This window comes from Mesorhizobium sp. M8A.F.Ca.ET.181.01.1.1, from assembly GCF_004792025.1.
GTDB lineage: Bacteria > Pseudomonadota > Alphaproteobacteria > Rhizobiales > Rhizobiaceae > Mesorhizobium.
In genome coordinates this window covers 115344-171891 of record NZ_SRTV01000006.1, presented here as the reverse complement: position 1 = coordinate 171891, position 56548 = coordinate 115344, and the positions used below count along the sequence as shown (strand labels likewise).

Below are 56548 nucleotides of genomic sequence, written 5' to 3'. Positions count from 1 at the left end.
TCCAGCTGCGTCTCGTCGGCGAAAAGCGCCTTGGCGTAACCGATCACCGTGTCCTTGCCGGCACCGCTAGGGCCTACGACGGCAACAAAGACGCCATGACGGATCGGAAAGGTTTCGGCGGACAGTTCGCGCTCCATCAAGGCCGACACCATCATGCCACCCGGCATCCCTGCCGCCACACGGTGCGCACGACCGGAACATGATCGTCGACGCGCACCCGCACCAGATCGGCGCGGCGTCCCTGTTCGATGATCCCGCGGTCGTCAAGGCCGACGGCCTGCGCCGGGTTCTTCGAGACCATGGCGACGGCCTGCGGCAGCGAAATGCCTTCGACCATGTCGCCGAGGAAGAAGGCCGACTGGATCAGGCTGAAGGGGATGTAGTCGGACGACAGGATGTCAAGCAGGCCGTCACTGGCCAGGGTGCGTGCCGAAACATTGCCCGAATGCGAGGCGCCGCGCATGACATTGGGCGCGCCCATCAGCACGCCGAGCCCGGCGGCCTTCGAGGCCCGCGCCGCTTCCTCTGTGGTCGGGAACTCGGCGACCCTCACGCCCTGCTCGATGGCCTCGTCGACATGAGCCGACGTGGCGTCGTCATGGCTGGCGAGCACGATGCCGCGCTCCTGGCAGGCGGCGGCGATGAAGACGCGGTTCGGTCCTGAATTGCGTGCCGACTCGCCCATCCGCTTCCCGCAAAATTTCTTGAAATCCTGATCCGAGAGCTTCAGCTTGCGCTGGTAGTAGTAGGCGTAGGTTTCAAGGTTGACGAACTGGCGCTGGCCCGGCGCATGATCCATCAGCGACGCCAGTTTCACCCTGTCGTCTGTCTCGAAATTGGCGAAGGCCCTCAGGCAGTCCGGTGCCGAGACCTCGCAGCGCAGATGGATGAAATGGTCTGCCCGCAGCCGCTCCTGCTGGACACTGTCCTCGATCGCATCTGCCAGCTTGCGGATGTCGTCCGATGTCAGGTCGGCGTCCTCGTCCATGCCGACGCGGAGCGCATCGAGCACGGTGGTGATGCCGGCGGTCGCCACCTGCGCGTCATGGGCAAGCACCGCGGCGATCGGGTTCCAGCGCACTTTCGGCCGCGGCGCATAATGGCCCTCGAGATGGTCGGTGTGGAGTTCGACCAGTCCTGGAATGATGAAGTCGCCGCCCATGTCCTCGCCGGTCCGGGCCGCGCCGGCATCGATGCCGGCGATAAAGCCGTCGCGCAACACCAGCGAGCCTTCGACGATCTCGTCGGCAAGAACGATGCGGGCGTTGGAAAGAACAGTTTCGGCGGTCATTGCGGCTGGTCCTTGCTTCTTCCGGCGCCTGTCAGGCTGTTTTTCTGGCCGGGCGGCGTCCAAGCGCGTGCTGGGACAGCACCATGAACGGCGCACCGGGTTCGAGTTCGACAAACAATGTCAGCGCATCCACCAGCACGGGCTGGCGCAACACATCGGCGAAAAGGCCGTCGATCGCCGCGCGCAGGCGAGGGCTTTCCTGTGGGCCGGCCCGGCCCGACAGGGTCATGTGGAAGCGGAAGGTCTCGAAAACATAGGGATAGCCCCACTGGCAGAGATTGCGAAACTCGGCAGGCTTCAGCGAATCCGGGCTGCGCCGCTCGATCTCGGCCTCGCTCAACGGCGCGCGAAACCGGTCGAAATCGCGCACGACGTCGTCGGCGAAGCGGTTGAGCGGAGGCAGCGGACCATCCGGCACCAGCGCGAAGAAGCTGTCGATCTGGCTGACGACCAGACGCGGGATCGTCACAACCGGCGTTGCTTCGGCAAAATGGTCTAGCGCCGCGCGCAGCGAAGCCTCGGTCTCGGTGGCGGCCAGGCGGAAGGGCGCTTTCAGCGTGGCGTGAAAGCCATAGCGGCGCGCCGAAGCGGTGTGGAAGGCCACTTCCGCCGCCGACAGGTCGGCCACGGCCTCAACCGGGCCGGTCGCGGCACCGAACGGGTCGCGGCCCAGCCAGTTGGCGGCGATACGCGCCAGCAGCTCGTCCTGCCTGGGGGTGAAATAGATGGCATAACGCATGGGAAGTCCTCGTCAGAAACGTTGCCATAGGTGATTTCCATGACGGATTGACGAAGCTTTGAAGGGTTTCGAAGGCAAATCGACCCTCAGGGTCGTTAGCCGACGATTTTTCCCAACTGGACCAACAAATTCAACCGGAAACGCAGAACGGTCAGGCCTTCATCAACCATTCGTGCTCGGGCGCGTTGTGGAATTTCCACGTCCGCTTCGGCCCGGCCATCACATTGAGGTAATAGAGGTCATAGCCATGGCAGGCGGCACAAGGGTGATAGCCCTTGGGCACCAGCACGACATCGCCGTCCTCGATCGCCATGGCTTCGTCCAGCGCGCGCCGGCCATCCTTGTCGGCGTCGGTATAGACGCGCTGGAAGGCAAAACCCTGCGGCGGGTTGAGGCGGTGGTAGTAGGTTTCCTCGAGATAGGATTCAGCGGGCAGATTGTCCTGGTCGTGCTTGTGCGGCGGGTAGCTCGACGTGTGGCCGCCGGGCGTGATGACCTCGACCACCAGCAGCGAGTCGGCCGGCTGCCCCTCAGGCAGGATGTTGGTGACGTAGCGCGTGTTGGTGCCCTTGCCGCGCACCTCCTGGCCGAGATCGTCCGGCCCGATCACCCGGACCGGCAAGCCGCCGCCAAGGCCGGGCGCCGAGCATACCGCGAGTTCCAGCTCGGTGTCGGCCGTCACCGACCAGTCCGATCCCTGCGGCACGTAGACCGACCACGGCTTGCCCTCGAAAGGCGACATGCGCTCGCCGAGCAGGCCGAGATCCTTGCCGCCGGCTTTTGCCGTACCCTTGCCGGTCACGAAGACCAGGCAGACTTCGCGGTCGTCCGACTGTCCCGAGGCGCTCTGGCCGGGCTTCAGCCGATGCAGATCGAAACCGACATAGGTCCAGCCAGCGCCTTGCGGCGTGACATGCGCGACGCGGCCATTGCCCTTGTCGGCTTTGACGAGCAGTTTCGACATTTTGTCTCTCCTATCGCAAATCTTCGAGATCGGCCGAAGCCTCCCAACTTCGTCATCCTAGGGCGTAGCAGGAGCGAAGCTCCGTCGCGGAGACCCTAGGATCCATTCCGTGACCCCGCAGCGGAGCGGAGCGGAATTCTGCACCGTCGCAACGCTTCAATCCAACGGCATGGATCCTAGGGTCTGCGCCGCGTCGCTGCGCTCCTTGCTCCGCCCTAGGATGACGAAGCGAGGAGCGTTTCGGCCAATCACCAACGTATGCGATCCGTTACGCACGTATCCAATCCACTGGAACTTCTTCCATCATTCCTTGGGTTCGATGCCGACCTTGGGTTCCGCAGCCGTTGCCTTCGTCTCCTCCACCGGCTTGTACAGATAAAAAAACTGCCAGACGGCATAGCCGGCGAAGCCGAGCGCAATCACGCCCCAGAACGGGGTGCCGGAGGCGAACTCGATCACCGACCAGATCACGCAGACCGCGACGACGGCAACGCGCCGCCACAGCGGCCGGAAGAACGGGTGTTCATAATCTTTCATCGCGCCATCCGAGAGTTGCTGAACCAGTTCTCAGATAAGCCACCGGTGGCGACCAATCCAGCCTTCAGGCATTCGGGAAGCCCTGCGTCTCGACGGTGTAGCCGGCGGCGGTCATCACCCGCATCAGTTCCTTATGGCCAACCTGCGCCATCTTGAGCGGCGGGTTCTTCCTGGGGTCCTGCTCGGCCTCGACCACGAACCAGCCTTCATAGCCATGATCGGCGAAGCGCTGCACGATGGCGCCGAAATCGAGCGAACCGTCGCCCGGCACGGTGAAGGCGCCGAGCGCCACGGCGTCGAGGAAGGATTGTTTCGTGCGGTCGAGCCCGTCGATCACCTCCATGCGCACATCCTTCACATGGACGTGGCTGATGCGCTTGTGGTGGTTGTCGATGGCGCGCAGCACGTCGCCGCCGGCAAAGGCCAGGTGCCCGGCATCGAGCAGCAGCGGAATGCCCTCGCCGGAATGGCGCATGAAGGCGTCCAGTTCCGGCTCGGTCTCGACTACCGCCGCCATGTGGTGGTGGTAGGAAAGCGGCATGCCTTGCCCGGCGCACCATTCGCCGAATTCCGTCAGGCGCCGCGCGTAGGCCTTCATTTCGTCGCCCGAAAGCTTCGGCTTGGTGGCGAGCGGCCTGGAGCGGTCGCCCTGGATCGAGCGTCCGACCTCGCCATAGACGATGCAGGGCGCGTCGACCGCCTTGAACAGGTCGATCATCGGCTGGATGCGCTCCTTGTTCGCAGCCATCTCCTCGTCGACCAGCGTGCCGGAAAACCAGCCGCCGCATAGCGTCACGTCGGCGGCCTTCAGGATCGGCAGCATCACCTTTGGGTCGTTGGGAAAGCGCCGGCCCATTTCCATGCCGGTGAAGCCGGCAGAGCGCGACTGGCGCAGACATTCTTCCAGCGACACGTCATCGCTCAGTTCGGCAAGATCGTCGTTCCACCATGCGATGGGGGACATGCCCAGTTTGGCTTTCAAGTCGTCACTCCGGTTTAGAACTGCTTATTACCTGTTGGTTGGCGCTGCCCCTCATCCGCCCGCCGGCACCTTCTCCCCGTATAAGGACGGGAGAAGGGGGGGTTTCGGCACCGACATCAATCGCCGACGCTCTGCATCCGCCGCTTCTCGTCATAGGCCTTGCGCGCCGCGTTCACCTGCGGCCGCGCCGAGACCTCGGGCACCGCCACGTCCCACCAGTGCCCGCCGGCATCGGTGGAAACCAGCGGGTCGGTGTCGATGACCAGCACGGTGGTGCGGTCGTTCTTTTTCGCCTGAGCCAGCGCCGTCTCCAGCCCGGCGATCGACGAAACTTTTTCTGATATCGCGCCCATGCTGGCGGCATGCGCGGCAAAGTCGACATCGGGCAGGATCTCGTGGCGCGAGTCCTTCAACAGGTTGTTGAAGTTGGCACCGCCGGTCGCCATCTGCAGCCGGTTGATGCAGCCGAACCCCCTGTTGTCGAGCAGCACGATGGTCAGTTTCAGGCCGAGCATCACCGAGGTGGCGATCTCGGAATTCAGCATCAGATAGGAGCCGTCGCCGATCATGACGACGACCTCCTCGTTGGGCTTGGCCATCTTGGTGCCGAGGCCGCCGGCAATCTCGTAGCCCATGGTCGAGAAGCCGTATTCGGCATGGTAGGAGCCGGGCGCGCCCGCCTGCCAAAGCTTGTGCAATTCGCCGGGAAGGCCGCCCGCGGCATGCAGCAGCGTCACGCCTGATCCCATGGCGCGCTGAACGGCGCCGATCACCTGCGCATCCGATGGAAAGGCGACGTTGGTCGATGCCGTCACCTTGGCCGCGTCGGCCTGCCAGGTGGTCTTGCCAGTGGCCGCATTGTCGGTCCAGGCGACAGGCGCCTTCCAGCCTTGCAGCGCGGCGCCGAGCTCGGCGAGCCCTTCCGCTGCGTCGGCGACCAGCGGCAGCGCCCGGTGTTTGCCGGCATCAAAGGGCTGCACGTTGAGCCCGATGATGGTCTTGCCGGAATTCTTGAACAGCGCCCACGAGCCGGTGGTGAAATCCTGCAGCCGCGTGCCGATGGCGAGCACGACGTCGGCCTCTTCCGCCAGCCGGTTGGCGGCCGAGGTGCCGGTGACGCCGACCGCCGCCATGTTGAGCCTGTGTTCGTCCGGCAGCGAGGACTTGCCGCCTTGCGTCTCGCAGACCGGAATGCCGGCGCCTTCGGCGAACGTCGCCAGTTCGTCGGAAGCCTGCGAATAGAGAACGCCGCCGCCGGCGATGATCAGCGGCTTCCTGGCTCCCTTGAGTGCCGTGACGGCGGCGGCCAATTCGCCACGGTCCGGGCGCGGCCGGCGCTGGCGCCAGACCCGCTCGGCAAAGAAGCTCTCGGGATAGTCATAAGCCTCGGCCTGTACGTCCTGGCAGAGCGACAGCGTCACCGGGCCGCAATCGGCTGGATCGGTCAGCACCTGCATGGCGCGGCTCAGCGCCGGTATGATCTGCTCCGGCCGCGTGATGCGGTCGAAATAGCGCGACACCGGCCGGAAACAGTCGTTGACCGTCGCGGTGCCGTCCGAAAAATCCTCGGCCTGCTGCAACACCGGGTCGGGGATGCGATTGGCGAAGACGTCGCCCGGCAAAAACAGGACGGGCAACCGGTTTACGTGGGCAAGTGCAGCCGCCGTCACCATGTTCAGCGCGCCGGGGCCGATCGAAGAGGTCGCGGCCATGAAGCGGCGACGGAAATTGGCCTTGCCGTAGGCGATCGCCGCATGCGCCATCGCCTGCTCGTTGTGGGCGCGGAAGGTCGGCAATTCATCGCGTACCTGGTAAAGCGCCTCGCCGATGCCGGCGACATTGCCATGGCCGAAGATCGCCCAGACGCCGCCGAAGATCGGCACCGTCTTGCCGTCGATCTCGGTCATCTGGCGGGACAGGAAGCGGGTCAGCGCCTGCGCCATCGTCAGGCGGATTGTCTTGCTCATGGTTGTTTCCTCCGCAGTCCCTGTGTCGCGGCCTGTTATGCCGCCTTGCGGCCGCGCGCGGCAAGCCACGCCTCGGTCAACTGTTCGAAGCGCAAGGCCATGTCGGCGACGGCCTCGTCATCGGACATTTTGCCGGCCAGCCATTGTTCGGCCGCGTGGACGAAGATGGTGCGGCCGACGGCAAAGCCCTTGACGATGGGCGCCTTGGCGGTTGCGGCGAACGCCGCCTCCAACTCGTCCTGCGGCGCCTCCAGCCCAAGCAGCACGATGCCGCGGCACCAGGGATCGTGCTTCAGGATCACCGCCTCGATCTTGGCCCAGGCACCGCTCGACGCCTGCGGCTCGAGCTTCCACCAGTCCGGCTTGATGCCGAGCGCATAGAGTTCCTCCAGCGCGCGCGGGATCGTCGTGTCGTCGAGCTTGCCATGCTTGCCGGCGATGATCTCGATGAGAAGTTCCCGGCCGACCTTGCGCGCGGCCTCGAACAGCGCGCGCAGCTTCTGCTGCTGTTCTTCCTTGAGTTCCGCCGGATCGTCAGGGTGGTAGAAGCACAGGCACTTGATGCAGTGATCGACGGGCCATTCGGTGAGCTGCGAGCCGATATCCTGCGAGAATTCGAAGCGCAGCGGCCGCGAGCCCGGCAATTCCACCGGCCGGCCCAGCCAGGCAAAGGGATGCCTGGCGAATTCGAACATCGCCTCGCGGCCATGCTTCTCGTCGATCAGCATGCCGTAGCCGTCGCGGCCGGCAGCGACCTTGGCCGCCGCCTTGACCGCCAGCACTTTGAAATCGCGGATGCGCGCTGGATCGGCGCCGGTCTTGGCCGCCACATCCTCGAGCTGCACACGGTGGTCGCAGGCGAGCGCCATCAGCGAAGGGATGTCGCGCCGGCGGGTGGTTGCCCAATGGATGTGGTTGATCGCCTCGTCCTTGCGCAGTGCGCGATGCTTGCTGCCGTTCTTGAGGAAGCACTGCAGCTCTTCGAAGGTCGGATATTCCGGCGCGCAGAGCAGCCGCGACACGGCGAAGGCGCCGCAGGCGTTGGCCCAGGTCGCCGCGGTTTTGAAGCTTTCACCGCCGAGCCAGCCGCGAAGCAAACCGGACATGAAGGCGTCACCGGCGCCCAGCACATTGTAGATCTCGATCGGGAACCCTTCGCCGACGATGCCGTCCTCGAGATCGTCGCTGATCGGCCCGTCATAGACGATGCAGCCCATGGCGCCGCGCTTCAAGACGATGGTCGCCGAGGACAGGGCGCGGATCGTCTTCAGCGCGCTCAGGCAGTCGTCGGCGCCGGACGCGATCATGATCTCTTCCTCAGTGCCGACGATGAGGTCGCAATCGGGCAGCACCGTCTTCAACTGGGCCGAGACCCGGTCCGACTTGACGTAGCGCTCGAAACCTTCGGCGTGACCGGCGAGACCCCACAGGTTCGGCCGATAGTCGATGTCGAAGACCACCTTGCCGCCCTTGGCCTTCATGATGCGGATCGCCTTGCGCTGGGCGGCGTCGCTGTTGGGGCGGGAAAAATGCGTGCCGGTGACGACGATGGCGCGGGCCGAGGCAATAAACGCCTCGTCGATATCCTCTTCCGAAAGCGCCATGTCGGCGCAGTCGGAGCGGTAGAAGATCATCGGCGAAACGCCTTCGCTCTCGACCGAAAGCAGCACAAGCGCGGTCAACCGTTCCTTGTCGGTCTTCAGCCCGTCGGTGTTGACGCCTTCGCGTTTCAGCTGCTCGCGGATGAAGCGGCCCATCTGCTCGTCGCCGACGCGCGTCAGCAGCGCCGAGCGCAGGCCGAGCCGCGCCGTGCCGACCGAAATGTTGGCCGGGCAGCCGCCGACCGACTTGGCGAAGGACGTGATATCCTCGAGCCGCGAGCCGATCTGCTGGCCATAGAGGTCGACGGAAGCGCGACCGATGGTGATGACATCGAGCGGCGCCTGTCTTGCGTCCACAGCTTCGCTCATTGGAACCTCCCGTCGGTCTTGTCGTCATGGACAACATTGTTGGGTAACACGCGCGAGCGGCAGCGTGGCGCCAGCAATATGAAATAATAATTCCAATCCATAGTCAATATGGAATGAGCATTCCCTAGCCTAAAATTGCCTTTTTGGATGTCTGGTCAAGCCTTGCGCTTGCGGCTCGCGTCACGCCGCTTCTCGCCGACGCCGACGGTCAGCGCCATGGCCAGCGCCATTGTCGCCGACAGCGAACGGAAACCGGCGAAATCCGCCTCGGCCACCTCGAACCAGACCCTGGCGAACTGGGCCAGCGGCGAGAATGAGCTGTCGGTGATGGCAACGATCGGCACGCCCTGCTCGGAAATGCTGCGCGCTTCCTCGATCGTGGCCGGTGCGTAGGGCGAGAAGCTGATGGCGATGACGGCGTCCGCCGGCGTGGCGAAGCCGACCATCTCGGCATTCAGGCCGGCAGCCGATTCGATCAGCTGGTTGCGGATCTTCAGCTTGCCCAGCGCGTAGGCGATATAGCTCGCCACCGGATAGGAGCGCCGCTTGGCCAAGACATAGATGGTCTGCGCCTTTGCCAGCAGCGAGATAGCGTCTTCCAGATGCGCGTCGTCCAGTGTGCGGGAAATGTCGTTGAGCGAGGTGCTGGCGGCGGCAATGAAACCGTCGAAGATCGCCCGGTGGCCGGCGCCGCCCTCGGCCTTGGCGCGTAGCGCCTGCAGCCGCTCGTCATAGGAGGAGTTGCGCTCGCGCAACCGCTCGCGGAACACCTGCTGCAGGCTGGTAAAGCCGTCGAAACCGAGTTGCTGGGCAAAGCGGATCAGGGTCGAGGGCTGCACACCGGCCGAAGCGGCGATGCTGGCGGCGGTGCCAAACGCGATGTCGTCCGGATTGTCGAGCGCATAGGCGGCGATCTGGGCGATGCGCTTGGGCAGGCTCTCGCGCCGGTCCAGAATGGTGGCGCGCAGCGTCTCGAAGTCGCGAGGTACCTGTTCGTCCATCGTCTCCGCCCAAGCCTGTCTGGAGGCTCTCTGTGCCCCATCATAGCGGGCCTGCGCAAGAACGCCATAAAAAATGAGGCAGACATTCCATTTCCGGAGAAAATGGACTAATTCATCCATCCAACGCTCAGGCAGTGGAGAAAGTTGGATGGTCGGCGTAGGTCTTATCGGTACGGGTTTCATGGGCAAGTGCCACGCCATCGCGTGGAGCGCAGTGGGAGCCGTCTTCCCCGATGCGACCAAGCCGCGGCTCGTCCATCTCGGCGAGGTCAGCGAGGACCTTGCCAGGCGCAAGGCCGGCGAGTTCGGCTTTGCCAAGGCGTCCGGCGACTGGCGTGCCGTCGTCAACGATCCGGAGGTCGACGTCGTCTCGCTGACGACGCCCAACCAGTTTCATCCGGAAATGGCCATCGCCATCCTCGAAGCCGGCAAGCATCTGTGGTGCGAAAAGCCGATGGCGCCGAGCTTCGCCGAGGCCGAGGCAATGGCGGCCGCCGCCAAGACATCAGGCAAGATTGCCGCGCTTGGTTACAATTACATCCAGAGCCCGGCCATCCGTCACATCGGCGCGCTGCTCGACGAGAAGATCATCGGCGAGGTCAACCATCTGCGCATCGAGATGGACGAGGATTTCATGGCCGATCCCGAGGCGCCGTTCTTCTGGAAGCACGAAGCGACTTCCGGCTATGGCGCGCTCGACGATTTCGCCGTGCATCCGCTGTCGCTGGTCACGGCGTTGTTCGGCCGCGTCGCCAGCGTCATCTGCGACATGGCCAAGCCCTATGCCGACCGCAGGCTGGCGGCGGGCGGGCGCCGCGCGGTCGAGACCTACGATATCGCCAGCGTGCTGATGCATCTGGAAAACGGCATTGCCGGAACGCTGCAGGTCAACCGCTCGGCCTGGGGCCGCAAGGGCCGTATCGCCATCCAGATCTTCGGCTCCAAGGGTTCGATCCTGTTCGACCAGGAGCGGATGAACGAATTCCAGCTCTATTTGACGTCGGACCGACCGACCGAACAGGGCTATCGCACCATATTGGTGGCGCCGCAGCACAAGCCCTATGATCTTTTCGTGCCGGCGCCCGGCCACAGTCTCGGCTTCAACGATCTCAAGATCATCGAGTGCCACGAATTGCTGACGCGGCTGGCCGGCAAGCCGGCCCGGCTTATCGAGTTCGCCGAAGGGCTGGAGATCGAGCGCACCGTGCACGCGATGGCGCGTTCTTATGAGGAAAAGCGCTGGGTGGATGTAAGGTAAAAGTCAGACGCCTATAGCCGCGTTCGTCTCCCAGCCATTGACCCAGATTTGCCGCAAGCGGTCGCCTTCGTCCTTGAAGCGTAACCCGGTCGGCTGGCAGTCCTCGATGCGGTCGCTGCGGAAATTGCGGATCGCCTGGCGCAGCTCGCACCAGGCGACGATGTTGGCGGTTTCGGCGTAGTAGATCAGCGCGATCGGGCGGATCAGCCGCTCGGAGGCACGGCCTGCTTCGTCGCGGTAGGAAAGGTCGAGCTTCTCCTCGTCGCGGATGGCGCGGCGCACCAGCGCCAGGTCGATCGTGCCGGCGGCGGGCGCGGCAAAGCCCCAGGCATGCAGCGCATTGGCATCGAGCGTCTGGCGCAAGGGCGGCGGCACCGCGCCGGCGATCTTGGCGCTGACGCGCTTGGCCGCCTGCTTGAGCTCGTCGTCTCCCGTGCGCTCGAGCAACGCCAGCGACAGCACGATCGCCTCCATCTCCTCGATCGAGAACATCAGCGGCGGCAGGTCGAAGCCGGGACGCAGGATATAGCCGATGCCACGGCCGCCCTCGATCGGGACGCGCATGGCCTGCAGCGCGGCGATGTCGCGGTAGATCGAGCGTATCGTCACTTCCAGTTGCCCGGCAATCATTGCCGCCGTCACCGGCTGCCTGGCCAGCCGCAGGATCTGGATGATCTCGAACAGGCGCGAGGCCTTGCGCATTTTTCTCCCCGGCTGTGATCACAACTGACACACCATCGTCAGTTGGCTCGATCTATAGGATCGCCCATCGGCTTGAAAATCAACAATTCCTTGGCGGCACGCCCCCAAGAGGCGACAGGCAACTGACATGAGCTACGCGGAAAATCTCTGGCTTTTCTTTCTTCTCCTGTTCGGCATCATCGCCGTTCCAGGCATGGACATGCTGTTCGTGCTTGCCAACGCGCTGACCGGCGGACGCGACAGAGGGCTGGCCGCGACCGGCGGCATCATGGTCGGCGGCATGGTACACACGCTGAACGGCGCTGTCGGCGTCGGCCTGCTCATGCATTTCGTGCCGATCCTGTTCAAGCCGCTGCTGATCGCCGGCGCCGCCTACATGGCCTATATCGGCATCACGCTGATGCGCAGCTCCATCACCGTCGGCCATGAGGGGCCGGCCGGCAGCCGTTCCGCATGGAAAGCGTTTCGCCAGGGTTTCGTGACCTGCCTGATCAATCCGAAGGCCTATCTCTTCGTCCTGGCCGTCTACCCGCAGTTCCTGAAACCGCACTATGGTCCGATCTGGATGCAGGCGACGATCATGGGCCTGCTGACCGTGCTGACGCAGGCGGCGATCTATGGCGGGCTGGCCATTTCTGCCGGCCGCAGCCGCAGCCTTCTGATCGCCAATCCGCGGGCGACCGTCCTTGCCGGGCGCGCCGCCGGGCTGCTGCTGTTCGCGGTCTCGGTCTTCACCGCATGGGAAGGGCTGAGGGCGGCGTAAGTCCCGGCGCCGCCCCTCCCGCATCGCCATCGTGTCAGGCGGCCCCTTGCCGGCTGTCCAGCATGGCGCGCCGCGCCGAGCGGCGCCATTCTACGGCACCGGCAAGCCCGTGCAGCACGGTCTCGGTGGTCGCCCAGTCGATGCAGCCATCGGTGATGCTCTGGCCGTAGACCAGCGGCTTGCCGGGCACGACATCCTGCCGGCCAGCGACGAGATTGCTTTCGATCATGACGCCGATGATGCGCTCGTCGCCCGCCGCCACCTGGCCTGCCACGTCCGCCGCCACCTTCGGCTGGTTCTCGGGCTTCTTGCTGGAGTTGGCGTGGCTCACGTCGATCATCAGGCGCGGCGCGATACCGATGCGGGCGAGTTCCACCGAAGCAGCCTCGACGCTTGCCGTGTCATAGTTCGGCTGGACACCGCCGCGCAGGATGACATGGCAATCCTCGTTTCCGGTCGTCGCCGCAATCGCGCTGCGGCCGCCCTTGGTCACCGCCATGAAATGATGCGGCTGGGCGGCCGACTTCACCGCCTCGCCGGCGATCCTGAGATTGCCGTCGGTGCCGTTCTTGAAGCCGACCGGGCAGGAGAGGCCCGAGGCCAGCTCGCGGTGGATCTGGCTTTCGGTCGTGCGCGCGCCAATGGCGCCCCAGGCGACGAGGTCGGCAATGTATTGCGGCGTCGTCATGTCGAGGAATTCGGTCGCCGCCGGCAGGCCGAGATTGTTGACGGCGGAAAGCACATTGCGCGCCATCCGCAGCCCCTTGTCGATGTTGAAGCTGCCGTCGAGGTCGGGATCGTTGATCAGGCCTTTCCAGCCGACAGTGGTGCGCGGCTTTTCGAAATAGACCCGCATGACGATCTCGAGCCGGTCGGCCAGGGCCTCGCGCAGCGCCGCCAGACGGCTGGCATAGTCAACGGCCGCGACCGGATCATGAATGGAACAAGGGCCGACGATGACAACAAGTCGATCGTCGGCCCCTGTCAGGATGGAGTGGATGGCGTTGCGCGAGGCGGCAACGGTGCGTGTCGCCGTGAGTGAGCGCGGTATCTCGCGCATCACCTCTTCCGGCGTGCTCAGCAGTCTAAGTTCCTTGACCCGAAGGTCGTCTGTAGTGGTCAACACGGCTTTCTGCTCCTGTTTGGGAACCTGCCGGCTGAAACAAAAAAGCCGCCAGGTCTGGCGGCTTGTCGGACTGTTTGCTGCAATCTTCAGATCGAGCGCAATCCTCCCGCCGCCAGCGAGCTGCTAAAGTACCAATAGGTGGCGGACAGGTGGATCATGCCGCTCATATAGTCGAAGCGGCGGCGTTTGTCGATGGGGCGATGAGGGTCAGGTGGCGAAACCGTCGATGACAGCACCCCTCTCCCCGTCCCTATACGGGGAGAGGATGCCGGCAGGCAGGTGAGGGGCGGCGCCTACGTCGGAGAGACAAGCGAGGTGGCAGGGTATGGACCGGTAATTGTCAAAGTCGGTGCTGCCTCTCATTGCCCTGCCGGGCATTTCTCCCCGTATAGTGACGGGGAGAAAGGGCCAGCCGCAACGTCGGCACTATTCCGGCGACGAGCCGGCGATGCTCTGGTCGTAGTCGACCAGCGATCCGGTCATGACGCCCGATTGCGGGCTGACCATGTAGCTGATCAGCCGCGCGAGCTGGCCCGGCTTCACCAACTGGCCCATCGGCTGGGCCGCTTCGGCCTTCGCCAGCCAGTCGTCGGGCGCGCCGTGCCATTTCTTCTGCACGATGTCCTCGCCCTCGGTGTCCATCCAGCCGGGCAGCACGGCGTTGCAGCGGATGCGGTTGAAGCGATAGGCGTTGGCGACGTTCTTGGTCAGCGTCATCAGCGCGCCCTTGCTGGTCGAATAGGGCGTCAGGAAGGACTGGCCGGTATGCGCCGACATCGACAGCACGTTGACGATCGAGCCGGGTGCCTTTTTCTCCAGCAGATGCGCCACCACGCCCTGCATCAGGAAGAAGGGGCCGCGCACATTGGTGTCGAAGATCTGGTCGAAAAGCTCTTCCGATGTCTCGACCAGGGAGCCGCGCGCCGAGGTGGCGGCGGCGTTGACCAGCGCGTTGATCGTACCGAAATGCGAGAGCGCGGTGGCGACCGCACGCTTGCAGTCGGCAACCTTCGAAACGTCGGCGCTGATGAAGATGGCGTCGACGCCAGATTTCTTGAAATGGGCAACAGCCTTGTCGCCCTTCTCCTGCGAGCGGCCGATGAGCGCCAGCGCCCGGCAGCCCTCGTCGGCGAGTGCCTCGGCGACGGCGAAGCCGATGCCTTGCGCACCGCCGGTGACGATGGCGCGTGTCTGTGAATTACGATCGGTGCTCATTGCTCTGCTCCTGGGTTCTTGACTGCCAACAGTTTCATGAGATTCATTGAGGTTTCTTCGGTGCCTTATCGCGACGTTGGGAAACTTGGTCGAAGTATCCCCAACGTCGTCATCCTAGGGCGAAGCGGGAGCGAAGCTCCGTCGCGGAGACCCTAGGATCCATTCCGTGACCTCTGCCGAAGAACGCAGCGGACCAAAATTCTGAACCGTTGGAGCCGCTTCTATGTAACGGCATGGATCCTCGGGTCTGCGCCGCGTCGCTTCGCTCCTTGCTTCGCCCGTGGATGACGACATGATGAATGTTACGGCTAGTCATAAAGCCCTGTAGATCGACGACCTTACTGTCTAGCCTAGGCGCACTGTCTTGCCTGTCGTCGCCGATTTCAGCGCCGCGTCCGCCAGCTTCAGTGCCACAAGGCCATCGGCGCCGCTTGGCGCTGCCTTCTTGCCCTTTGTCGCCGCCGTGATGAAGGCAGCAATCTCATTGGCATAAGCGTCGAGATAGCGGGTCATGAAAAAGTCGTGCAGCGGCGGGCGCGTATAGCCCTTCTCGTTGGCCAGTTCGATCGACACCGGCCGCTGGTTCTCGGCCGCCACCATGCCTTTCGAGCCATGCACCTCGATGCGCTGGTCGTAGCCATAGGTGGCGCGGCGCGAATTCGAGATGACCGCCTGCTTGCCCGATGCGGTTTCGAGGATGACGCTGACCGAGTCGAAATCGCCGGCTTCGCCGATCTTCTTGTCGACCAGCACCGAGGCATGGGCGCTGACCGCCACCGGCTCCTCGCCGAGCAGGAAGCGCGCCATGTCGAAATCATGGATGGTCATGTCGCGGAAAATGCCGCCGGAGCGCGCGATGTAGTCGAGCGGCGGGGCGCCGGGATCACGCGAGGTGATGGTGACCATTTCGACCGTGCCGATGGCGCCGTCGTCAATCGCCTTGCGCACGGCGGCGAAATGCGGGTCGAAGCGCCTGTTGAAGCCGACCATCAGCGTCGCCTTGGCCTTGTCGACCACGGCCAGGCACTTCTCGACGCGCTTGACGTCGAGATCGATCGGCTTCTCGCAGAAGATCGCCTTACCGGCCTTGGCGAAGCGCTCGATCAGATCGGCATGCGTGTCGGTCGGCGTGCAGATGACGACCGCGTCGATGTCTTTCGATTTTTCGATGGCGTCGATGGTACGCACCTCGGCGCCATAGGCGCTCGCCAGTTCGCTTGCCGCCTTTTCGAAGGCGTCGGCAACGGCGACCAGTTTTGCCTGGGGGTTGGAACCCACGGCGCGGGCGTGGACCTTGCCGATGCGGCCGGCACCAAGGAGGGCGAAGCGAACAGTCATGGAAATTTTCCTCTAGGGGATGGTTCGAAGCGGGGCGCCGGTCATGGGCGCTGGATGATTTTCCGGTCAAGACAAATCGACGGGAAGGCGATGACCATCGCCGCCGCGCCCGGCCCTTAGGCCGCGAGTTCCGCCTCCCCGGTCTTGGCGCCGGTGATGTAGGAGACGATGTCCTGCCCGTCGGTATTCTCCTTGCGCAGATTGGCAACGATGCGGCCGCGCCGGAACACGACGATACGGTCGCAGAGGTCGAACACCTGGCGCATGTTGTGGCTGATCAGGATCAGCGGCTCGCCATTGTCCTTCAGCGTGCGGATGATGTTTTCGACCTGCGCCGTCTCCTGCACGCCAAGGGCCGCCGTCGGCTCGTCCATGATGATCAGCTTGGAGGCAAAGGTGGCCGTCCTGGCGATCGCCACGCATTGGCGCTGGCCGCCCGACATGTGGCGGATGGTGTTGGACAAATTGGGAATTTTCACCGCGGTGCGGACCAGTGCCGCCTCGGTCGCCTTGCGCATGTATTTGCGGTCGAGGATCGAGAATGGCCCCAGATTGAACAGCACCTTTTCGCGGCCGAGGAACAGGTTGGACGGCACGTCGAGATCGTCGGCCAGCGCCAGGTTCTGGAACACCGTCTCGATGCCCGCCTCGCGCGCCTCGATCGGGCCGGCGAAATTCACTTCCTTGCCGTCGAACCAGACCTGGCCGCTCGTCCGCTGCTCGACGGCGGTGATCTGGCGCACGAAGGTCGACTTGCCGGCGCCGTTGTCGCCCATGATGGCGACATGCTCACCCTTGCGCAGCTCGAAATTGGCGCCTTCAAGTGCATGCACGCCGCCATAGCGCTTGGTGAGGTTTTCGGTCTTCAGGACGATGTCTGACATGGTCAAGCCCTCAATGCCCGCATGCGCTGGCGCCACTGGTCGAGAACGACCGCGCCGACGATGATCACGCCCTTGACCATCTCCTGGTAGTAGGCGTCGAGGCGCAGGAAGGTGAAGCCGGAGATGATGACGCCGAAGATGAGCGCGCCGATCACCGTGCCGATGATGGAGCCACGGCCACCCGACAGCGAGACGCCGCCGATGACCGCCATGGCGATGGCGTCGAGTTCGTACATCACGCCCATGCCGGCCTGGGCGGTGAGGTTCTTGGAGGAGAGCACCACGGCGGCGAGCGCGGCGAGAATGCCGGCGATGACATAGACGAGGATCTTGTGGTTGGCGATCTTGATGCCGGACATGCGCGCGGCATCCTCGTTGGAGCCGATCGCGTAACAGTGCTTGCCGTATCGGGTGTAGGTCATGATGAGCTGGAACAGCACGGCCAGCGACAGGAAGATGATGACCGGCATCAGGCCCTTGCCTATTGCCGCGAAACTGTCGGTCGGGAATGATATCGGCTGCCCCTTCGACCACCATTTGGCGATGCCGCGCGCGGTGACCATCATGCCGAGCGTGGCGATGAAGGGCGGGATGCGCGTGTAGGCGATCAGGGCGCCGTTGACGAGGCCGGCGAGCAGGCCGCAGCCGATCGCCACCAGCACCGGCACGATCACCGGCAGGTCGGTCCAGCCCTGCGCCAGGAACATCGCCTTGGGATTGGGATTGCCGTTGACGGTCGCGACCTGGGCGAAGCTCATGGCGATCATGGCGGTCGCGCCGACGATCGAGCCCGAGGACAGGTCGATGCCGCCGGTGATGATCACTTGCGTGACGCCAATGGCGATGATGCCGACGATCGACACCTGCAGGATGATGATCTGCAGCCGCGCCTCGTTGAAGATGCCGGAGACGTCGCTGCGGGTGTTGAACAGGAAGCTGTCGCCGAGAAAGATCCGGCCGATCAGCTCGAAGATGACGACGAGGATGACGAGCGCCAGGAAGACGTTGAATTCGGCCGGCCATATACGCTTCCTGGCGTCATAGCCGACGCCGCCGACGCCGTGAGATGTCTGTGCCAATCTTCTATCCTCCGTCAGCCGCGGTCGTTCCTCGAGCACCTTTCAGGCGCCGAGGGGGAAGAGGAGCGGCGCTGCCTTTACGCGAGAGCGCCGCTCCGTATGTCCGCGGCTCAGTTCTTCTTCAAGAACTTGTCGATGTTCGCAGGCGTGACCAGCTGGAACGGGACATAGACCTTGTGTTCGACCTTCTCGCCCTTGGCGAGCTTCAGCGCCGCGTCCAGCGCGCCCGCGCCCTGGCCGGCGGCATCCTGGAACACGGTGGCATCGAGGTCGCCCGCCTGCATGGCGGCAAGCGCGTCCTGGGTGGCGTCGACGCCGCCGACGACAACCGACTTCATGTCGATGTTGGCGGCCTTCATCGCCTGGATGGCACCGATGGCGCTTTCGTCATTGTTGGCGATGACGCCGTCGAACTTCTTGCCGGTCGACAGCCAGTTGGTCATCAGGTTCTGCGCCTGGTCGCGATCCCAGTTCGAGGTCTGCTTGTCGATGATCTTAATGAAGCTGCAGTCCGGGGTGGCGATGACATCGTCGATGTCCTTGGTGCGCTGCACGGCGGCCTGGTTGGAAAGCTCGCCCATGATGACATAGACATTGGCTTCCTTCTTGCCGGCTTCCTTGAACAGGCGGCAGACTTCCTTGGTTTCGAGCGTGCCGGAATCGGCCTCATTGGAAGCGACGAAGGCCTGGTTGTCGGGCAACGTGTCGACATTGACCGGCTGGCGGTTGACATAGACCAGCGGGATCTTGGCCGCGGCGGCCGCATCCGACATTGCCTGCGTGGCCGAGGTGTCGACCGGGTTGACGATGATGGCGTCGACGCCCGAAGCGGCGAAGTTCTTGATCTGGTCGAGTTGCTTGGCGACGTCGTTCTGCGCGTCCTCGACCTGCAGCTCGACGCCGCTCATGCCCTTGGCCTGCTCGATCATGCCGTTGCGCAGCACGGTAAGGAAATTGTCGTCGAACTTGGCCATCGAGACGCCGATCTTGGCGGCCATGGCCGATGAACTCATCAGCGCCGCGAAGGCGACGCCCAAAAGCAGTTTCTTCATTTTAATCTCTCCTCCACTTTGGTGTCCGGTTGCACCGATTTCTCCGGAATCCCCGATCTCCCCGGGGAATCTCTCCCGATTGTCTTCTCCCCGGTGGCGCCTGCCGTTTGCTGGAACGCCAAAGCCTGTGTTTGAAACAGATGTTCCCGGAACGTAAGGACCAAAATACATCACCGATGAAATATTTATTCCATTTCGTCGGGAGGCGTCAAGGGCGATTCCAAAACCGGACGTGCGATTTTGGCGGACGCGTCGACGGTGTGCGGATGCTGCCGGAAGAATGCCGCTGGCTTGGCGGCGGAGCAGACAGGCGCACGCCCGCCGCCGGCGGCGAGGCCTATGGCATCAGCGCGCCAGGTCCGTTCCCTGGATGCCGTCGACAGGCGATGGCAGTTCAGAAATGCCAGATGTCTCTCTGCAGCAAGAGATCGAGCGGCGCTCTCCAGACCCTGTATCCCGCCGCCTGCCTCACCTGCTGTTCGACGCTGAGCTTGCCGCTGACATCGAAGAAAACTCCAATTCGCCTTCGGGCGTGAAGCTTTGTTCCGGTGGTGGTGTAATTGCGGATAGGCAGCTGCTGGCGGCTGATCGTTCGCCCATCCTGTGATAGCGCGACGCCGATGCAGAATTGTTCCGGGGTATGCAAACGCACGATTTCACTGACTCTCTCGCTGGCGGCGTATGCTCGCTCCAGCGCAGGAATGTTGTTATGATGAACGCCAAGGACGCCGCTCGCCCACATGGTTTCATCTCCGGTCAGGATGTGGCCTCCAATTGAGAGCCCTTTGCCTTCGAGCGCTCGATAAGGGGCCTTTGGGCGCCCTTCGCACCGCCACATTATGGAGGACAACGCTGTAATTCGCCTGAAACATCGCGATATGTCGCCGGTCGGATACATGTCCGTGTCCATGAAGAACAGGCGCTCGCAACGCCGCAGCAAATCGACGATGCCGGCTGCCTTGATGCCAAACCTGTATCGATTGCCGAAGGACATCTCGGCCTTTCTCTCGGCCGTTAGCTCGATCGTTTCGATAGGATAGCCGTCGAAAATGGAGGGCCTGTCGGTCAGGACCATGACCCTGGCATCCGGGCAATAGTAAAGCAGGCGAAGGGCGCTGAAGAGCGCGCCACGCGCATAGAGCTCGTCGCTCCCAAAAGCGATGTACCCAAACCCATCTCCGCCCATCGGGCATGTATATATTAGCAATCATTAATGCGTCAAATTTGGATGCCCCCGTCGGGCGACGCGCTGAAAGCCCTGGCGCGCTAGATGTTCTCGGGCAGGTAGATGTCGAACGGCAGGAAGGTCTGGCCGGGAGCGTTAGCCGCGCCCGTCTCGATGGCGTGCGCCATGAGATCGAGCAGTTCGCGGCACAAAGCCGCCAGAGGCGTGGAGATCACCATGGTCAGCACCCCGTCCGCCAGGGCGGATCGCGAGACCGCCGATATCTCGTTGCAGACCACCGCTGGCATCTCTGCTGGCTTGGCCTGCCTAAGCGCCGCGACCGCGCCTTCCATGCCGCCGCCCGCGACATAGCAGCCGACGAGGTCCGGATGACGGCCGAGCAGGTCGAGCAGCGTGTCCTGCGTGATCTGGTTGGCCTCGAGATTGACCAGCGTTTCGAGCAGGGTGAAGTCCGGCGCCTGTTCGCGGAAGAAGGAGCGGAAGCCGATCTCGCGCAGTTCATGGCCGTGGAAGCGGTGGCTGCCGACGAAAAGCGCGACCTTGCCCGGCCGCTTCGCCGCTTTCGAGATCATCCAGGCTGCCGTGCGCCCGACCTTGCGGTTGTCGAGGCCGACATAGCCCTCGCGAATGCCGGCGGCGAAGTCGGACAGCAGCGAAAAAACCGGCAATCCCCTGGCCTTCATCTCCTCGACAATGACCGTCAGCGCCGGGTGATCCGGCCCGACCAGGGCGACGGCCTTGCACTTGGCCGCCAGCTTGCGCGTGTGCTCGACGATTTCGTCCGGCGTCAGCGAAACGGCGAAGTCGATGATCGCGACGCCGCGAAAGCGCTGCGATTGCGACACCGCGAGTTCGAGTTGCCGCGCGAACTCCGTGTAGAAGACGTCGTTGCCTCTCAAAAGCAGGAAGCCGAGCCGGTATTCCGGCAATTCATGGCGCATACGCTGCTTGATCAGGCCGGCCGCGTGATAGCCGATCTCGGTCGCGGTCTCGTAGACGCGGCGTGCCGTTTCCTCGCGAACCGGCAAGCGATTGTTGAGCACGCGGTCCACCGTGGCGACGCTGACGCCGGAGACGCGCGCCAGATCTGTTATGGTCGGCCGTTTCGCCATGATCGCCCCGTTCGATTGCCTGGTATTGATATACCACTTTGATAGGAAATGATAGAAACTATCTTTGTGACGTTGAGTCTATCATGGCGCGGCGTTATTTCTAGGCATGAAACCAGTGGTGATCGGCATTCGCATGGCGAATGCCCCTGCCTTGGGAGGCAATCATGACCGCAGCGCCGTCCCGGCGTGATTATAGCCTGATCGGCCGCGACGCCCGACTTGCCGTCGAAAACGGCCTGTCGGCGGCCGAGTGGTATCACACCGACATTCCCCGCAAGCAGATAAAGGAGCTGATGCAGCGCTCCGATGGTCCGGCGATCCGCGACACGGCGATCTGGCTGGCCGCCCTCGCCATCAGCGGCGCCGGCGGCGCCTGGTTCTGGGGCAGCTGGTGGTGCGTACCGTTCTTCTTCGCCTATGGTGTGCTCTACGGCTCATCCACCGATTCACGCTGGCACGAATGCGGCCACGGCACGGCGTTCCGCACGCAGTGGATGAATGATGCGGTCTATCAGGTCGCCTGCTTCATGATCATGCGCAATCCGGTGACCTGGCGCTGGAGCCACACGCGCCATCACACCGACACCATCATCGTCGGCCGCGACCCTGAGATTTCGGTCATGCGGCCGCCGGACCTGGTGCGCCTCGTCCTCGGTTTTGTCGGCGTGCTCGACGCCTGGCACGCGATGTCAGACATGCTGCGCAACGCCGCCGGCAACATCAGCGCGGCCGAGAAGACCTTCATTCCCGAGCAGGAACAGCAGAAGGCGATCCGCATTGCCCGCATCTGGACGGCGATCTATGCCGCGACCATCGCGCTGGCGCTCTACACCGGATCGTTCCTGCCCTTGATGCTGGTCGGCCTGCCCAGGCTCTACGGTGCCTGGCATCATGTCATGGTCGGCCTGCTGCAGCATGGCGGGCTGGCCGAGAACGTCACCGATCACCGGCTGAACAGCCGCACCGTCTACATGAACCCGATCAGCCGCTTCATCTACTGGAACATGAACTACCACGTCGAGCATCACATGTTCCCGATGGTGCCCTACCATGCGCTGCCCAGGCTGCATGCGCTGATCAAGCACGATCTGCCGGCACCGACGCGATCGATCCTGGCCGGGTACCGCGAGATGATCCCGGTCTTCCGCCGCCAGCTGCGCAACGAGGATTATTTCCTCAAGCGCGAGCTGCCGCCGACCGCCAGGCCATACCGCGAGGAATTCCACAACGACGCCGTCGCCACGGCGGCGGAATGACATCGAACGGCTCCAGGGGAGGACTGAATGAGCGATTGGGTCGAGGCGTGCGCCGCCGGTGACATCGATGAAGAGGACGTGATGCGCTTCGATCATGGCGGGCGCACCTTCGCCATCTATCGCAGCCCGGACGACGAGTATTTCGCCACCGACGGACTTTGCACGCATGAGAAGGTGCATCTCGCCGACGGGCTGGTGATGGATGACATCATCGAATGTCCCAAGCACAATGGCCGCTTCAACTACAAGACCGGCGCGGCCAGGGGCGCGCCGGTCTGCGTCAACATCAAGACCTATCCGGTCAAGGTCGACGCCGGCAAAGTCCTCGTTCAGATCGGGTGACCGGCATGGCACGCGGGATGGTGATCATCGGAGCCGGGGAATGCGGCGGTCGGGCCGCACTCGCCTTGCGCGATCTCGGCTATGACGGGCCGGTGACGCTGGTCGGCGACGAGCCGCATCTGCCCTATGAGAGGCCGCCTTTGTCCAAGGAGGCGATGGCCAGCGACGCGCCGGCAATCAAGGCGATCGCCAGCGACGAGGTGCTGGCCGAAAAATCGATCCGGCATATCCATTCCGTCCAGGCCGTGGCTATCGATCGCGCGGCGCACACGGTGCGCCTGTCCGACGGCTCGGCGCTGCCCTACGACAAGCTGCTGCTCGCCACCGGCTCGACGCCGCGCAAGCTGCCGATGCCTGGCCTTGGCGGGCGCTGCGTCTATCTCAGAACCTTCGCCGACGCGCTGGCCATTCGCGCCCATCTTCGTGCCGGCAACCGCATCGCCGTCATCGGCGGCGGCTTCATCGGCCTCGAGCTTGCCGCGGCGGCGCGCAAGCTCGGCGCTTCGGTCACCGTCATCGAGGCGCAGCCGCGCATCCTGATGCGTGGCGTTCCGGCCGAGATCGCCGAAATCATTCACAAAGCGCATGTCGCCGAGGGTGTCGACGTGGTCTGCGGGCAAGGCATCGCCTCCATCGCCGACGACGGCAAGGAGGTGCGAGTGATGCTTGCCGGCGGGCGCGAGATATCAGCCGACCTCGCCGTCATCGGCATCGGCGCCGTGCCCGTGACCGGGCTCGCGGCGGAAGCCGGCCTGGCCATCGAAAATGGCATCGCAGTCGACGCCGAGCTGCGCAGCAGCGATCCCGACATCTTCGCCGCCGGCGATTGCTGCTCGTTTCCGCTCGCCGTCTATGGCGGCCGCCGCGTGCGGCTGGAAGCCTGGCGCAATGCGCAGGAACAGGGCGCGCTGGGGGCCAGGAACATGCTTGGCGCCGGCGAGGCGCATGCGGCGGTGCCGTGGTTCTGGTCGGATCAATATGGCCTGTCCCTACAGATCGCCGGACTTTCCGACGAAGGCCGCAGCACGGTGCGTCGCGATCTCAGTGACGGCGCCTTCATCCTGTTTCATCTGGCCGAGGAAGGCAGGCTGGTGGCGGCCAGCGGCATCGGCCCGGGCAATGCGGTGGCCCGCGACATAAGGCTCGCCGAAATGCTGATCGGCAAGCGAGCGAAGCCGTCGGTGGAGGCGCTGGGATCGCCTGACGTCAAGCTGAAGGCGTTGCTGGCGCCTGAACGGTCACATCGGCTCGCCGATGGCGGCGCCGCCCCTCATCTGCCTGCGGGCATCTTGTCCCCGTAGAACGGGGAGAAGGGAGCTGTGGCACCCTCGCCGCAATTCATCATGCACCGCTAAAAATTGGCGAAATCATTGATATCAGCATCTTTCTCCCCGTCACTATACGGGGAGAAATGTCCGGCAGGACAATGAGGGGCGGCCCAGGCGTCAACGAGCTAATGCCACCACGCCGGAGCCGCTAGAACAGCGCCCTGAGCTCCGGCAGCTTGTCGTTGACCAGCCAGCCGTAATAATTCTCTTCCGGCAGCTTCTCCGGCTCGCCGGCGGCGCGGCGCTTGCCGTTTTCAGCCTTCAGCGCATAGGCGCGCTGCTCCGGATTGCCGACATTGTAGAGCGTGGCGGTCAGTCCTGGATTGCCCGAAATGTCGAAGCCGGCGATGCTCTTATAGGCGTCGATCGACTTCCTGATCGTCGCCGCGACATATGGCAGCGTCAGGTCCGGATCCATGATGGTCTTGTAGACCGAGTTGGGATCGGAGACGTCGAGCTTCGGCAAGCCGGACACCTTGTGCACGAGGTCGCTCATCTGCAGGGCGGTCAACGGGTTGAGCTGGCCGAGGCCGAAGGTCTGGCCGGCATAGTAGGGCTGGAAGAAGGTGGCGCCGAAACGGTTGTCGGGGAAATCCTCGCCGCCGACTGTCTTGCCGCGAAACGAACGGTTCCAGACCTGTTCGCGGCATTCCCACAGATCGTAGCTGTCCGAAATCGCGGCGCATTTCTTGAATTCCGGTCGCTGCACGAAATCGGTGATGTCCTCGCCGTCATAGGCGAAGGAGAGCTTGCTCGAGAGATAGGAGATCGCCTTGACGTAGTAGGTCTGCAGTCGGTCATAGGCGTCGACATTGTAGGTGTGCTCGCCGACGATGGCGCCAACGATATGCAAGGGGTCGATGCCATAGGCGCTTGCCGCCTTCTTGATCTTGGCGCGCAGATCGGCGTCGTTCTGCAGCAGCGCGTAGACCTTGCGGTACTTCGCCTGGAAGGTGGTGTTGGTCGCCTGCGTGCGTCGGCTTGAGGCGCCGGGAATGTCCGGCTGCTCGGCATTGCGGTTTCCCGCCGGCACCAATGTCGCCGCATCGGCGGCGAACAGCGTCGCCGCCAGCGTCAAGCCGAGAATGACCAGGATGAGTTTTTTCATGCGCCGCCGCCTAGAGAATTGCCGCGCAAACTAGGGTATTGCTCTTGGTTGAGTCGAGAGCGCGTCATCATCCGGCGAGACGAAAGGTGGCCAGATGGTACCATCTGGCCACACATGGCTCCTGCCGGAAGGTGTCACCGGATCCCGCGCCGGAACGGTCCGGCGCTGCCGTTCAAAGGATGAACCGCGACAGATCCGTGTTTCTGGAGAGGTCGCCGACATGCTTCTGGACATAGGCAGCGTCGATTGTGACGGCCGTGCCGTTGCGGTCGGGCGCATCGTAGGAGATCTCGTCCAGCACCCGCTCCATCACCGTCTGCAGCCGCCTCGCGCCGATATTCTCGATACTGGCGTTGAGGTCGACGGCGACGCCGGCGAGCGAATCGATGGCGTCGTCGGTGAAGGTGAGCTCGACGCCCTCGGTCTTCATCAGCGCGATATACTGCTTGATCAGGCTGGCCTCGGTCTCGGTCAGGATACGGACGAAGTCCTCCTTCTCCAGCGCACGCAGCTCGACGCGGATCGGCAGGCGTCCCTGCAATTCCGGCAGCAGGTCGGACGGCTTCGAGACGTGGAATGCGCCCGACGCGATGAACAGGATGTGATCCGTCTTCAACGGCCCGTATTTGGTCGCCACCGTGGTGCCTTCGACCAGCGGCAGCAGATCACGCTGCACGCCTTCACGCGAAGGGCCGCCCGAAATGTCAGACCTGGCCGCGATCTTGTCGATCTCGTCGAGGAAGACGATGCCGTCATTCTCCGCCGCGTCCAGCGCCCGGCGCACCACCTCGTCCTGGTCGAGCAGCTTGTCGGACTCGTCTGCGACCAGCAGGTCGTAGGATTCCTTCACCGTGGTCTTGCGCAGCTTGGTCTTCTTGCCGCCCATCGCCTTCGACAGCATGTCGTTGATGTTGAGCACGCCGATATTAGCGCCCGGCATGCCGGGAATCTCGAAGCCGGGCATGCCGCCATTGCCGGTGTCGGCCACCTCGATCTCGATTTCCTTGTCGTCGAGTTCGCCGTCGCGCAGTTTCTTGCGGAAGCTGTCGCGCGTCGCCGGGCTCGCCGTCTTGCCGACTAGAGTTTCCAGTACACGCTCCTCGGCGTTGACATGGGCGCGCGCCTTGACGTCCTCTCGCATCTTCTCGCGCACCAGGCCGATGGCGATCTCGACCAGGTCGCGGATGATCTGCTCGACGTCGCGGCCGACATAGCCGACTTCGGTGAATTTGGTCGCCTCGACCTTGACGAACGGCGCGCCGGCCAGCCGCGCCAGGCGGCGCGAGATCTCGGTCTTGCCGACGCCTGTCGGGCCGATCATCAGGATATTCTTCGGCATCACCTCTTCGCGCATCTGGCCTTCGAGCTGCTGGCGGCGCCAGCGGTTGCGCAAGGCGATGGCCACGGCGCGCTTGGCGTCCTTCTGGCCGATGATGAAGCGGTCGAGTTCCGAAACGATTTCGCGGGGAGAAAATGTGCTCATATCACTAAATTCCACTTTGCCACTGCTTGATGGCCTCGAACGGATGCAGCAGCATGATCACGTTGAGCGTCAGATTGTCCCGGATGAGATAGCCGGTACCCAGTTCGAAGAGGATGGCGAGGCTGACGATCACCCATATAGGTAGCCTTCGCGCCATCACAAATCCCAGCACCATGGCCAGTGTGTCGGACACCGAATTGATGATGCTGTCCCCGTAATAATCGAGCGAGATGGTGCCGGCGCGGTAGCGCTCGATGATGAACGGGCTGTTTTCGAGGATTTCCCAGCCGCCCTCGATGAGGACGGCGAATGCCAGCCGCAAGCCGATCGGCGAGCGCGGGAACAGGAACCGGGCCAGCGCATAGAACAGGAAGCCGTGGATGATGTGGGAAAAGGTGTACCAGTCCGAAATGTGCTGGGAATTCTCCGAACTGTTCACCACGCCATGCCACAGCTTGACATAACCGCAGGTACAGATCGGCGGATGGCCCATCAGGTAGAGCGTGACGGCCTGGGCGACGAGCAGGCCGGCGACGATCAGCAGCCCCATCCGCCAGCTATCCTCGTAAGCAGAAAGGCTCTTGTCGTCGCTGGATGTGGCCATGCCCTGGATTACCCCTCTTGCGCGTCTTCGGCGTCGATCGCCATCAGCACGACGTCGCCATAGATCGATTGCCTGCGATCAATGGCCCGAAATCCCGCCTTTTCATAGGCGCGAATGGCCCTGATGTTGGCGGGATCGGGGTCGATGATGACGCGCGGCACGCCTTCCTCGAACAGGTCTTCGACGAACTGGCGCACGATCGCCGAGCCATGGCCGATGCCGACCAGTTCCGGCCGGCCGATCGAAAGATCAATGCCGAGCGTGCCGAACGGCTGATCGGAATAGGGATGATCGTCCTCCATATGGGGGTCGTAGCTTTGGAGATAAGCGATCGGCTTGCCGTCGAGCTCCACGATCAGCGGCTCGACGGAAATGCTGTCTATGTGATCGGCAATCTCTGCGATTTCCGTCTCCGGATCGTCCCACCACTCGGCGACATGCGGCTCGGCCAGCCAGCCGGCGATCATCGGCAGGTCCTTTTTGGTCACCGGCCGAAAATCGTAGGGCACCACCCTCTCAGGCGGCATCGAGCGTTTCGACGACGAAATTGTTGTTGGTGTAGACGCAGATGTCGGAGGCGATCTGCATCGCCTTGCGGGCGATCTCCTCGGCATCCTTGTCGGTGTCCATCAGCGCGCGCGCCGCGGCCAGAGCGTAATTGCCGCCCGAACCGATGGCCATGACGCCATGTTCGGGCTCCAGCACGTCACCATTGCCCGTCAGTGCCAGCGAGACCGACTTGTCGGCAACCAGCATCATCGCCTCCAGCCGGCGCAGATAGCGGTCGGTGCGCCAGTCCTTGGCGAGCTCGACGCACGCGCGGGTGAGTTGGTCAGGATACTGTTCGAGCTTTGCTTCGAGCCGCTCCAGCAGCGTGAAGGCATCGGCGGTGGCACCGGCAAAGCCAGCAATCACATTGCCGCCCTTGCCGATGCGGCGCACTTTGCGGGCATTGCCCTTCATGATGGTCTGGCCAAGGCTGACCTGGCCGTCGCCGGCGATCACCACCTTGTTGCCCTTGCGCACGGTCACGATCGTCGTGGCATGCATGGTCAATTCATTGGACATTTCCTGCTCCGAGCAGCGCCATCCCTTTAAAAGGCGATTTGGCGCGGTACGAGTGACTTTGATCGGCCATATGTATGCATGGGGCCAATGATTGCAAACCGCTCGATAGCGGCCGGGATCGCAACTGGCAATCGCCGGATCATGCTGCTAGAAGGCTCTCGTTTTCAAGCCAGCGAGCGCTTGAGGCCCGTGAACCGGTCGCGGTCTGAACCACTGGCACAAGGATAGAGTGATGGCGCCCCGTTCCGCCGATGCAAGCCGCAAGACCAGGGAAACCGACATCTCGGTGTCGATCCATGTCGACGGCTCCGGCAAATCGGACATCGCCACCGGCGTCGGCTTCTTCGACCATATGCTGGACCAGCTTTCCCGCCATTCGCTGATCGACATGACCGTCAGGGCCAAGGGCGACCTGCACATAGACGACCACCACACGGTCGAGGACACCGGCATCGCGCTCGGCCAGGCCTTGACCAAGGCGTTGGGCGAGCGGCGCGGCATCATGCGCTATGCCTCGATCGACCTTGCCATGGACGAGACGCTGACGCGTGCGGCGATCGACGTCTCGGGCCGCCCCTTCCTGGTCTGGAACGTTTCGTTCTCGTCGCCCAAGATCGGCACCTTCGACACCGAACTGGTGCGTGAGTTCTTCCAGGCGCTGGCGCAGAATGCCGGCATCACGCTGCATGTCACCAACCACTATGGCGCCAACAACCATCATATCGCCGAGACCTGCTTCAAGGCGGTGGCGCGCGCGCTGCGCGCCGCGCTCGAGCGCGATCCGCGCCAGCCCGACGCGGTTCCCTCCACCAAGGGTTCTTTGAAGGGATAGCCTCATGACCGCCTATGTCGTGATGGAGCCACCTGGCCGCAGCGAGAAAGTCGACATGACGACGTTGGTCCGCGACGGCTTCACCTGGCTCGGCCTGCTGGTGCCGCCGCTGTGGCTTGCCTGGCACCGGCTGTGGGTCGAAGCGGCGCTGGCCTTTGTCATCATGGGCGTGCTTTCGATGCTTGGTCAGAAACTTGGCCTCGGCGTCGCCGGCTCGCTGCTGTCGCTGCTCGTCTCGCTCTATGTCGGCCTGGAGGGCCAGGGATTGCGCATCGCGGCGATGCGCCGCCGCGGCTGGCATGAATGGGGCGTCGTCGAGGCCGGTCGGCTCGGGGACGCCGACATGCGCTATGCCCTTGAGATCGAAGGTCTTTCGGATGAAGCGGCACCCGCGCCGCGCATCGTTCCGGATGCCGCTCTGGCGCGCCCGGCGCAGCCCGGCATGGCGCTGGGGCTGACCCACATTCCGGGACGGCGCTGAGATGCGCGTTGCGATCATCGATTACGGTTCGGGCAATCTGCGCTCGGCCACCAAGGCTTTCGAGCGCGCCGCGCGTGAGGCCGGCATCGCGGCCGAGATCGACCTGACGGCCGATGCCGACCGTGTGCGCACCGCGGACCGCATCGTCCTGCCCGGCGTCGGCGCTTACGCCGATTGCGCGGCCGGCCTGCGCGCCGTCGAGGGCATGTGGGAGGCGGTCGAGGAGGTCGCCATCGCCAAGGGCCGGCCTTTCCTGGGCATTTGCGTAGGCATGCAGCTGATGTCGCAGCGCGGCCTCGAGAAGACCATCACCAACGGCTTCGGCTGGATATCGGGTGACGTCAAGGAGATCCAGCCTGCCGATCCGGCGCTGAAGATTCCGCAGATCGGCTGGAACACGATCGAATTGAGGCGTCGGCACCCGCTGTTTTCCGGCATTCCGACCGGGCCAGACGGGCTGCATGCCTATTTCGTCCACTCCTACCATCTCGATGCGAAAAACTCCGACGAGGTCCTTGCGGTTGCCGACTATGGCGGCCCGGTGACCGCCACGGTCGCCCGCGACAATCTGGCCGGCACGCAGTTCCATCCTGAAAAGAGCCAGGCGCTGGGCCTGGCGCTGATCACGAATTTCCTGCGCTGGAGGCCCTGATGAGCCATCCGCACCGACCGTTGGCGCTGCCCCTCATTGTCCTGCCGGACATTTCTCCCCGTATAAGGACGGGGAGAAAAACGCTGTCTTCGATGTTTTCGACAATTCTGAAAGAGGCGACGAGGCCGGAACTGCCCCCTTCTCCCCGTCTCTATACGGGGAGAAGTGCCCGGCAGGGCGATGAGGGGCAGCGCGGACCTGTGATGGATCGCAGCGCTCCACCGGCCAATTCGGGCGCCCAAACGTTCCAGGAGCCCCAAGCCGTATGATCCTGTTTCCAGCCATCGACCTCAAGGACGGCCAATGCGTGCGCCTGAAGCACGGCGACATGGCGACCGCGACCATCTACAATGACGATCCGGCCGCGCAGGCCAAGGCCTTCGAAGAGCAGGGTTTTGAGTGGCTGCATGTCGTCGACCTCAACGGCGCTTTCCAGGGCCAGAGCGTCAACAGCGCCGCGGTCGGCGCGATCCTGAAGGCGACGAAGAACCCCGTACAGCTCGGCGGCGGCATCCGCACGCTGGAGCAGATCGAGGATTGGCTCGACCGTGGGCTGGCCCGCGTCATCCTCGGCACGGTGGCGGTGCGCGATCCCGATCTGGTCAGGCAGGCCTGCAAGGCATTTCCGGGCAAGGTCGCCGTCGGCATCGATGCCAAGGCCGGCAAGGTTGCCGTCGAAGGCTGGGCCGAGGCGTCGAGCCTCGGCGTCATCGAACTTGCCAGGAAATTCGAAGGCGCCGGCGTGGCCGCCATCATCTACACCGACATCGACCGCGACGGCGTGCTGACCGGCATCAACTGGGACGCCACCATCGATCTCGCCGACGCCGTGTCGATCCCGGTCATCGCCTCCGGCGGGCTGGCTTCGATCGCCGACATCGTGCGCATGACCATGCCCGACGCACAAAAGCTCGAAGGCGCCATCTCGGGCCGGGCGCTCTATGACGGCCGCATCGATCCCGCAGAGGCGCTGGCCATCCTGCAGGGCAGGCCAGCGACGGAGACGCGGTCGTGAAGGTTTCGCTCATCCTGGCCTCCTATGACAGCGGCCACTATCATGGCGGCATGGGCCAGGGGCCCGACGCGCTGATCTCGGGCGGGCTGGTCGACGCCTTGACCCTTGCCGGCCATGACGTCACGGTCGAAGATATCGGCAGGGTCGGTGACGACCAGGAGCGCGAGATCGCCACGGGTTTCGCCGTCTGCAACGCCGTCTCGGGCGAGGTCCGCATCGCCCGAGACAGAGGGCGGTTTCCCATCGTGCTGGCCGGAAACTGCCTGACCAGTGCCGGCGCGGTCGCCGGCGAAGGCGCCGACGCCATCATCTGGGCCGACCAGCATGGCGACCTCAACACGCCCGAGACGTCCGTATACGGTTTTCTCGACGGCATGGCGCTGTCGACGGTGCTCGGCCTGTGCTGGCGCCCGATGGCATCGGCCATTCCCGGCTTCAGGCCGATCGATCCCGCGCGCTGCGTGCTCGTCAACGCCCGCGATCTCGATCCGGCGGAGGAAAAACTTCTCGAAACATTGCCGGTCATCCGGACGGAATGCCCCGGCGTGGCGCAAGCGACGGAACAATTGAAGGCCGCCGGCGCCAACAGCGTGCACATGCATCTCGATCTCGACGTGCATGATCCCAAGGCGCTGCAGGCCAACCGCTATGTCACGTCAGGCGGACCGAGTGCGGAGCAGCTGCGCCACGCGGCCTGCGCCATGGCGCTTGCGGTGCCGGTCGTCGGCATCACCGTTTCCGCTTACGATCCGGCCTTCGATGCCCGGGCCGATGTGCCGCCGCTGGTCGGCCAGTTGCTCAACGATCTGCTTGCCACGATAGAGGGCCGCTGATGCTGAAAGCCCGCGTCATCCCTTGCCTCGACGTCAAGGACGGCCGTGTCGTCAAGGGCGTCAATTTCGTCGATCTCATCGACGCCGGCGATCCGGTGGAGGCAGCCAAGGCCTATGATGCCGCCGGCGCCGACGAGCTCTGCTTTCTCGACATCACCGCTTCGTCGGACAATCGCGAGACCATCTTCGACGTCATCGCCCGCACCGCCGAACAATGCTTCATGCCGCTGACCGTCGGCGGCGGCGTGCGCCAGGTCTCCGACATCAGGAAATTGCTGCTGGCCGGCGCCGACAAGGTGTCGATCAACACGGCCGCGGTGAAGAACCCGGATTTCGTCGCCGAAGCCGCCGACAAGTTCGGCAACCAGTGCATCGTCGTCGCCATCGACGCCAAGAAAGTGTCGGCGCCCAATGAAGCCGACCGCTGGGAAATCTTCACCCATGGCGGGCGCGAAAAGACCGGCATCGACGCCATCGAGTTTGCGCGAAAAATGGTCGATCGCGGCGCCGGCGAGATCCTGTTGACCTCGATGGACCGCGATGGCACCAAGGCCGGCTACGACATCGCGCTGACCCGGGCGGTATCGGACGCGGTGCGTGCGCCAGTCATCGCATCGGGTGGCGTCGGCACGCTGGATCATATGGTCGAAGGCATTCGTGACGGCCATGCAGGGGCTGTTCTGGCGGCCTCCATCTTCCACTTCGGCACCTACACCATCGCGCAAGCCAAGGCGCATATGGCCGCGGCCGGCCTGCCGATGCGGCTGGACTCGCTGGGAAACAGGTCCTAGAGCATGTTCCTTGAACCGGCTTTCGGAAAAGAGCAGGCTTAAACAAGAAGATAGACTGACATGGCCGAGTTTTCGCTCTCCGACCTGGAAAAAATCGTCAGCGACCGCGCCCATTCCGGCGATCCGGACTCATGGACGGCCAAGCTGTTTTCGCGCGGCATGGACAAGGCGGCGCAGAAGCTCGGCGAGGAGGCGGTCGAGACCGTGATTGCCGCCGTCAAGGGCGACAAACAGGGCCTCGTTTCGGAAAGCGCCGATCTCATATATCATTGGCTCGTCGTTCTCGGCATAGCGGGCGTTCCGCTGAACGACGTGCTCAGGGAGCTCGAAGGCCGCACCGGGCGTTCGGGCATCGCCGAGAAGGCGTCACGGCCCAAGGGCTGACCGCGAGGGAGGGCAGGTATCTCGATGGATCAGCTCGCGCCAACCGAGAAATATTCCCCGTTTCGCTTTTTCTCGGCCGAGCAATGGTCGCAATTCCGCGCCGACACCCCGCTGACGCTGAGCGAGGACGAGTTCCGCCGCCTGCGGTCGCTCAACGACCCGGTCGACCTCGAAGAGGTCAAGCGCATCTATCTGTCGCTGTCGCGGCTTTTGTCGGCGCATGTCGAGGCGAGCCAGCTTCTTTTCAGGCAGCGCCAGGCCTTCTTCAATGCCGTCGATGTCGCCAAGACGCCGTTCATCATCGGCATCGCCGGTTCGGTCGCGGTCGGCAAATCGACCACGGCGCGCGTGCTGAAGGAATTGCTGGCGCGATGGCCGTCGAGCCCCAAGGTCGACCTCATCACCACCGACGGCTTCCTGCTGCCCAATGAGGTGCTGCGCCGCGAAAGCCTGATGGAGCGCAAGGGGTTTCCCGACAGCTACGATGTCGGCGCGCTGCTGCGTTTCCTCTCGGGCATCAAGTCGGCGTTGCCCGACGTCCGCGCGCCGGTCTATTCGCACCTCACCTATGACGTCATCCCCGGCGAGTTCGTCACCATCGACCGGCCCGACATCCTGATCTTCGAAGGCATCAACGTGCTGCAGCCGGGCAAGCTGCCGCAGGACGGCAAGATCGTGCCTTTCCTGTCGGACTTCTTCGACTTCGCCATCTATATCGATGCCGATGAGAAGCTGATCCACCAGTGGTATATTTCCCGCTTCATGCGGCTGCGCGAGACCGCCTTCCGCAACCCGGACTCCTTCTTCCATCGCTATTCGCGGCTGTCGGAGGATGCGGCCAAGGCAATCGCCGAGGGCCTGTGGACCAACATCAACCTGAAGAACCTGCGCGAGAACATCCTGCCGACGCGCGCCCGCGCCGACTTGATCCTGCGCAAGGGCGCCGACCACCTGGTCGAGGAAGTGGCGCTGCGCAAGCTCTAGGCTTTCAGAAAACGGTTCCGCTCGAACCGTTTCGATGCGACTGGCGTCCGATTAGAACGCCCTTAACCGATTGGTTGCTAGAACTCCGCCATATCAGCTGTTGTGGTGAAGGCCGTTGGCATGGATGCGCCGCTCATTGCCCCGGGCAAGCCGGCAAGCTTGAATTCCAGCCAGGCCGCGTCTCGTCTCGGTGCTCCGGCCGCTGCAACGTTGCTGATCGTCGCCTATGCGACCATCACCTCGCTTCTTCTACCGGTCAATGTCGACGTCTCCTGGCTGCTGACGGTCGGCGACCGCGTCCTCAATGGCGAACGCCTTTACGTTGATATTGCCGAGGCCAACCCGCCGTTTTCAACCTGGCTCTATCTGCCCTTCCTTGTCATGGAGCGGCTGACCGGGCTCGCGGCGGAACTCTGGCTGAGCGTTGGACTGGCGGCGCTGGCGGTTGCTTCAATCTGGTTTTCGGCCCGCATTCTCATCCAGGCCGATGAATCGCTCAAGCGATACGCCCGGCTCGCTCCGGTCGCGGTGTTTTGCGTGCTGTTCCTGCTGCCGCTGGATTTCGGCCAACGCGAGCAGATTTCCGTCATTGCCTTGCTGCCATGGCTGGCTCTGTTCTCGGTGCGCGATCACAGAGTGGACTTCCACGCCGGCAGCGCTGCCGAGCAGATCGTTGCGGGTGTAGGCGCCGCTGTCTTCGTCATGATCAAGCCTCCTTACAGTGTGCTGGCGCTGGCGGTGCCGGCCTTGGTGGTTGCGCTGCAACGACGCTCATTGCGTCCGCTTTGGACGACGGAGAATATCGTCGGCGGCATCTTGACCGTCATCTATCTGACTGCGGTCGCAGTCTTCATGCGCCCCTTCTTCACCGATGTCTTGCCGTTGCTGCGTCAGGTCTATCTGCCGATGCGCGCGCCGGTCGTTGATATGTTGACGCTCTGGCCGATCGAAGCGTTCCTGGCAATGGCGGCGACCACGCTCGCAATGGCTCGCCCCGACCGTATTCATCGCGATGCGAAAATACTGCTTCTGGCCGGGACAGCTTATGTCCCCGCTTTCCTCATGATGGGCAAGGGTTGGACCTATCAGGCGCTGCCGTTCCTGACATTTGGCGCCTTGGCGTTCCTGCTCCAATTTGTCCGGCGGCCGCCGTGGCGGGACCTGACCATCTTGGCCAGGACCGGAACCGCGCTCGGCCTGCTTCTCTTGATACTGATCGCCCTTCAGGGACAGGTCTCAGCGCTGTTGCAGCCTCGCGGCGATCTGGACGCGGCTACAGCCGCCATCGCCATCGCCGTCGATCGCCCCACCGTCATGTCGATCGGCTCTCGGCTGCAGGTCGGCAACCCACTCGTGCGGGCGGTCGGTGGCCGCCTTGTCGGTCGTCACCCCTCCGCGTGGATGGTCAGGGATTCCGGGCTGCTGATCGAGGCGGGGAGGGATCCGGTCACACGGAAGGAACTGCAAGCACTGCGGGACACATACATTCTCGATATTGCGAAGGAAGTGACCACCAAACGGCCGGACATCGTCCTTGACGATGGGACGGCGGTACCCAGTGCCCCGGTATTGCTGAAGATCGCGGACAACCCCCCTCCGCCGAGGCCACTTCGCGACAACCCCGCGGTCGCAGAAGCGCTGCGGGGCTACCGCTTGCTGCTCCAGAATGGTTCGGTGACAGTGCTCATCCGCGCCGATACAGCCGCGCGCTAGCAGCTCGTAGCAGGTTCGTCGAACCTGCTACGAGCGAAATGCGGGATCACGGTTCAGCCATTGGCGAACGGGACGGCGACATAGATCTGGCTGCCCTCGCGTTCGACCAGCAGCAGCACCGACTTGCGGCCTGACTTGCCGGCCTGCGCGATGGCTTGCGTGACCTGCCTGGCGTTCTTCACCGGCGCCTGGTTGACGGCGACGATGATGTCGCCCGGCTGGATGCCTGCGGTGGCCGCGGCCTTGTCCGGGTTGACGGTGGCGACCACCGCGCCGCGCTCGTTGTCGGCCAGGTTCATCTGCTGGCGGATGTCGGGCGTGATGTCCATCAGGCCGAGGCCGATGGCCGGCGCGCGGGAGCCCTGTTCTGTCCCCGGCGCGCTGGAATCGCCGGTGGATGCCGTTTTCACATCGTCGCTGTTGCGGCCGACATCGACGGAAATCCGCATGGCCTTGCCCTTGCGCCAGACATCCAGTGTCTTCCTGGCACCCGGCGCGACGTCGGCGACAGCCCGCGACAGATCCTTGGGATCCTTGACGTCCTGTCCGGCGAAGCTGGTTATGACATCGCCGGTCTCGACACCGGCCTTGGCCGCGGGCGAGCCGTCATTGACCTGCGAGACCAAGGCGCCGGCGGGATGATCGAGCCCGATGGCGCTGGCCACGTCCGGGGTGACCGGCTGGATCTCGACGCCGAGATAGCCGTATTCGATGTCGCCACCCTTCATCAGCTTGGCAACCACCTTCTCTGCTTGGTCCGACGGAATGGCGAAGCCGACACCGACGCTGCCGCCATTCGGCGAATAGATCGCCGTGTTGATGCCGACGACATTGCCGCTGACATCCACCAGCGGGCCGCCGGAATTGCCGTGATTGATCGGCGCGTCGATTTGAATGAAATCGTCGAACGGCCCGCTGTGCAGGTCACGGCCACGCGCCGAGACAATGCCGGCCGTGACCGTGGTGCCGATGCCGAACGGATTGCCGATCGCCAACACCTGGTCGCCTGTCATGAGCTTGTCGGAGTCGCCCCATTTCACGGTCGGCAGCGACTTGCCGGCCTTGATCTTCAGCACCGCGAGATCGTTCTTGGCGTCGTGACCGACCAGCTTGGCCGGAAGCTCCGTGCCGTCGTCGAGCGTGACCTTGATCGAGGAGGCGCCGTCGACGACGTGGTTGTTGGTGACGATGGTGCCGTCGGCGCTGACGATGAAGCCCGAACCGAGCGCCTCGGCGCGCTGCGACTGCTGTTGCTGCGGAGGCGTCTTTGGACCAGGCATGCCCTGATCGCCGAAGAACTGGCGGAAATAGTCGTCGAAGGGCGAATTGCCGCCAAAGGGCGAACTCTCAGGCGAACCTTCGCTCATGGCATCCGGTTGCGCCTTCATGACTGTCGTGACCGTGACGACAGCGGGCTTGGTCGAAGCCACGATGGGCGCGAACGATCCGTTCGGAGCCGTTATCCCTGCGACAGGGGTCTGCGTCGTCGCAGCGACGTTGCTCAAGCCGCCATTGCCGGCATTTTGAGCGAGGGAGACGACGGCGGGGGAGATGATCAGCGCGGCGCCCAGCAGGGCGGCGACGCGATGCCTACGAAGAATACCAAGAGGTGACATGGTCGTTCTGTCCGGGCGAGGGTTGATCCGGCGCCTCGGGCGGCTCTTGGGAGAAGGCGCCCGTCAGCGTGTCGACGGCCGGGATGGCCTGTCTCGCCGTACATGGCGGCCGGCCGGATCGACACGAGGTATCTAGGGTGCCGAATGGCCCGAATTAGGGTTTTTGCCCGACCTTACGAAGATTTAATTCAGAGCGCGCTTACGGATCGCAGATAGGCCGACGCGATTTCACGCATGCGCTTGCCGTCGAAACTCGGGCCGTGGCCGCCATGGCCGATGCGGATCGGCAGGTCGAGCAGGCGCCGCATCGTGCTGGCATAAGCGCCCCTGTCGGAATCCGGCAGATCGTCGATCAGCGTGTCGTCATAGATGGCGTCGCCACTAAAGAACAGGCCATCGGCCTCGTCGAAAAGCGCGATCGAATCCGGCGAGTGGCCGGGAAGGTGCAGCACGCGAAATTGCCGGTCGCCGAGGTCGACCACGTCGCCCTCGTCAAGGGTCCGCGTCAGCGGCGCCGATGGGATCTTGTAATCCGCCGACTTCCAACCCGGCTCGGGCAGCTTCGAAACCGCGCCCTCGAGATCGTGAAACATGTAGGCGTAGGTCGCGGCCTCATCCATGCTCTCGAATTGCGCCGCGCTCATCCTTGGCCCGGCCCGCAGCGGAAATTCGTGCAGCGAGCCGACATGGTCGAGGTGGATATGGGTGGCGACGACCAGAAGCGGCTTGCCTGCGGGCGTCTCTATCTGCGGCGCCAGTGGACAGATGCCCATGCCGGTGTCGACCAGAAGGTCGGCGTCGCGACCGGTGAAATGCCAGATGTTGGCGCGCACATAGTCGTGCACGAACGGCTCGGTCAGCATCATCGTCCTGTCGTCGACGATGCGCTTGCTGAACCAGTTTTCCATCAGGCGGGACCGGGCATTAATTCCAAGCCCAAGATCAGACGAACGGTTTTCCGACCTTGTATTTTTCCGGCACCAGCCGCTTGAGATAGGCCATGCCGGTCTCGGACAGTTGGTTGGCGTCGGACTTCATGAAATCGTCGGGCATGTGCCGGGTCTTGCCGGCGACGTTCTTCAGCGGCACCTTCTTCAGCACTATTTTGCTGCCATCATACTGCAGCGCGACCGAGCCGCCGCCCTGTTCGGCGACGCCGACGGCGAAGGCGCCGGCATCGAAGGCCTCCTGCGCGTCGACCGCGCTGATGGCGCCGACATAGCCGCGCGGCATGTAGCCGAGTGCGTCGACGCGGGCGCGCTTGCCCGGCAGCCCTTCGGCCAATGCCCGTTCGAGCGCCGCAGGCAGGTCGCTGCCCGACAATTTGACGTTGCCGTGCTGGTCGCGTTCGAGCTTGTCCGCCGGCACCAGGCTTTCGACCAGCGCCTTGCCGTCGGCGGTGCTGACGCCTTCCGACACGGCGACGATACAGCGCTTGTGGCGGTCGAGCGTGGCGCGCACGTCCTCGATGAAGCCTGCGGCGGAGAACGGCCGCTCCGGCACGTAGACGAGATGCGGGCCGCTGTCGGGGTCGAGCTGCCAGGCCGCGGCGGCCGCGGTCAGGAAGCCGGCATGCCGGCCCATGACGATGCCGACATAGATGCCGGGCAGCGCGCGAAAATCGAGGTCGACCGACAGGAAGGCGCCGGCGACGAATTCGGCCGCCGAGATGAAGCCCGGCGTATGGTCGTTTTCCTCGAGATCGTTGTCGATGGTTTTCGGCGCATGGACGAAAGCGATCTTGCCGCCGGCGGCATCGGTCAGGATCTGCTGCGTGCCCGAGGTGTCGTTGCCGCCAATGTAGATGAAGGCGTCGGCGCCCGCCTTCTGCAGGCCCTTCAGGATGACCTCGCAATAGGCAGCATCCGGCTTGTCGCGCGTCGAGCCCAGTGCCGCGCTCGGCGTTCCGGCAATCAGCCGCAGCCGGTCCTCGGGAATGGCCGAAAGGTCGACATAGTTGCCGTCACGAATGCCGCGCACGCCGTGGATCGAGCCCAGCACCTTGGCGCCGGGATGTCGCTTGCGGATCTCCAGAGTGGCGCCCACCACCGTCTGGTTGATGACGGCGGTAGGACCGCCGCCCTGCGCGATAACAAAAGTTCCGGCCATTCCTGACGTCTCCCGAGGTTTTCAAGGCACCTTGGCCTGTCTTCTCGCCTCGCGCAACGGAAGAGTCTGGCGGCCGCAAAACGTGGCCACGATCACATGACGACGACGGGGTTTTTCTTCGATACCCGGCTGTAGAGGTCGATGATGTCCTGGTTGATCAGGCGCACGCAGCCCGACGACATCGCCTGGCCGATGCTCCACCATTCGGGCGAGCCGTGGATGCGGTAGCCGGTGTCCTTGCCATCCTGGTAGATGTAGAGCGCGCGGGCGCCAAGCGGATTGGTGAGGCCGCCGGGCTGGCCGCCCTGCCACTTCACCAGTTCCGGCTTGCGCTGGATCATTTCGGGCGGCGGCGTCCAGGTCGGCCATTCGCGGCCGTACTGGATGTTGGCCCGGCCGGACCAGCGGAACCCGTCCTTGCCGATGCCGACGCCGTAGCGGATGGCGTCGCCACCCGGCTGGACGAGATAGAGCATGCGCTCCTTGAGATGCACGACAATCGTGCCGGGCGCCTCGCCTGTCGTGTCGACGACGATCTGGCGGCGGAATTCCGGCTTCACCTTGAGATAGGGCACCTCGGGCACGTTGAAGCCGTTGTCGGTCAGCGCGGCATACATGACGTCGGCGCTGGTGATGTTCTTGTCGACGCTGATCGAGGGCCGGATCGGCACCGACCCGGTGACCGTATCGTCGAGCTGGAGCGCCGGCAGGCCGCCGCCACCCGAAGTCGAGCAGCCGGCGACGCCGAGCAGCGCCAAGGCGCCCGCCCCGGACAGGACGGCGCGGCGGGAGAGGAGAAGATCGGTTTCGATTGCGTCGCCGTTTCGCGGCGGCGTCGGACCTTGCGGCAACTCACGCATATACCCAAACCCTACGCTGTCGGCGGGAAGCACGGTCCGGCCGGATAGCGGGCATTTTCATCATTCATGGTTGATAAAGCGTGAATGCCTTGCGCTGCTTGCGTTTGCGCATTGCCGGAAACGCCGTTCCGCCCTCCCGGCGACCGTCATCCAGTGTCAGGCACAAAATCACCCCTGTCAGGTCACAATCCCGGCGCTGGTGTTTCCTACCTCTCCCGATGATCAGCGAGGGGCCTCCATGTGCAAGACGTTAAAAACCGACATCAAGCTTTTTGCCGCTGCCATTGTCGCGGCCGCCACGGTTCTCGGTGCCAATGTCAGCCTGGCCGATATCGTGAGCACGCTGGGCGGCGCGAACTGACACCGGGCTGCCGCTGGCGCAATTGATGTCGTAGTCCATAAGGTCGTACCGGTTGCCCGACCGGAATGCGCAAAAAACAAAGATTCGGCCCTTTACATTTTTCGGGACCCAAGGATTTATCCTCTTCTTTGAGCTCAAAGGAGACGAGCATGTCCTTCGAAAACTGGGCCGCCTTCGCTGCCGCGTCGACCATCCTCCTTGTGATCCCGGGTCCGACCATCCTTCTGGTCGTGTCCTATGCGCTGGGCCAGGGCTGGCGCACCGCTTTGCCGATGGCCGTCGGCGTGGCGCTCGGCGACTTCACCGCCATGACCTTGTCGATGCTGGGCATCGGCGCGCTGCTGGCGGCTTCCGCTGGTGTTTTCACCATCCTGAAGCTGATCGGCGCCGGCTATCTGATCTATCTCGGCGTGAAACTGTTCCGCGCCGGCGGCACGCTGAGGGCCGAACCGCGCACCGACGCGGTGTCGTCGGCCAAGATGATGGCGCATGCCTGGCTGGTCACCGCGCTCAACCCGAAGAGCATCACCTTCTTCGTTGCGTTCCTGCCGCAGTTTCTCGACCGGCATGCCAGTTTCTGGACGCAGATGCTGGTTTTCGAGACGACCTTCCTGGCGCTCGCCTTCGCCAACGCCTTCGGTTACGCGCTGATCGCGGCACGCGCCCGCAACGTGGTGCGCAATCCCAGGGCGATCCGCATCTTCAACCGCACCGGCGGCACGCTGCTGGTCGGCGCCGGCATCGCCACGGTGGCGATGCGGTCCGGCAATTGAGAAAGCAGGCGCGGCCAAGGCGTGTTGAGATTCAGGTCAGGCTGGCACTAGCTGAACATCAGCACAGCTTGCTTCACCATTTGACGCTGAAGCCCAGATTGCCCTCGAGGATGCGGCGTTTGTCGCCGTCAAGGTTGGTGGTGTAATCGCCGGTGGCGAAGATGCTGACCTTGTCCGTCACCTTGGCGACGATACCGCCGCCGAACTCGAACGAGGTCGACCTGCCCTCGGTCGAGATGTCGGTGGTGTCGAAGCTGACACGGTCGGTGCCGCCGAAATCATGCCAGATATTGGCCTTGAGATAGGGCTGCAGCGCTATGCCGTTGACAGAAGCCTCGCCCTGCAACCGAGCGCCCAGCCGGCCGGTGACGCTGCCGTCGCTATCGAATGAGACCGACGAGAAACGGTCCTTGGTATCGTCGAGCGACAGATGCTGCCAGATCAGTTGCGCCTGTGGTTCCAGCGTCCAGCCCTGCGCCAGCGCCATGGGATAGCCGCCCTCCAGCGAGGCGGTGACACCTGTTCCGCCAATGTCGATGCCAACGTCGCGCGACGACGTCGCGTCGCCGCCGAAGAAGGTGGCCATGAGCACCCCGTCGAGGTACCAGCCGCCCTGGCCGATGCGGGTCCAGTAGCCGCCGACGCTGGTGCCGCTGACATCGAGCCCGCCCACGGACAGATCATTCTGCCCCAGAGCCTGGCCGCGCACGTCACCCTTCATGCTGGCATAGGCGACGAAGAGGCCGGCGCGATCGAAGCCGCCCGAAGCGGTTTCGCGGCCGAAGACGTCGAAGCCCGCCTGCAGGCCGAACAAGGTGCCGTCGAAAGACGACGACACCGTTCCCGACCAGCCCATTTTGGCGTCCTGGCCGTAGATGCGGCCCCAGACAGGCGACAGCTCGGCGTTCGACAACAGACTCTGTTCGCCGCGCCGCTCGTGGAAGGTGCCGAGCGTCGTCATCGCAAGGTGCTCGGCCACCGGCGGCAAGGCCGAATAGGTGGGCACCTCGATGCGGTAGAGCAGGATCGTCTCGCCGGCAGCCGGCGTCGGCAGGTCCGGAACGGCGGTCGGCACCACCGGTGGTGGCGGTGGTGGATCAGCCGGCGGCGCTGGCGGCGGTGGCGGCGGCGCCTCGGGTTCGGGGTCGCTCGCCTGCACCGGCGGTGTCGAATCGACCGGCGGATTGTTGATGTCGCCATCGGTCGGCACCGGCACCGGCGGCAACTCGGACGGCGGCGGCGGCGGCTCGGACGGCGGCGGCTCCGGCTCTGGTTGCTGCGTCGGTTCGAGCGCCGACGGCCCGGCGGCCGGTGTTGCCGGTGTGTTCAGCGTCGAACGCAGATACCAGTTCTCCGCGCTGCCGGCGCTGACGCCGCCCTTGAAGAGATAATATTCGAAGGCGCCGGCGGCGACCGGCGCATCGAGGGCAAAGGCGCTTGCGCTCGACGTGGCGCCGTTGACCGCCTGGACGAGCATGATGCCGTCGGACGTGGTCTGCGCCCCGGCGCCGCCGACATTGACCACAGCGATGCCGGTCGAGCCGGAGGCCGTGCCGCCGGACAGCACCAGCCGGTCGGAAGCGGAGCTGTCGTCGCCAAGCTCGGTCTGGAGGAGGAGCAGCCCGCCCATGCCGACATAATTGCCCGATATGGTCAGGCGATCGGAAGCGCCGGTGCCGCCGTTGGTCAGGTCGATGCGGCCGGCATTGACCACATCGGCCAGTTGGCCCGAGGTGAAGGCCTGGATGGAACTGTTGAAGCCACCGCCGCCATAGAGCGTGCTTGCCTGGTCGACGCTGAGCCTTCCGGTGCCCGTGCCGCTGTCGCCCAGTACGAGATTGCCGTCGAGGATCAACTGGGTATCGTTGGTGGCGTCTATGGTTTCCCAGTTCTGGACCCTGGCGATGCCTTCCAGCTTGACGTTGTCGAAGGTAAGCGCATCGGTGCCGAGGCCGCCATTCAGCGCATCGGCTCCGCCGAGATTGGCGTTGGTGAGATTGCTGAGTTTGGCGGTATCGTTGTCGGCGCCGAGGTCGACCGAGCCATAGATGATGCCGCCGCCGTTCCAGACGAAATTGTCCGCGCCGAAGCTCATCAGCACATCGCCGCCCACCGTGCCGCCTGTGATCGTCACGCTGTCGTTGCCGCCGCTGACGCTGATGTTGCCGCCGATCGTGCCACCGGAGAGAATGATGGTGTCCTGATCGAAGCCGGTGACGAGGTTGCGGTCGATGATGCCGCCCGACATGTTGAAATAGTTCTTGTCGAGCTTCATGTTGACGCGGCCGATGCGGCCGCCGGTCATCACGGCACGGTCGCCATCGTCAAAGAAATCGACGATGCGGCCGCCCGTCATGGTGAAGGTGTCCAGCCCGTCGCCCTGGTTCAGCGAACCGACCTGGCCGCCGCTCATGCTGAAGTCGTCGATGCCGGCGCCCTGCTGGACATTGCCGGCGACCGTGCCGCCGCCGATGGCGAAGAAATCCGTGCCGGCGCCCTGATCGACCGCGCCGGTGATGGTGCCGGACTGCATGTCGATACGGTCCGTGCCGGCGCCGAATGTGACATTGCCGCTCACCTGGCCGGTGCCGCCAGCCGGGAAGGTCAGCGTGTTGTTGCCGCTGGTATCGTTGAGGCTGCCGCTCGAATCGCCACTATCGCAAGTGAAGGTGTCATTTCCCGGAGACGGAACCAGCACGCATGCCGCGAAGGCCGCGGAGCCAGGCAGCAACATAAGCGCTGTAGTTGCAAGTAAGCTAATAAACCCAGGATTGATTCGCCTAGGCCTTCGCCGCGTCAAAGAAATAGCCTCGCCGATGTGCTCCGAACCGCTGTTCGGAGGCTGTATTTCAAAGTGCCGCATCGCGTCCCCTCTCAGATCGCGATTTCAAGCCCCTTACCCGCGCCGCATTGAAGCCACAATTCGTCCAGTTTTACAAAGCCTAATCTGCCTCTCATGGTTGATGAACTGCAAAAATAACTGACATGGCGCAGATGTGCCCGTGAAATGGCATCGCCTTCGCCCATGCTTTAAGATGATGTTGGACCGAGGGGCATCATGCTCATCCGGATCTGACCAAGGACTCTCGCATGCCAATCAAAGACACATTCGGCTTGGCAGTTTCGGGCGCGACGGAAGCCGGATTCGCGCTCTACGGCCAGGCCGTGCGCGAATTGCAGTGTTTCATCGGCGATCCGGTCAACTCCGTCGATCGCGCCATCGCGCAGGACCCCGGTTTCGTCATGGCGCATGTCTTCAAGGGCTATCTCTTCGGCCTTGCCACCGAGCCGGAAGCTACGGCCGTGGCCAGGACCTGCCACGAGGCGGCGCTGCCGCTTGCCGCGACAACGCGCGAACGGGCGCATGTCTCAGCCCTCGGCCACCTCGCCAACGGCCGCTGGCATCAGGCTTCCGGCATCCTTCAGGACATAGCGATCGATTTCCCGCTCGATGCCGTGGCGCTCCAGGTCGGACACCAGGTCGATTTCTTCACCGGCAACGCCCGCATGCTGCGCGACCGCATCGCCCGCGCCCTGCCGTCATGGCAGGCGGACATGCGGGGTTACCACGCCATCCTCGGCATGCAGGCGTTCGGGCTCGAAGAGATGGCTGAGTACGCACAGGCCGAAAGGCTGGGTCGCACAGCGGTCGAGATCGAACCGCGCGACGGCTGGGCGCAACATGCGGTGGCGCATGTGATGGAGATGCAAAGCCGGCAAAGGGACGGAATTGCCTGGATGCGTGCCGATCCCGATGCCTGGACCAAGGAGAGCTTCCTCCAAGTGCACAATTGGTGGCACCTGGCGCTGTTCCACTACGATCTCGGCGAGACCGGCGAGGTGCTGGCGCTCTATGACGGACCGATCTACGGCGCCAGATCGACGCTGGCGCTCAACATGGTCGATGCATCGGCAATCCTGTGGCGGCTTCATCTCGGTGACGTCGATGTCGGCGACCGCTGGGCGGCGCTGGCTGCCAATTGGGTGCCCAGGGCCGCCTCCGGCAATTACGCGTTCAACGACGCCCATGCGATGATGGCCTTTGTCGGCGCCGGGCTCGACGCCCCGGCCCGGACCTTGCTCGAGGCCCAGCGCGAGGCGATGCGGGGCGATGCGGACAATGCCGCTTTCACGCGGGATGTGGGGCACCCCCTGACGCTTGCGATCAAGGCGTTCGGGGAGGGCAATTACGCCGAGACCATCCGATTGATCCGGCCCATCCGGGCGATCGCCCATCGCTTTGGCGGCAGCCACGCGCAGCGCGACGTCATCGATCTCACGCTGATCGAGGCCGCCCTGCGCGCCGGCGACGGCGCGCTCGCCAAGGTGCTGACGATGGAGCGCTCGATGGTACGCCCGGACAGTCCGCTGTCGGCGCTGTTTTCACGACGCGCCGCAGATTTGTCAGAGAATTGACCCGGAGCGGATCTTGCCTTAAAAACTGGCTGAAGCATATTTTTCGGACTCCGAAAAAAATAAGAACGTGGGAGGAAACCATGTATCTCGGCCTCGACCTGGGGACATCGGGCGTCAAGGCGTTGCTGATCGATGCCGGACAGGGCGTCATCGGCTCCGGCCATGGCACGCTTGACGTTTCGCGCCCGCATCCCGGCTGGTCCGAGCAGGATCCGCTGCACTGGATACGCGCCTGCCAAGACGCGATCGCCGAACTGAAGGCGTCGCATCCCGGGCAGTTCGCGGCGGTTAAGGGCATCGGCCTGTCCGGCCAGATGCATGGCGCGACCTTGCTCGACGCGGCCGATCAGGTGCTGCGTCCCTGCATCCTCTGGAATGACACGCGCAGCCATGTAGAGGCGGCCGCGCTCGACGCCGATCCACGCTTCCGCGCGCTCACCGGCAACATCGTCTTTCCTGGCTTCACCGCGCCGAAGCTGGCCTGGGTGAAGAACAACGAGCCCGCTGTCTTCGCCAAGGTGGCAAAGGTGCTTTTGCCCAAGGACTTCCTGCGGCTTTGGCTGACCGGGGAACACATTTCCGAAATGTCTGATGCAGCCGGTACGTCCTGGCTCGATGTCGGCAAGCGCCGCTGGTCGGCGGACCTGCTCGCGGCGACATCGCTCGACGAGAGCCATATGCCGGCGCTGGTCGAGGGCACCGCGAAGGCTGGCGGGCTGCGCGCCGAACTCGCCTCGCAATGGGGTATCGCGGCCGGCATTCCGGTGGCTGGCGGCGCCGGCGACAACGCGGCTTCCGCCTGCGGCATGGGCACGGTCCGCGCCGGCCACGCCTTTGTCTCGCTCGGCACGTCGGGCGTGCTGTTTGCCGCCAACGCCGCCTATCTGCCCAATCCGGCAAGCGCGGTGCATACCTTCTGCCATGCGTTGCCCAACACCTGGCACCAGATGGGCGTCATCCTGTCGGCGAGCGATTCGCTCAACTGGCTGTCGGAGATCACGGGCAGGGGCGCAGGCGAGTTGACGTCGGAACTCGGCGAGACGCTGAAAGCGCCGACCGGCGTGTCCTTCCTGCCCTATCTTTCGGGCGAGCGCACGCCACACAATGATTCCGCCATTCGCGGTTCCTTCACCGGCCTCGCGCATGAATCGGGCCGCGCCGTGCTGACCCAGGCCGTGCTCGAAGGCGTCGCCTTCGCCTTCCGCGACAGCCTCGAAGCGTTGAAGACAGCCGGCACCACCTTGACGCGGGTGACGGCGATCGGCGGCGGCTCGCGCTCGCGCTATTGGCTGAAGGCCATCGCCACCGCGCTGCAGGTGCCGGTCGACATCCCCGCCGACGGCGATTTCGGCGCCGCGTTTGGGGCTGCGCGGCTTGGCCTTATCGCCGCGACAGGGGCGGATCCGCTGGCCGTGTGCACGGCGCCGAAGACAGACGCCACGATCGAACCGGATGCGGCGCTCGGCAACGCCTATGCCGATGCCTATCACCGCTACCGGGCGCTTTACCCGGCGATCAGGGCTGTAACCGCGTGAGTTGGGGCGTGTCCCACCTTCTTTATCAGGGCGCCGGCGCTGCCCCTCACCTGCCTGCCGGCATCCTCTCCCCGCATAGGGACGGGGAGAGGAGCGCTCCCGTCACCGGTTTCGCCAATCACCAGCGTAGTGACGAAGGCGCCAAGGTTGCGGCCAGCCCCCTTCTCCCCGTCACTATACGGGGAGAAGTGCCCGGCAGGGCGATGAGGGGCAGCACCGACTTTGGCGATTGGTATTCTCCACCACGTCTTGACGAGGTGACCTCACTGCGCCGGCACCTTGTCGAGGAAGCCGGTCACGCTTTTCAGGCGACCGTCCTCGATGACGCCGATGTCGGTGCCTTCGATGACGGACGGGACCCCTTCCGGCCCGAGATTCCACGAAAACCGGATCTTGTCGGCAAAGCCGTCCGGAGTGCCCTTCAGCGAGAAGCGGAAGCCGGCAAAGCGCTGCTGCACGCCGTCGATCAGCGCCGCGACGCCTTCATGGCCGTCGCCCTGCATGAGCGGATCGCGATAGCTGATGTCTTCGGTGAAAACAGCCTTGAGCAACGCTGCCCGGCGGCCGGCATCGCTCTCGTTCCAGGCGGTGATGTAGTTTTGGGCGATCGTGTTGAGGTCGGTCATGATCTGTCTCCTTCGTTTGACGGTTTTGACGTGACCGTTTTCGACCAGCACCGGCGTGAAACCAATTACGCCTGAGGTAATCAGGCAAAACTATCTTGGAGAGGAAGAGAACATGAGCAGCGGCTTTTTCGGCGACATCCAGAAGATCAAATATGAGGGACCGGATTCGACCAATCCGCTGGCCTATCGTTTCTACAATCCCGACGAAGTGGTGGCTGGCAAGCGTCTGGAAGACCATCTGCGCTTTGCCGTCGCCTACTGGCATTCCTTCGCCTGGCCGGGCGGCGACCCGTTCGGCGGCCAGACCTTCGACCGTCCCTGGTTCCCCAAGGCCGGCGGCGTCGACACGATGGAACTGGCGAAACTGAAGGCGGATGTGGCCTTCGAGATGTTCTCGCTGCTCGGCGCTCCCTATTTCTGCTTCCATGACGCCGATGTGCGGCCCGAGGGCAAGGATTTCTCCGAAAGTGCGGCCCGGCTGGATGAAATCGCCGATTATTTTGCCGGAAAGATGAAGCAGACCGGCGTCAAGCTTCTCTGGGGCACGGCGAACCTGTTCTCCAACCGCCGCTTCATGTCCGGTGCCGCGACCAATCCCGATCCGGATGTGTTCGCCTATGCGGCTGCGACGGTGAAGAGCTGCATCGACGTCACCAAGCGGCTGAAGGGCGAGAACTACGTGCTGTGGGGCGGGCGCGAGGGTTACGAGACCCTGCTCAACACCGACCTTGCCCGCGAGCAGGAACAGGCCGGCCGCTTCCTGAACCTCGTCGTCGACTACAAGCACAAGATCGGCTTCAAGGGCACGATCCTGATCGAGCCGAAGCCACAGGAGCCGACAAAGCACCAATATGACTACGACGTCGCGACCGTTTACGGCTTCCTCAAGCGCTTCGGCCTGGAAAAGGAGGTCAAGCTCAACATCGAGCAGGGCCACGCCATCCTGGCCGGCCATTCCTTCGAGCACGAACTGGCCCTGGCCAATGCGCTCGGCGTCTTCGGCTCGATCGACATGAACCGCAACGACTACCAGTCGGGCTGGGATACCGACCAGTTCCCCAACAACGTGCCGGAGATGGCGCTCGCCTACTACCAGGTCCTCCAGGCCGGCGGCTTCAAGACCGGCGGCACCAATTTCGACGCCAAGCTGCGCCGCCAGTCGCTCGACCCGCAGGACCTGCTGATCGGCCACATCGGCGGCATGGATTCTTGCGCGCGCGGTCTCAAGGCGGCGGCCCGCATGGTCGAGGACAAGGCATTGTCGGGCCCGCTCGCCGAACGCTACGCCGGCTGGAACAGCGCCGAGGCCAAGGCGATGCTGTCTGGCAAGCGGACGCTGGAAGAGATCGCCGAACGCGTGGTGAAGAAGAAGATCGAGCCGCAGCCGCGTTCCGGCCGCCAGGAACTGCTCGAAAACATCGTCAACCGCTACGTCTGACGCTGCCTGACCGTCGGCAATCCAAGCCGGCGCACTATGCGATTCGAAAGCTTGGCGCGCGGAAACATTTTGCGCGCCATGCTGAAACCGACGACAAGGTTTTGCCCCTTGCCGCCTCTCAATGACCTCGCTCTTGCCTTCAAACTGCCGTCACGAATCTCGTATAGGTATCGCTCGTGGCGGGAGAGGAAGAAGGAGGCGAACCGATATGCAGAACGAACGTGAAATCGACGCCCTGCTCTCACCTGGCGAAGCCGGATCGATCATTGACCGGCTGATGGCAATGCCGCATCCAAAACAGGGCGCACGCAGCACCAATGAATGGGACCGCGCCGTTGCCAGCCGCTTCGAGACCCATCTCGCGCGGCAGATGCGCTCGCAGATCGACGGCGGCAGCGACCGCCGGAATGCTGCCTGACTTCCCAAATCAACCCTGGCCGAATCAACTCCGGCCCGAATCAACCCCGGCCCCAATCAACCCCGGCGAAGCCTGACAGGGGCTTCGCCGAAAGCTCTTGAAAATGCCCTGGAAAAAGCCGCGGCCGACGAGAACCCCGTCCGCCCGGCAATATCCGCCATGGCGATCCGCGTGTCGACCACGAGCCGGCGCGCGGCGCCCAGCCGCAGCCTGAGATAATAGGCGCCTGGCGTCTCGCCGATCGACTTGCGAAAGATGCTTTCCAGGGTCCGCGCCGTCACCCCGGCGCGTTTGGCGACCGCCTCGACGGTCAACGGCTGATCGACATGCGATTCCATCAGCCGGATGGCCTGCGCCAGGCGCGGATCATAGCCGTCGAGCCGGCCGAGCGAGACCAGCGGCTGGGCATCGGTCGCGGCCCGGGCCTGGTCGTAGATGAAGACGCTGGCGACATCGAGCGCCACGGCCATGCCGAGGCGCGTGCGAATGAGATGCAGCATCAGGTCGAAAGTCGGCGACGCGCCGCCCGAGGTGAACACCGGCCCGTCGATGACATAGCGGTCCGGACGGACGTCGACGCCAGGGAAGGCCGAGGAAAAATCCTCCATGTCCTCCCAATGGGTGGTAGCGCTGCGCCCTTCCAGCAAGCCGGCACGCGCCACCAGCCAGGTGCCGGCCTCGACGCCGCCGCACGCGCGGGCCGCTCGCGCCGCCCTGCGCAAACCTGAAAGCAGACCCGACGTCGCGTAATTCTGCGTGCCGAAACCGGCGACGACGACGAGAACGTCGGTCGGCTCCGCCGCGTCGAAACGCCCGCTGACCGCCACCGGCAGGCCGCAGGTGGTGACCGGAGCCTCGCCGGTGACCGAGACCAGCTTGAAATCGAACAGGGTCTCGCCGGAGATGCGGTTGGCGGCGCGCAGCGGGTCGACGGCCGAGGCGACGCACATGATCGACGACCCGGAAAACACCAGGAACGTCACCTTGAGGGTCTCGCGTTCGGCGCGAAAGACAGATTTTTCGCTTTTGATCATATCGCCTTCGTAAAACGCAAAGCAGCTTGGATCAAGGCGAGCGATGCTAGTGGCTGTTTCGAATGGGAGGAGAGTTTCGATGCCGCTCGCGATGAACCGTGAGGTTTTCATTACCTGTGCCGTGACCGGTTCCGGCGGCTCGCAGGACCGCAGCCCGCATGTGCCGCGCTCGCCCAAGCAGATCGCCGACTCGGCCATCGATGCGGCCAAGGCGGGTGCGGCCATCGTCCATTGCCATGTGCGCGACCCCGAAACCGGCAAGCCCAGGCGCGACGTGCATCTCTATCGCGAGGTGACCGAGCGTATCCGCGCGGCTGACGTCGACGTCATCCTGAACCTGACCGCCGGCATGGGCGGCGACATGGTGTTCGGCTCGCCGGAAGCGCCGTTGCCGCTCAACGAAAAAGGCACCGACATGGGCGGCGCCACCAACCGCATGGAACATGTGCGCCAGTGCCTGCCGGAAATCTGCACGCTCGACTGCGGCACCATGAATTTCGCCGAAGCCGACTATGTCATGACCAACACGCCCGGCATGCTGCGCGCCATGGGCGGCATGATGACGGCGCTCGGCGTCAAGCCGGAAATCGAGGCCTTCGACACCGGGCATCTCTGGTTCGCCAAGCAACTGGTCGAGGAAAAGGTGCTCAACCCCGACGCGCTGGTGCAGCTTTGCATGGGTGTGCCGTGGGGGGCGCCCGACGACCTCAACACCTTCATGGCGATGGTCAACAACGTGCCGTCGACCTGGAACTGGTCGGCCTTCGCCATCGGCCGCAACCAAATGGCCTATGCGGCGGCGGCGGTGCTCGCCGGCGGCAATGTCCGCGTCGGCCTGGAAGACAATCTCTGGCTCGACAAGGGCGTGCTGGCGACCAATGCCCAGCTGGTCGAGCGCGCCGCCTCGATCGTCACCAATCTCGGCGCCAGGATTCTTGGCCCGGAAGAAGTGCGCAAGAAGCTCAACCTGACCAAGCGAGCGCCGATAGCGGCATGAGCATGATCCCGAAAGTGGGAACCGGTTTTCTCGGACAAACGGTTCTCGTTTGTCCAGAGATCATGCTCAAACAAGAAGATTAATTCGCAGGGAGGGTCGCTATGGCTACCGTCAAATTCACCGCGATGAAGGATGGCGACAGGCAAGACTACGAGTTCCTGACCGCCCATGAAATCGACTATGCGGCCAGGACCGGCGAGCGGCTGCTCGACGCGCTGGTCCAGCTCGACGAAGGCCTGTCCGGCTACAAGATCACCCGGCTCGGCCATTCGCTGCAGGCGGCGACACGGGCCTGGCGCGACGGCGCCGACACCGACTGGATCGCCTGCGCGCTGCTGCACGACATCGGCGACATCTACGCGCCCTACAATCACGACGAATACGCCGCTTCGATCCTGAAGCCGTTTGTGCGCGAGCAATGCACCTGGGTGGTGGAGAAACACGGCGACTTCCAGCGCCTCTACTATGCCCACCATCTCGGCGGCAACCGCCATGCCCGCGACCGCTTCGCCGGCCACGCCTATTTCGACGATTGCGACCAGTTCTGCGAGCGCTGGGACCAGTCGAGCTTCGACCCCGACTATGAGACGCTGCCGATCGAATTCTTCCGACCCTTCGTGCTCGAAGTCTTCGCCCGCAAGGCCTACGACCCATCCGTCATCCGCGCCGGCGAGCGCGTGCCTCTCATCGATCCCGAAACCGCCAGGACAAGAACCGGAGCCTCTCAATGAGCATCATCAACAAGGCGGCCGCCATTGGCGGCGGTGTCATCGGGGCCGGCTGGGTCGCGCGCCTGCTCTTGAACGGCATCGACGTCTCCATTTTCGATCCCGATCCGGAAGCTTCACGCAAGGTTTCGGAAGTGATGAAGGGCGCGCGCCGCGCCTATAAGCAGATGGTGCCCGGCGGTCTGCCCAAGGAGGGCAAGCTCACCTTCGCCAAGACGATCGCCGAAGCGGTCGCCGATGCCGATTTCATCCAGGAGAGCGTGCCGGAACGGCTCGATCTCAAGCACAGGGTGCTGGCCGAGATCGATGCGCATGCGCCGGCCAACGCCATTGTCGGCTCCTCGACCTCCGGCATCAAGCCGACCGACATGCAGGTGGCGATGAAGAAGCATCCGGAGCGGCTGGTCGTCGGCCATCCGTTCAACCCGGTCTACCTGCTGCCGCTGGTCGAGATCGTCGGCGGCGACCAGACCTTCCCCGAGGCTGTCGAGGTCGCCAAGGAAATCTATGCCTCGATCGGCATGAAGCCGGTCGTGATCCGCAAGGAGATCGAAGCTTTCGTCGGCGACCGCCTGCTCGAAGCCGCCTGGCGCGAGGCGCTGTGGCTGATCAAGGACGGCATCTGCACGGTCGAGGAACTCGACGACATCATGCGTTATGGCTTCGGCCTGCGCTGGGCGCAGATGGGCATGTTCCAGGTCTACCGCGTCGCCGGCGGCGAGGCCGGCATGCGCCACTTCATGGCGCAGTTCGGGCCCTGCCTGAAATGGCCGTGGACCAAGCTGATGGACGTTCCGGAGTTCAACGACGAGCTGGTCGACCTGATCGCCACCCAGTCGGACGACCAGGCGCACGGCCTGTCGATCCGCGAGCTGGAAAAGATCCGCGACGACAATCTGGTCGCGATCATGGATGCGCTGTCGAAGCAGAACAAGGGCAAGGGCTGGGGCGCCGGCGCGCTGCACAAGGATTATACCAAACAGCTCGCCAAGCTGGCGGCGAAGAAGCCCGCGGCTTCAAAGGCGGCGGAAAAGGCCAAGGCCGCCAAGCCGGTGAAGAAAGCCGAAAAGCCGAAGAAAAAGAAGAAGGGCTGAGACCATGGATTTCGGTCTTTCGGAAGAGCAAAAGCTCATTGTCGAGACGACGCGTGCCTTCGTCGAGAACGAGCTTTATCCGCATGAGCGCGAGGTCGAGCGCACCGGCGTGCTGCGCCGCGAGCTGATCGAGGAGATCAAGGCCAAGGCGATCGAGGCCGGGCTCTATGCCGCCAACATGCCGGCCGATGTCGGCGGCGCGGGGCTCGATACGGTGACCTGGCTGCTTTACGAGAAGGAACTCGGCCGGGCCAATTACGCGCTGCACTGGACCTGCGTGGCGCGTCCTTCCAACATTCTGCTCGCCGGCACGCCGGAGCAGCGCGAAAAGTACCTTTTCCCCTGCATCCGCGGCGAGAAATGGGATTGCCTGGCAATGACAGAGCCGGGCGCTGGCTCCGATCTGCGCGGCATGAAGGCATCAGCCGTGCAGGATGGCGACGACTGGGTGCTGAACGGCACCAAGCATTTTATCTCGCACGCCGATCTCGCCGATTTCGCCATCGTCTTCATGGCCTCGGGCGAGGAGGAGTCTGCGCGCGGCAAACGCAAGAAGATCACCGCCTTCTTCGTCGACAAGGGCACCAAGGGTTTCACGGTGCGCGACGGCTATCGCAACGTCTCGCATCGCGGCTACACCAACGCCATTTTGGAGTTCGACGATTGCCGGCTGCCGGCATCCCAGGTTCTGGGCGAGGTTCACAAGGGCTTCGACGTCGCCAATTCCTGGCTCGGCGCCACGCGTCTGCAGGTCGGCGCCACCTGTCTCGGCCGTGCCGAGCGGGCGCTTGGCCATGCCGTCGAATACGCCGCGCAGCGCCAGCAGTTCGGCCAGCAGATCGGCAAGTTCCAGGGCGTGTCGTTCAAGCTCGCCGACATGGCGACGGAACTCAAGGCCGCCGACCTGATGGTCTTCGAAGCCGGCTGGAAGTACGATCAGGGCACCGTCACCGACCAGGACATGGCCATGGCCAAGCTGAAGGCCACCGAAATGCTCGCCTTTGTCGCCGACGAGGCAATCCAGATCCATGGCGGCATGGGGCTGATGGACGACCTGCCACTGGAGCGCATCTGGCGCGATGCCCGTGTCGAGCGCATCTGGGAAGGCACTTCGGAGATTCAGCGACATATTATTTCGCGGGCGCTGCTGCGTCCGTTCGGCGCTTAGAGCATGATCGCGCAAAGCCGGGATTCGGTTTGTCGGGCAAACGAGATCGTTTGTCCTGAGATCTCGCTCAAAACGAAAAGATGACCATGCATAAACTTGAACGTCTCCTGCGCCCGAAATCGATCGCCGTGTTCGGTGGCGTGCAGGCCGCCGCCGTCGTGGCGCAATCGATCAAGATGGGCTTTGCCGGCGATATCTGGCCGGTGCACCCGACCAAGGACGAGGTTGCCGGATGCAAGGCCTACCGCTCGGTCGCGGATCTGCCCGGCGCGCCGGATGCCGCCTTTGTCGGTGTCAACCGGCACCTGACCATCGAGGTGGTCAAGGCGCTGGCCGAGCGCGGGGCCGGCGGCGCCGTCTGCTTTGCCGCCGGATTTCTCGAAACCGAGGCTTATGACGACGACGGCGAACGGCTGCAGGCCGAACTGGTCGCGGCCGCCGGCCAGATGCCGATCATCGGGCCGAACTGCTACGGCCTGATCAACTATGCCGACGGTGCGCTTTTGTGGCCCGACCAACATGGCGGCATCAGGCTGGACGAGGGCGGCAAGGGCGTCGCCATCATCACCCAGTCGTCCAACATCGCCATCAACATGACGATGCAGAAGCGCGGCCTGCCGATCGCCTTCCTGATGACCGCCGGCAACCAGGCGCAGACCGGCCTGTCGGAAATGGCGCTCGGCCTGATCGAGGATGAGCGTGTGACGTCGCTCGGCCTGCATATCGAGGCCTTCGACTCGGTAGCCGGCTTCGAGCGCCTGGCCGCACGGGCGCGCGAGCTCAGGAAACCGATCATCGCCATGAAGGTCGGCCGGTCCGAACAGGCGCGGCAGGCAACCGTTTCGCACACCGCATCGCTGGCCGGCTCGGACGCTGCTTCCGGCGCCTTCCTGAGGCGGCTTGGCATTGCGCGGGTCGATTCCATCCCCGCCTTCATCGAGGCGCTGAAGCTGCTGCACATCACCGGCCCGCTGCCTGGCTACAAGCTCTCGTCGATGAGCTGTTCGGGCGGCGAAGCGTCGGTCATGGCCGACAGTGCCGAAGGGCGCTGGGTCAACTTCCCGGTGCTGACCGACACCCACCGCGCCCATGTCAAATCGACCCTCGGGCCGCTGGTCGCGGTGGCCAACCCGTTGGACTACCACACCTTCATCTGGAACAACGAGCCGGCGATGACGGCCACCTTCACCGCCATGGTGTCGGGCGGCTTCGACTTGAACATGCTGGTGCTCGACTTCCCGCGCCCCGACCGCTGCTCGGTGACCGACTGGTGGGCGACGCTGCGCGCCTTCGAATCGGCGCTGAAGACCAACAAGGCGCATGGCGCCATTGTTT

The 56548-nt window shown here is 64.0% G+C and carries 55 protein-coding genes (2 of these 55 only partly in view); 24 read left to right on the top strand and 31 right to left on the bottom strand.

The window, feature by feature from the left end:
- The 9 genes from phnN to EN824_RS21820 all read right to left on the bottom strand — a co-directional run.
- Positions 1-155, bottom strand: partial view of a phosphonate metabolism protein/1,5-bisphosphokinase (PRPP-forming) PhnN gene (gene phnN / locus EN824_RS21865; protein ID WP_189522214.1) — the 5' portion only. Its footprint begins 475 nt before the window's first position; only the first 155 of its 630 coding nucleotides appear in the window; it begins with the start codon at positions 153-155; the stop codon falls past the left edge of the window.
- Positions 152-1291: an alpha-D-ribose 1-methylphosphonate 5-triphosphate diphosphatase gene (locus EN824_RS21860; RefSeq protein ID WP_135932700.1), complete on the bottom strand. Its 1140-nt coding sequence runs from the start codon at positions 1289-1291 to the stop codon at positions 152-154. Before EN824_RS21860 ends, phnN begins: the two co-directional genes overlap by 4 nt.
- Before the next feature lie 31 nt (positions 1292-1322).
- Positions 1323-2030, bottom strand: coding sequence for a DUF1045 domain-containing protein (locus EN824_RS21855; protein WP_127871210.1), 708 nt, complete (start codon positions 2028-2030; stop codon positions 1323-1325).
- A 151-nt stretch (positions 2031-2181) separates the two neighbouring features.
- Complete coding sequence (gene iolB / locus EN824_RS21850) at positions 2182-2994, bottom strand: 5-deoxy-glucuronate isomerase (protein WP_127279305.1); 813 nt, start codon at positions 2992-2994, stop codon at positions 2182-2184.
- Positions 2995-3297: 303 nt separating this feature from the next.
- Positions 3298-3531, bottom strand: a complete 234-nt coding sequence (locus EN824_RS21840) for a DUF3329 domain-containing protein (RefSeq protein ID WP_127279302.1) — start codon at positions 3529-3531, stop codon at positions 3298-3300.
- A 64-nt stretch (positions 3532-3595) separates the two neighbouring features.
- The gene (iolE, locus tag EN824_RS21835) at positions 3596-4513 is read right to left on the bottom strand and encodes a myo-inosose-2 dehydratase (RefSeq protein ID WP_135932699.1); all 918 of its coding nucleotides are present in this window, start codon (positions 4511-4513) and stop codon (positions 3596-3598) included.
- A 116-nt stretch (positions 4514-4629) separates the two neighbouring features.
- Positions 4630-6480: a 3D-(3,5/4)-trihydroxycyclohexane-1,2-dione acylhydrolase (decyclizing) gene (gene iolD / locus EN824_RS21830; protein WP_135932698.1), complete on the bottom strand. Its 1851-nt coding sequence runs from the start codon at positions 6478-6480 to the stop codon at positions 4630-4632.
- A 35-nt stretch (positions 6481-6515) separates the two neighbouring features.
- Positions 6516-8450: a 5-dehydro-2-deoxygluconokinase gene (gene iolC, locus EN824_RS21825; protein ID WP_135932697.1), complete on the bottom strand. Its 1935-nt coding sequence runs from the start codon at positions 8448-8450 to the stop codon at positions 6516-6518.
- Between the two features lie 155 nt (positions 8451-8605).
- Positions 8606-9451, bottom strand: a complete 846-nt coding sequence (locus tag EN824_RS21820; protein ID WP_127280184.1) for a MurR/RpiR family transcriptional regulator — start codon at positions 9449-9451, stop codon at positions 8606-8608.
- Between the two features lie 148 nt (positions 9452-9599).
- On the opposite strand from EN824_RS21820, the gene EN824_RS21815 reads away from it, so the two are divergent.
- Entirely contained in the window at positions 9600-10709 is a 1110-nt protein-coding gene (locus EN824_RS21815) for a Gfo/Idh/MocA family oxidoreductase (protein ID WP_135932696.1), read from the top strand.
- Between the two features lie 3 nt (positions 10710-10712).
- On the opposite strand, the gene EN824_RS21810 is transcribed toward EN824_RS21815, so the two are convergent.
- On the bottom strand, positions 10713-11411 hold the full coding sequence (locus EN824_RS21810; RefSeq protein WP_135917616.1) for a YafY family protein: 699 nt from the start codon (positions 11409-11411) through the stop codon (positions 10713-10715).
- 127 nt (positions 11412-11538) lie between these two features.
- On the opposite strand from EN824_RS21810, the gene EN824_RS21805 reads away from it, so the two are divergent.
- The gene (locus EN824_RS21805) at positions 11539-12174 is read left to right on the top strand and encodes a LysE family translocator (RefSeq protein ID WP_127279237.1); all 636 of its coding nucleotides are present in this window, start codon (positions 11539-11541) and stop codon (positions 12172-12174) included.
- Between the two features lie 34 nt (positions 12175-12208).
- Here EN824_RS21805 and EN824_RS21800 read toward each other — a convergent pair whose 3' ends face one another.
- From EN824_RS21800 to EN824_RS21765, 8 genes are all read right to left on the bottom strand, one after another.
- On the bottom strand, positions 12209-13300 hold the full coding sequence (locus EN824_RS21800) for a 3-deoxy-7-phosphoheptulonate synthase (RefSeq protein ID WP_127279236.1): 1092 nt from the start codon (positions 13298-13300) through the stop codon (positions 12209-12211).
- A gap of 426 nt (positions 13301-13726) precedes the next feature.
- Positions 13727-14515, bottom strand: coding sequence for an SDR family oxidoreductase (locus EN824_RS21795; RefSeq protein WP_127279235.1), 789 nt, complete (start codon positions 14513-14515; stop codon positions 13727-13729).
- Between the two features lie 345 nt (positions 14516-14860).
- On the bottom strand, positions 14861-15853 hold the full coding sequence (gene iolG / locus EN824_RS21790) for an inositol 2-dehydrogenase (RefSeq protein ID WP_127279234.1): 993 nt from the start codon (positions 15851-15853) through the stop codon (positions 14861-14863).
- Positions 15854-15969: 116 nt separating this feature from the next.
- Positions 15970-16737: an ATP-binding cassette domain-containing protein gene (locus EN824_RS21785; protein ID WP_023772158.1), complete on the bottom strand. Its 768-nt coding sequence runs from the start codon at positions 16735-16737 to the stop codon at positions 15970-15972.
- 2 nt (positions 16738-16739) lie between these two features.
- Positions 16740-17816, bottom strand: a complete 1077-nt coding sequence (locus EN824_RS21780; RefSeq protein ID WP_127871200.1) for an ABC transporter permease — start codon at positions 17814-17816, stop codon at positions 16740-16742.
- A 110-nt stretch (positions 17817-17926) separates the two neighbouring features.
- Entirely contained in the window at positions 17927-18868 is a 942-nt protein-coding gene (locus EN824_RS21775) for a sugar ABC transporter substrate-binding protein (RefSeq protein ID WP_015314570.1), read from the bottom strand.
- Between the two features lie 394 nt (positions 18869-19262).
- The gene (locus tag EN824_RS21770) at positions 19263-19943 is read right to left on the bottom strand and encodes a hypothetical protein (RefSeq protein WP_245464532.1); all 681 of its coding nucleotides are present in this window, start codon (positions 19941-19943) and stop codon (positions 19263-19265) included.
- 191 nt (positions 19944-20134) lie between these two features.
- Positions 20135-21166 carry a LacI family DNA-binding transcriptional regulator gene (locus EN824_RS21765; RefSeq protein WP_127871199.1) on the bottom strand — a complete coding sequence of 344 codons (1032 nt, stop codon included), beginning with the start codon at positions 21164-21166 and terminating at the stop codon, positions 20135-20137.
- Between the two features lie 164 nt (positions 21167-21330).
- Between EN824_RS21765 and EN824_RS21760 the strand changes: the two genes are divergently transcribed.
- The 3 genes from EN824_RS21760 to EN824_RS21750 are packed head-to-tail and all read left to right on the top strand — an operon-like array spanning position 21331 to position 24065.
- Positions 21331-22422 carry a fatty acid desaturase family protein gene (locus EN824_RS21760; RefSeq protein WP_135862720.1) on the top strand — a complete coding sequence of 364 codons (1092 nt, stop codon included), beginning with the start codon at positions 21331-21333 and terminating at the stop codon, positions 22420-22422.
- Between the two features lie 27 nt (positions 22423-22449).
- Positions 22450-22764: a MocE family 2Fe-2S type ferredoxin gene (locus EN824_RS21755; protein ID WP_127280380.1), complete on the top strand. Its 315-nt coding sequence runs from the start codon at positions 22450-22452 to the stop codon at positions 22762-22764.
- 5 nt (positions 22765-22769) lie between these two features.
- Entirely contained in the window at positions 22770-24065 is a 1296-nt protein-coding gene (locus EN824_RS21750; RefSeq protein ID WP_245511995.1) for an FAD-dependent oxidoreductase, read from the top strand.
- A 175-nt stretch (positions 24066-24240) separates the two neighbouring features.
- On the opposite strand, the gene EN824_RS21740 is transcribed toward EN824_RS21750, so the two are convergent.
- The 5 genes from EN824_RS21740 to hslV form a co-directional block, all read right to left on the bottom strand.
- The gene (locus EN824_RS21740; RefSeq protein ID WP_127871197.1) at positions 24241-25200 is read right to left on the bottom strand and encodes a DUF1402 family protein; all 960 of its coding nucleotides are present in this window, start codon (positions 25198-25200) and stop codon (positions 24241-24243) included.
- A gap of 172 nt (positions 25201-25372) precedes the next feature.
- On the bottom strand, positions 25373-26683 hold the full coding sequence (hslU, locus tag EN824_RS21735; RefSeq protein ID WP_127871196.1) for an ATP-dependent protease ATPase subunit HslU: 1311 nt from the start codon (positions 26681-26683) through the stop codon (positions 25373-25375).
- Positions 26684-26687: 4 nt separating this feature from the next.
- Positions 26688-27287, bottom strand: a complete 600-nt coding sequence (locus tag EN824_RS21730) for a DUF2585 domain-containing protein (protein ID WP_127871195.1) — start codon at positions 27285-27287, stop codon at positions 26688-26690.
- 8 nt (positions 27288-27295) lie between these two features.
- A complete protein-coding gene (locus EN824_RS21725; protein WP_127871194.1) occupies positions 27296-27814 on the bottom strand; it encodes a GNAT family N-acetyltransferase in 519 nt (172 codons plus the stop codon).
- Entirely contained in the window at positions 27804-28355 is a 552-nt protein-coding gene (gene hslV / locus EN824_RS21720) for an ATP-dependent protease subunit HslV (RefSeq protein ID WP_127279611.1), read from the bottom strand. Before hslV ends, EN824_RS21725 begins: the two co-directional genes overlap by 11 nt.
- Positions 28356-28587: 232 nt before the next feature.
- On the opposite strand from hslV, the gene hisB reads away from it, so the two are divergent.
- The 9 genes from hisB to EN824_RS21670 all read left to right on the top strand — a co-directional run bounded on the left by hisB (position 28588) and on the right by EN824_RS21670 (position 36040).
- Positions 28588-29187: an imidazoleglycerol-phosphate dehydratase HisB gene (hisB, locus tag EN824_RS21715; protein WP_127871193.1), complete on the top strand. Its 600-nt coding sequence runs from the start codon at positions 28588-28590 to the stop codon at positions 29185-29187.
- Positions 29188-29191: 4 nt separating this feature from the next.
- Positions 29192-29668, top strand: a complete 477-nt coding sequence (locus tag EN824_RS21710; RefSeq protein ID WP_127871192.1) for a DUF2628 domain-containing protein — start codon at positions 29192-29194, stop codon at positions 29666-29668.
- A 1-nt stretch (position 29669) separates the two neighbouring features.
- Positions 29670-30320 (top strand): imidazole glycerol phosphate synthase subunit HisH, encoded by a 651-nt coding sequence (gene hisH, locus EN824_RS21705; RefSeq protein ID WP_127871191.1) that lies wholly within the window; start codon positions 29670-29672, stop codon positions 30318-30320.
- 265 nt (positions 30321-30585) lie between these two features.
- The gene (gene hisA / locus EN824_RS21695; protein WP_135917604.1) at positions 30586-31335 is read left to right on the top strand and encodes a 1-(5-phosphoribosyl)-5-[(5-phosphoribosylamino)methylideneamino]imidazole-4-carboxamide isomerase; all 750 of its coding nucleotides are present in this window, start codon (positions 30586-30588) and stop codon (positions 31333-31335) included.
- Entirely contained in the window at positions 31332-32168 is an 837-nt protein-coding gene (locus EN824_RS21690; RefSeq protein ID WP_127871189.1) for an arginase family protein, read from the top strand. Before hisA ends, EN824_RS21690 begins: the two co-directional genes overlap by 4 nt.
- Positions 32165-32959 (top strand): imidazole glycerol phosphate synthase subunit HisF, encoded by a 795-nt coding sequence (gene hisF / locus EN824_RS21685; protein ID WP_167531401.1) that lies wholly within the window; start codon positions 32165-32167, stop codon positions 32957-32959. The genes EN824_RS21690 and hisF overlap by 4 nt, the downstream gene beginning before the upstream one ends.
- Positions 32960-33019: 60 nt before the next feature.
- A complete protein-coding gene (locus tag EN824_RS21680) occupies positions 33020-33343 on the top strand; it encodes a phosphoribosyl-ATP diphosphatase (protein WP_127280828.1) in 324 nt (107 codons plus the stop codon).
- 24 nt (positions 33344-33367) lie between these two features.
- Positions 33368-34327 carry a type I pantothenate kinase gene (gene coaA / locus EN824_RS21675; RefSeq protein ID WP_127871187.1) on the top strand — a complete coding sequence of 320 codons (960 nt, stop codon included), beginning with the start codon at positions 33368-33370 and terminating at the stop codon, positions 34325-34327.
- Between the two features lie 120 nt (positions 34328-34447).
- Positions 34448-36040: a hypothetical protein gene (locus EN824_RS21670; protein ID WP_127871186.1), complete on the top strand. Its 1593-nt coding sequence runs from the start codon at positions 34448-34450 to the stop codon at positions 36038-36040.
- A gap of 53 nt (positions 36041-36093) precedes the next feature.
- Here EN824_RS21670 and EN824_RS21665 read toward each other — a convergent pair whose 3' ends face one another.
- The 5 genes from EN824_RS21665 to EN824_RS35340 all read right to left on the bottom strand — a co-directional run bounded on the left by EN824_RS21665 (position 36094) and on the right by EN824_RS35340 (position 41025).
- Entirely contained in the window at positions 36094-37656 is a 1563-nt protein-coding gene (locus EN824_RS21665; protein ID WP_127871185.1) for a DegQ family serine endoprotease, read from the bottom strand.
- 188 nt (positions 37657-37844) lie between these two features.
- Positions 37845-38564: an MBL fold metallo-hydrolase gene (locus EN824_RS21660; RefSeq protein ID WP_127279475.1), complete on the bottom strand. Its 720-nt coding sequence runs from the start codon at positions 38562-38564 to the stop codon at positions 37845-37847.
- A gap of 34 nt (positions 38565-38598) precedes the next feature.
- On the bottom strand, positions 38599-39765 hold the full coding sequence (locus EN824_RS21655) for a diphosphate--fructose-6-phosphate 1-phosphotransferase (protein WP_127279474.1): 1167 nt from the start codon (positions 39763-39765) through the stop codon (positions 38599-38601).
- A 92-nt stretch (positions 39766-39857) separates the two neighbouring features.
- Positions 39858-40625, bottom strand: a complete 768-nt coding sequence (locus EN824_RS21650; protein ID WP_127279473.1) for a L,D-transpeptidase — start codon at positions 40623-40625, stop codon at positions 39858-39860.
- A gap of 250 nt (positions 40626-40875) precedes the next feature.
- Positions 40876-41025 carry a hypothetical protein gene (locus EN824_RS35340; protein ID WP_167531394.1) on the bottom strand — a complete coding sequence of 50 codons (150 nt, stop codon included), beginning with the start codon at positions 41023-41025 and terminating at the stop codon, positions 40876-40878.
- Positions 41026-41135: 110 nt separating this feature from the next.
- Here EN824_RS35340 and EN824_RS21640 point away from each other — a divergent pair, with 110 nt between their 5' ends.
- Positions 41136-41759, top strand: a complete 624-nt coding sequence (locus EN824_RS21640) for a LysE family translocator (RefSeq protein WP_127279471.1) — start codon at positions 41136-41138, stop codon at positions 41757-41759.
- 73 nt (positions 41760-41832) lie between these two features.
- On the opposite strand, the gene EN824_RS21635 is transcribed toward EN824_RS21640, so the two are convergent.
- A complete protein-coding gene (locus EN824_RS21635) occupies positions 41833-44622 on the bottom strand; it encodes an autotransporter outer membrane beta-barrel domain-containing protein (protein ID WP_135932695.1) in 2790 nt (929 codons plus the stop codon).
- A 227-nt stretch (positions 44623-44849) separates the two neighbouring features.
- Here EN824_RS21635 and EN824_RS21630 point away from each other — a divergent pair, with 227 nt between their 5' ends.
- Together EN824_RS21630 and xylB are read left to right on the top strand one after the other, a co-directional pair.
- Positions 44850-46175 (top strand): tetratricopeptide repeat protein, encoded by a 1326-nt coding sequence (locus EN824_RS21630; RefSeq protein WP_127279344.1) that lies wholly within the window; start codon positions 44850-44852, stop codon positions 46173-46175.
- Between the two features lie 80 nt (positions 46176-46255).
- Positions 46256-47710 (top strand): xylulokinase, encoded by a 1455-nt coding sequence (xylB, locus tag EN824_RS21625; protein ID WP_135917585.1) that lies wholly within the window; start codon positions 46256-46258, stop codon positions 47708-47710.
- A 263-nt stretch (positions 47711-47973) separates the two neighbouring features.
- Here xylB and EN824_RS21615 read toward each other — a convergent pair whose 3' ends face one another.
- A complete protein-coding gene (locus EN824_RS21615) occupies positions 47974-48336 on the bottom strand; it encodes a nuclear transport factor 2 family protein (RefSeq protein WP_127279346.1) in 363 nt (120 codons plus the stop codon).
- A 112-nt stretch (positions 48337-48448) separates the two neighbouring features.
- Between EN824_RS21615 and xylA the strand changes: the two genes are divergently transcribed.
- Positions 48449-49774: a xylose isomerase gene (xylA, locus tag EN824_RS21610; protein WP_127871181.1), complete on the top strand. Its 1326-nt coding sequence runs from the start codon at positions 48449-48451 to the stop codon at positions 49772-49774.
- A gap of 208 nt (positions 49775-49982) precedes the next feature.
- Positions 49983-50192 carry a hypothetical protein gene (locus tag EN824_RS21605; protein WP_127279348.1) on the top strand — a complete coding sequence of 70 codons (210 nt, stop codon included), beginning with the start codon at positions 49983-49985 and terminating at the stop codon, positions 50190-50192.
- A gap of 56 nt (positions 50193-50248) precedes the next feature.
- On the opposite strand, the gene EN824_RS21600 is transcribed toward EN824_RS21605, so the two are convergent.
- Complete coding sequence (locus tag EN824_RS21600; protein WP_135862763.1) at positions 50249-51226, bottom strand: GlxA family transcriptional regulator; 978 nt, start codon at positions 51224-51226, stop codon at positions 50249-50251.
- Positions 51227-51305: 79 nt separating this feature from the next.
- Here EN824_RS21600 and EN824_RS21595 point away from each other — a divergent pair, with 79 nt between their 5' ends.
- From EN824_RS21595 to EN824_RS21575, 5 genes are all read left to right on the top strand, one after another.
- The gene (locus tag EN824_RS21595; RefSeq protein WP_091586279.1) at positions 51306-52223 is read left to right on the top strand and encodes a 3-keto-5-aminohexanoate cleavage protein; all 918 of its coding nucleotides are present in this window, start codon (positions 51306-51308) and stop codon (positions 52221-52223) included.
- Positions 52224-52324: 101 nt separating this feature from the next.
- Positions 52325-52954: an HD domain-containing protein gene (locus tag EN824_RS21590; protein WP_127277790.1), complete on the top strand. Its 630-nt coding sequence runs from the start codon at positions 52325-52327 to the stop codon at positions 52952-52954.
- Positions 52951-54045 (top strand): carnitine 3-dehydrogenase, encoded by a 1095-nt coding sequence (locus EN824_RS21585; protein WP_127277789.1) that lies wholly within the window; start codon positions 52951-52953, stop codon positions 54043-54045. Before EN824_RS21590 ends, EN824_RS21585 begins: the two co-directional genes overlap by 4 nt.
- Before the next feature lie 4 nt (positions 54046-54049).
- Complete coding sequence (locus EN824_RS21580) at positions 54050-55213, top strand: acyl-CoA dehydrogenase (RefSeq protein WP_127277788.1); 1164 nt, start codon at positions 54050-54052, stop codon at positions 55211-55213.
- 86 nt (positions 55214-55299) lie between these two features.
- Positions 55300-56548, top strand: partial view of an acetate--CoA ligase family protein gene (locus EN824_RS21575; protein WP_127277787.1) — the 5' portion only. 830 nt of this gene lie beyond the right edge of the window; 1249 of the gene's 2079 nt are visible here — the first part of the coding sequence; its start codon is at positions 55300-55302; the stop codon falls past the right edge of the window.

What these genes read in the sequence shown, in the direction of transcription:
- xylB (WP_135917585.1), top strand. Translation starts at nt 46,256, where the DNA reads ATGTATCTCGGCCTCGACCTGGGGACATCGGGCGTCAAGGCGTTGCTG.
- EN824_RS21840 (WP_127279302.1), bottom strand. Translation starts at nt 3,531, where the DNA reads ATGAAAGATTATGAACACCCGTTCTTCCGGCCGCTGTGGCGGCGCGTT.
- EN824_RS21615 (WP_127279346.1), bottom strand. Translation starts at nt 48,336, where the DNA reads ATGACCGACCTCAACACGATCGCCCAAAACTACATCACCGCCTGGAAC.
- EN824_RS21810 (WP_135917616.1), bottom strand. Translation starts at nt 11,411, where the DNA reads ATGCGCAAGGCCTCGCGCCTGTTCGAGATCATCCAGATCCTGCGGCTG.
- EN824_RS21680 (WP_127280828.1), top strand. Translation starts at nt 33,020, where the DNA reads ATGGCCGAGTTTTCGCTCTCCGACCTGGAAAAAATCGTCAGCGACCGC.
- EN824_RS21770 (WP_245464532.1), bottom strand. Translation starts at nt 19,943, where the DNA reads ATGGTCCTGACCGACAGGCCCTCCATTTTCGACGGCTATCCTATCGAA.
- EN824_RS21650 (WP_127279473.1), bottom strand. Translation starts at nt 40,625, where the DNA reads ATGCGTGAGTTGCCGCAAGGTCCGACGCCGCCGCGAAACGGCGACGCA.
- hisA (WP_135917604.1), top strand. Translation starts at nt 30,586, where the DNA reads ATGATCCTGTTTCCAGCCATCGACCTCAAGGACGGCCAATGCGTGCGC.
- EN824_RS21590 (WP_127277790.1), top strand. Translation starts at nt 52,325, where the DNA reads ATGGCTACCGTCAAATTCACCGCGATGAAGGATGGCGACAGGCAAGAC.
- EN824_RS21860 (WP_135932700.1), bottom strand. Translation starts at nt 1,291, where the DNA reads ATGACCGCCGAAACTGTTCTTTCCAACGCCCGCATCGTTCTTGCCGAC.
- EN824_RS21740 (WP_127871197.1), bottom strand. Translation starts at nt 25,200, where the DNA reads ATGAAAAAACTCATCCTGGTCATTCTCGGCTTGACGCTGGCGGCGACG.
- EN824_RS21725 (WP_127871194.1), bottom strand. Translation starts at nt 27,814, where the DNA reads ATGCCGCCTGAGAGGGTGGTGCCCTACGATTTTCGGCCGGTGACCAAA.
- iolB (WP_127279305.1), bottom strand. Translation starts at nt 2,994, where the DNA reads ATGTCGAAACTGCTCGTCAAAGCCGACAAGGGCAATGGCCGCGTCGCG.
- EN824_RS21855 (WP_127871210.1), bottom strand. Translation starts at nt 2,030, where the DNA reads ATGCGTTATGCCATCTATTTCACCCCCAGGCAGGACGAGCTGCTGGCG.
- coaA (WP_127871187.1), top strand. Translation starts at nt 33,368, where the DNA reads ATGGATCAGCTCGCGCCAACCGAGAAATATTCCCCGTTTCGCTTTTTC.
- EN824_RS21595 (WP_091586279.1), top strand. Translation starts at nt 51,306, where the DNA reads ATGCCGCTCGCGATGAACCGTGAGGTTTTCATTACCTGTGCCGTGACC.
- hslV (WP_127279611.1), bottom strand. Translation starts at nt 28,355, where the DNA reads ATGTCCAATGAATTGACCATGCATGCCACGACGATCGTGACCGTGCGC.
- EN824_RS21670 (WP_127871186.1), top strand. Translation starts at nt 34,448, where the DNA reads ATGGATGCGCCGCTCATTGCCCCGGGCAAGCCGGCAAGCTTGAATTCC.
- EN824_RS21655 (WP_127279474.1), bottom strand. Translation starts at nt 39,765, where the DNA reads ATGGCCGGAACTTTTGTTATCGCGCAGGGCGGCGGTCCTACCGCCGTC.
- xylA (WP_127871181.1), top strand. Translation starts at nt 48,449, where the DNA reads ATGAGCAGCGGCTTTTTCGGCGACATCCAGAAGATCAAATATGAGGGA.
- EN824_RS21815 (WP_135932696.1), top strand. Translation starts at nt 9,600, where the DNA reads ATGGTCGGCGTAGGTCTTATCGGTACGGGTTTCATGGGCAAGTGCCAC.
- iolC (WP_135932697.1), bottom strand. Translation starts at nt 8,450, where the DNA reads ATGAGCGAAGCTGTGGACGCAAGACAGGCGCCGCTCGATGTCATCACC.
- EN824_RS21820 (WP_127280184.1), bottom strand. Translation starts at nt 9,451, where the DNA reads ATGGACGAACAGGTACCTCGCGACTTCGAGACGCTGCGCGCCACCATT.
- hslU (WP_127871196.1), bottom strand. Translation starts at nt 26,683, where the DNA reads ATGAGCACATTTTCTCCCCGCGAAATCGTTTCGGAACTCGACCGCTTC.
- EN824_RS21760 (WP_135862720.1), top strand. Translation starts at nt 21,331, where the DNA reads ATGACCGCAGCGCCGTCCCGGCGTGATTATAGCCTGATCGGCCGCGAC.
- EN824_RS21750 (WP_245511995.1), top strand. Translation starts at nt 22,770, where the DNA reads ATGGCACGCGGGATGGTGATCATCGGAGCCGGGGAATGCGGCGGTCGG.
- iolG (WP_127279234.1), bottom strand. Translation starts at nt 15,853, where the DNA reads ATGACTGTTCGCTTCGCCCTCCTTGGTGCCGGCCGCATCGGCAAGGTC.
- EN824_RS21805 (WP_127279237.1), top strand. Translation starts at nt 11,539, where the DNA reads ATGAGCTACGCGGAAAATCTCTGGCTTTTCTTTCTTCTCCTGTTCGGC.
- EN824_RS21630 (WP_127279344.1), top strand. Translation starts at nt 44,850, where the DNA reads ATGCCAATCAAAGACACATTCGGCTTGGCAGTTTCGGGCGCGACGGAA.
- EN824_RS21785 (WP_023772158.1), bottom strand. Translation starts at nt 16,737, where the DNA reads ATGTCAGACATCGTCCTGAAGACCGAAAACCTCACCAAGCGCTATGGC.
- iolD (WP_135932698.1), bottom strand. Translation starts at nt 6,480, where the DNA reads ATGAGCAAGACAATCCGCCTGACGATGGCGCAGGCGCTGACCCGCTTC.
- EN824_RS21580 (WP_127277788.1), top strand. Translation starts at nt 54,050, where the DNA reads ATGGATTTCGGTCTTTCGGAAGAGCAAAAGCTCATTGTCGAGACGACG.
- hisH (WP_127871191.1), top strand. Translation starts at nt 29,670, where the DNA reads ATGCGCGTTGCGATCATCGATTACGGTTCGGGCAATCTGCGCTCGGCC.
- EN824_RS21640 (WP_127279471.1), top strand. Translation starts at nt 41,136, where the DNA reads ATGTCCTTCGAAAACTGGGCCGCCTTCGCTGCCGCGTCGACCATCCTC.
- EN824_RS21600 (WP_135862763.1), bottom strand. Translation starts at nt 51,226, where the DNA reads ATGATCAAAAGCGAAAAATCTGTCTTTCGCGCCGAACGCGAGACCCTC.
- EN824_RS21710 (WP_127871192.1), top strand. Translation starts at nt 29,192, where the DNA reads ATGACCGCCTATGTCGTGATGGAGCCACCTGGCCGCAGCGAGAAAGTC.
- EN824_RS21585 (WP_127277789.1), top strand. Translation starts at nt 52,951, where the DNA reads ATGAGCATCATCAACAAGGCGGCCGCCATTGGCGGCGGTGTCATCGGG.
- EN824_RS21755 (WP_127280380.1), top strand. Translation starts at nt 22,450, where the DNA reads ATGAGCGATTGGGTCGAGGCGTGCGCCGCCGGTGACATCGATGAAGAG.
- EN824_RS21665 (WP_127871185.1), bottom strand. Translation starts at nt 37,656, where the DNA reads ATGTCACCTCTTGGTATTCTTCGTAGGCATCGCGTCGCCGCCCTGCTG.
- EN824_RS21605 (WP_127279348.1), top strand. Translation starts at nt 49,983, where the DNA reads ATGCAGAACGAACGTGAAATCGACGCCCTGCTCTCACCTGGCGAAGCC.
- EN824_RS21775 (WP_015314570.1), bottom strand. Translation starts at nt 18,868, where the DNA reads ATGAAGAAACTGCTTTTGGGCGTCGCCTTCGCGGCGCTGATGAGTTCA.
- EN824_RS21730 (WP_127871195.1), bottom strand. Translation starts at nt 27,287, where the DNA reads ATGGCCACATCCAGCGACGACAAGAGCCTTTCTGCTTACGAGGATAGC.
- EN824_RS35340 (WP_167531394.1), bottom strand. Translation starts at nt 41,025, where the DNA reads ATGGACTACGACATCAATTGCGCCAGCGGCAGCCCGGTGTCAGTTCGC.
- EN824_RS21660 (WP_127279475.1), bottom strand. Translation starts at nt 38,564, where the DNA reads ATGGAAAACTGGTTCAGCAAGCGCATCGTCGACGACAGGACGATGATG.
- hisB (WP_127871193.1), top strand. Translation starts at nt 28,588, where the DNA reads ATGGCGCCCCGTTCCGCCGATGCAAGCCGCAAGACCAGGGAAACCGAC.
- EN824_RS21635 (WP_135932695.1), bottom strand. Translation starts at nt 44,622, where the DNA reads ATGCGGCACTTTGAAATACAGCCTCCGAACAGCGGTTCGGAGCACATC.
- EN824_RS21795 (WP_127279235.1), bottom strand. Translation starts at nt 14,515, where the DNA reads ATGAGCACCGATCGTAATTCACAGACACGCGCCATCGTCACCGGCGGT.
- EN824_RS21765 (WP_127871199.1), bottom strand. Translation starts at nt 21,166, where the DNA reads ATGGCGAAACGGCCGACCATAACAGATCTGGCGCGCGTCTCCGGCGTC.